The sequence below is a fragment of the Streptosporangium sp. NPDC004631 genome, from assembly GCF_053601935.1.
The window spans coordinates 1-40,732 of sequence record NZ_JBSGCR010000042.1 but is presented as its reverse complement, the minus strand read 5'-3'; the positions used below and the strand labels follow the sequence as shown (position 1 = coordinate 40,732).

At 68.4% G+C, this 40,732-nt stretch carries 35 protein-coding genes, 1 tRNA gene, 1 pseudogene and 1 riboswitch; of the genes and pseudogenes, 25 read left to right on the top strand and 12 right to left on the bottom strand.

The annotated features are described in order from the left end of the window. Positions 1 to 7 precede the first annotated feature (7 nt). Genes ACWEF2_RS29105 through ACWEF2_RS29090 form a run of 4 tightly spaced genes read right to left on the bottom strand, consistent with a single transcriptional unit; the run spans position 8 to position 6,790 of the window. Complete coding sequence (locus tag ACWEF2_RS29105; protein WP_453819515.1) at positions 8 to 4,279, bottom strand: hypothetical protein; 4,272 nt, start codon at positions 4,277 to 4,279, stop codon at positions 8 to 10. 7 nt (positions 4,280 to 4,286) lie between these two features. Then, a complete protein-coding gene (locus ACWEF2_RS29100) occupies positions 4,287 to 5,111 on the bottom strand; it encodes a hypothetical protein (RefSeq protein ID WP_453819514.1) in 825 nt (274 codons plus the stop codon). Continuing rightward, positions 5,108 to 6,598, bottom strand: a complete 1,491-nt coding sequence (locus tag ACWEF2_RS29095; RefSeq protein WP_453819513.1) for a hypothetical protein — start codon at positions 6,596 to 6,598, stop codon at positions 5,108 to 5,110. Before ACWEF2_RS29095 ends, ACWEF2_RS29100 begins: the two co-directional genes overlap by 4 nt. A gap of 33 nt (positions 6,599 to 6,631) precedes the next feature. Next, a complete protein-coding gene (locus ACWEF2_RS29090; protein WP_453819512.1) occupies positions 6,632 to 6,790 on the bottom strand; it encodes a hypothetical protein in 159 nt (52 codons plus the stop codon). A gap of 266 nt (positions 6,791 to 7,056) precedes the next feature. Between ACWEF2_RS29090 and ACWEF2_RS29085 the strand changes: the two genes are divergently transcribed. The 3 genes from ACWEF2_RS29085 to ACWEF2_RS29075 all read left to right on the top strand — a co-directional run bounded on the left by ACWEF2_RS29085 (position 7,057) and on the right by ACWEF2_RS29075 (position 10,216). Beyond that, positions 7,057 to 8,382, top strand: coding sequence for an IS701 family transposase (locus tag ACWEF2_RS29085; RefSeq protein ID WP_453819511.1), 1,326 nt, complete (start codon positions 7,057 to 7,059; stop codon positions 8,380 to 8,382). After that, complete coding sequence (locus ACWEF2_RS29080; protein ID WP_453819510.1) at positions 8,273 to 9,232, top strand: site-specific integrase; 960 nt, start codon at positions 8,273 to 8,275, stop codon at positions 9,230 to 9,232. Before ACWEF2_RS29085 ends, ACWEF2_RS29080 begins: the two co-directional genes overlap by 110 nt. Positions 9,233 to 9,430: 198 nt before the next feature. Next, positions 9,431 to 10,216 (top strand): hypothetical protein, encoded by a 786-nt coding sequence (locus tag ACWEF2_RS29075; protein ID WP_453819509.1) that lies wholly within the window; start codon positions 9,431 to 9,433, stop codon positions 10,214 to 10,216. A 178-nt stretch (positions 10,217 to 10,394) separates the two neighbouring features. On the opposite strand, the gene ACWEF2_RS29070 is transcribed toward ACWEF2_RS29075, so the two are convergent. After that, positions 10,395 to 10,467: transfer RNA gene (locus tag ACWEF2_RS29070), tRNA-Arg, on the bottom strand. A gap of 324 nt (positions 10,468 to 10,791) precedes the next feature. Here ACWEF2_RS29070 and ACWEF2_RS29065 point away from each other — a divergent pair. Beyond that, the gene (locus ACWEF2_RS29065) at positions 10,792 to 11,088 is read left to right on the top strand and encodes a hypothetical protein (RefSeq protein WP_355599905.1); all 297 of its coding nucleotides are present in this window, start codon (positions 10,792 to 10,794) and stop codon (positions 11,086 to 11,088) included. A gap of 273 nt (positions 11,089 to 11,361) precedes the next feature. Further along, entirely contained in the window at positions 11,362 to 12,972 is a 1,611-nt protein-coding gene (locus ACWEF2_RS29060) for an ABC-F family ATP-binding cassette domain-containing protein (RefSeq protein ID WP_453819508.1), read from the top strand. Between the two features lie 221 nt (positions 12,973 to 13,193). Here ACWEF2_RS29060 and ACWEF2_RS29055 read toward each other — a convergent pair whose 3' ends face one another. Continuing rightward, positions 13,194 to 13,520 (bottom strand): ArsR/SmtB family transcription factor, encoded by a 327-nt coding sequence (locus ACWEF2_RS29055; RefSeq protein ID WP_453819507.1) that lies wholly within the window; start codon positions 13,518 to 13,520, stop codon positions 13,194 to 13,196. 98 nt (positions 13,521 to 13,618) lie between these two features. Here ACWEF2_RS29055 and ACWEF2_RS29050 point away from each other — a divergent pair, with 98 nt between their 5' ends. From ACWEF2_RS29050 to ACWEF2_RS29030, 5 genes are all read left to right on the top strand, one after another. Further along, positions 13,619 to 14,881 (top strand): MFS transporter, encoded by a 1,263-nt coding sequence (locus tag ACWEF2_RS29050; protein ID WP_453819506.1) that lies wholly within the window; start codon positions 13,619 to 13,621, stop codon positions 14,879 to 14,881. Positions 14,882 to 14,988: 107 nt separating this feature from the next. Next, complete coding sequence (locus ACWEF2_RS29045) at positions 14,989 to 15,786, top strand: hypothetical protein (protein WP_453819505.1); 798 nt, start codon at positions 14,989 to 14,991, stop codon at positions 15,784 to 15,786. Between the two features lie 169 nt (positions 15,787 to 15,955). Beyond that, positions 15,956 to 16,963 carry an alkaline phosphatase family protein gene (locus ACWEF2_RS29040; protein WP_453819504.1) on the top strand — a complete coding sequence of 336 codons (1,008 nt, stop codon included), beginning with the start codon at positions 15,956 to 15,958 and terminating at the stop codon, positions 16,961 to 16,963. Positions 16,964 to 17,095: 132 nt separating this feature from the next. Continuing rightward, complete coding sequence (locus ACWEF2_RS29035) at positions 17,096 to 18,772, top strand: hypothetical protein (RefSeq protein WP_453819503.1); 1,677 nt, start codon at positions 17,096 to 17,098, stop codon at positions 18,770 to 18,772. Between the two features lie 737 nt (positions 18,773 to 19,509). Beyond that, entirely contained in the window at positions 19,510 to 20,571 is a 1,062-nt protein-coding gene (locus tag ACWEF2_RS29030) for a C40 family peptidase (RefSeq protein WP_453819502.1), read from the top strand. Between the two features lie 3 nt (positions 20,572 to 20,574). Here the strand turns inward: ACWEF2_RS29030 and ACWEF2_RS29025 are convergent, their stop codons facing one another. Beyond that, on the bottom strand, positions 20,575 to 21,063 hold the full coding sequence (locus ACWEF2_RS29025) for an inorganic diphosphatase (protein ID WP_453819501.1): 489 nt from the start codon (positions 21,061 to 21,063) through the stop codon (positions 20,575 to 20,577). A gap of 121 nt (positions 21,064 to 21,184) precedes the next feature. Here ACWEF2_RS29025 and dacB point away from each other — a divergent pair, with 121 nt between their 5' ends. From dacB to ACWEF2_RS28970, 11 genes are all read left to right on the top strand, one after another. Then, positions 21,185 to 22,558: a D-alanyl-D-alanine carboxypeptidase/D-alanyl-D-alanine endopeptidase gene (dacB, locus tag ACWEF2_RS29020; RefSeq protein WP_453819516.1), complete on the top strand. Its 1,374-nt coding sequence runs from the start codon at positions 21,185 to 21,187 to the stop codon at positions 22,556 to 22,558. A gap of 51 nt (positions 22,559 to 22,609) precedes the next feature. Continuing rightward, the gene (locus ACWEF2_RS29015) at positions 22,610 to 23,752 is read left to right on the top strand and encodes a zinc-dependent metalloprotease (protein ID WP_453819500.1); all 1,143 of its coding nucleotides are present in this window, start codon (positions 22,610 to 22,612) and stop codon (positions 23,750 to 23,752) included. Positions 23,753 to 23,794: 42 nt separating this feature from the next. Then, on the top strand, positions 23,795 to 24,817 hold the full coding sequence (gene tilS, locus ACWEF2_RS29010) for a tRNA lysidine(34) synthetase TilS (protein ID WP_453819499.1): 1,023 nt from the start codon (positions 23,795 to 23,797) through the stop codon (positions 24,815 to 24,817). Positions 24,818 to 24,830: 13 nt separating this feature from the next. Further along, on the top strand, positions 24,831 to 25,388 hold the full coding sequence (hpt, locus tag ACWEF2_RS29005) for a hypoxanthine phosphoribosyltransferase (RefSeq protein ID WP_355599915.1): 558 nt from the start codon (positions 24,831 to 24,833) through the stop codon (positions 25,386 to 25,388). Between the two features lie 284 nt (positions 25,389 to 25,672). Further along, positions 25,673 to 27,643, top strand: coding sequence for an ATP-dependent zinc metalloprotease FtsH (ftsH, locus tag ACWEF2_RS29000; RefSeq protein ID WP_453819498.1), 1,971 nt, complete (start codon positions 25,673 to 25,675; stop codon positions 27,641 to 27,643). 2 nt (positions 27,644 to 27,645) lie between these two features. Continuing rightward, positions 27,646 to 28,227 carry a GTP cyclohydrolase I FolE gene (folE, locus tag ACWEF2_RS28995; protein ID WP_453819497.1) on the top strand — a complete coding sequence of 194 codons (582 nt, stop codon included), beginning with the start codon at positions 27,646 to 27,648 and terminating at the stop codon, positions 28,225 to 28,227. A 508-nt stretch (positions 28,228 to 28,735) separates the two neighbouring features. Continuing rightward, the gene (gene folP / locus ACWEF2_RS28990; protein WP_453819496.1) at positions 28,736 to 29,587 is read left to right on the top strand and encodes a dihydropteroate synthase; all 852 of its coding nucleotides are present in this window, start codon (positions 28,736 to 28,738) and stop codon (positions 29,585 to 29,587) included. Further along, positions 29,584 to 30,021 carry a nuclear transport factor 2 family protein gene (locus ACWEF2_RS28985; protein ID WP_355599919.1) on the top strand — a complete coding sequence of 146 codons (438 nt, stop codon included), beginning with the start codon at positions 29,584 to 29,586 and terminating at the stop codon, positions 30,019 to 30,021. Before folP ends, ACWEF2_RS28985 begins: the two co-directional genes overlap by 4 nt. Further along, the gene (folB, locus tag ACWEF2_RS28980; RefSeq protein WP_453819495.1) at positions 30,018 to 30,380 is read left to right on the top strand and encodes a dihydroneopterin aldolase; all 363 of its coding nucleotides are present in this window, start codon (positions 30,018 to 30,020) and stop codon (positions 30,378 to 30,380) included. Before ACWEF2_RS28985 ends, folB begins: the two co-directional genes overlap by 4 nt. Next, positions 30,377 to 30,874, top strand: coding sequence for a 2-amino-4-hydroxy-6-hydroxymethyldihydropteridine diphosphokinase (gene folK / locus ACWEF2_RS28975; protein ID WP_453819494.1), 498 nt, complete (start codon positions 30,377 to 30,379; stop codon positions 30,872 to 30,874). The genes folB and folK overlap by 4 nt, the downstream gene beginning before the upstream one ends. Further along, a complete protein-coding gene (locus ACWEF2_RS28970; protein ID WP_453819493.1) occupies positions 30,871 to 31,320 on the top strand; it encodes a DUF3180 domain-containing protein in 450 nt (149 codons plus the stop codon). The genes folK and ACWEF2_RS28970 overlap by 4 nt, the downstream gene beginning before the upstream one ends. 48 nt (positions 31,321 to 31,368) lie before the next feature. Here ACWEF2_RS28970 and ACWEF2_RS28965 read toward each other — a convergent pair whose 3' ends face one another. Genes ACWEF2_RS28965 through ACWEF2_RS28955 form a run of 3 tightly spaced genes read right to left on the bottom strand, consistent with a single transcriptional unit; the run spans position 31,369 to position 35,047 of the window. Further along, the gene (locus ACWEF2_RS28965; RefSeq protein ID WP_453819492.1) at positions 31,369 to 32,517 is read right to left on the bottom strand and encodes an acyltransferase family protein; all 1,149 of its coding nucleotides are present in this window, start codon (positions 32,515 to 32,517) and stop codon (positions 31,369 to 31,371) included. A 16-nt stretch (positions 32,518 to 32,533) separates the two neighbouring features. Next, a complete protein-coding gene (locus tag ACWEF2_RS28960) occupies positions 32,534 to 33,730 on the bottom strand; it encodes an NADH-quinone oxidoreductase subunit D (protein ID WP_453819491.1) in 1,197 nt (398 codons plus the stop codon). Positions 33,731 to 33,748: 18 nt separating this feature from the next. Beyond that, positions 33,749 to 35,047, bottom strand: a complete 1,299-nt coding sequence (locus ACWEF2_RS28955; protein ID WP_453819490.1) for an aminotransferase class V-fold PLP-dependent enzyme — start codon at positions 35,045 to 35,047, stop codon at positions 33,749 to 33,751. A gap of 51 nt (positions 35,048 to 35,098) precedes the next feature. Next, positions 35,099 to 35,214: riboswitch (SAM riboswitch) on the bottom strand. A gap of 114 nt (positions 35,215 to 35,328) precedes the next feature. Between ACWEF2_RS28955 and ACWEF2_RS28950 the strand changes: the two genes are divergently transcribed. Next, on the top strand, positions 35,329 to 36,528 hold the full coding sequence (locus tag ACWEF2_RS28950) for a cytochrome P450 (protein ID WP_453819489.1): 1,200 nt from the start codon (positions 35,329 to 35,331) through the stop codon (positions 36,526 to 36,528). 222 nt (positions 36,529 to 36,750) lie between these two features. Continuing rightward, positions 36,751 to 37,302 carry an NUDIX hydrolase gene (locus tag ACWEF2_RS28945; protein WP_453819488.1) on the top strand — a complete coding sequence of 184 codons (552 nt, stop codon included), beginning with the start codon at positions 36,751 to 36,753 and terminating at the stop codon, positions 37,300 to 37,302. Positions 37,303 to 37,356: 54 nt separating this feature from the next. Here ACWEF2_RS28945 and ACWEF2_RS28940 read toward each other — a convergent pair whose 3' ends face one another. Then, positions 37,357 to 38,739 (bottom strand): helix-turn-helix domain-containing protein, encoded by a 1,383-nt coding sequence (locus tag ACWEF2_RS28940; protein WP_453819487.1) that lies wholly within the window; start codon positions 38,737 to 38,739, stop codon positions 37,357 to 37,359. 201 nt (positions 38,740 to 38,940) lie between these two features. On the opposite strand from ACWEF2_RS28940, the gene ACWEF2_RS28935 reads away from it, so the two are divergent. Continuing rightward, positions 38,941 to 39,426: a glycine-rich domain-containing protein gene (locus ACWEF2_RS28935; RefSeq protein ID WP_453819486.1), complete on the top strand. Its 486-nt coding sequence runs from the start codon at positions 38,941 to 38,943 to the stop codon at positions 39,424 to 39,426. Positions 39,427 to 39,458: 32 nt separating this feature from the next. After that, complete coding sequence (locus tag ACWEF2_RS28930) at positions 39,459 to 40,349, top strand: phosphotransferase family protein (protein WP_453819485.1); 891 nt, start codon at positions 39,459 to 39,461, stop codon at positions 40,347 to 40,349. Positions 40,350 to 40,606: 257 nt separating this feature from the next. Here ACWEF2_RS28930 and ACWEF2_RS28925 read toward each other — a convergent pair. After that, positions 40,607 to 40,732: pseudogene (locus ACWEF2_RS28925) on the bottom strand (MerR family DNA-binding transcriptional regulator); the annotation flags it as partial.

The window sequence follows — 40,732 nt, the reverse complement described above, 5'->3', positions numbered from 1 at the left end:
GGCTACCTCAGCCCGATCGATTACGAGCAGCGAACCACAGATAGGGTGCTGCTCGCCGCATGACGACCGGTGTCCACACTTCGGGGCGAGCCCCCAGCAGGTAGTCGGCACTGGCCTTGCCGATCGGGTTATCCAGGATCAGCATCCCGCCCAGGCGGGTGCTGCTGCGGGCCCCGGTCCGTGTGCTACTGCGCAGTGCGGCCAGTGTGCAGTACAGCATGATCGCGCCAGTGAGCTCCTGGCCGCCGGAGAAAACTTTGCTCATCTCACTGATCGACGCGTATTCGGCGCGGCCTGCAGAGTCAGGCTTGAGGATCTCCACCTTGAAGTCACGCGGTACCGCAGCGCCCACACAGCGCAGTACGAGGTCCCGGCCGGGCAGGTTCGGCTGAGTGCGAGCATGCTCATCCAGGGCCTCGGCGACCCGCACCGCCAGGACCTGCGGCTCGGGCTTGGCGAAGCCAATTTTCAAGATCCTACGTCCGGCCCACATCCCGGCTCCTTCGGGGAGCCGGGAAAGCCGCTCAGCCTTCTCCAGTAGAGCCAGTGCCTCGCCGACGTGGTGCTTAAGCTGGTCGATGAGAAGTTTCCGGTGACGCTCGGAGCTCTCCAGGTCGGTAGTCAGGCTCGCGGCTCGTCCTGTCAGCTGGACCGCCCATTGGTCGGCGCGCTTGATCAGCGACGCTTTGTCGATCTCGGTGAGCTGCTTGTAGATCGGCGCCTTGAGCTTACCGAACCGGTTCTGATTGGCGGTTTCACGGAAGTTGATGACGGCATCGTCCACGGCCTGGGTCGCTTCGTGCAGTCGGTCGGACGCCTTGCCGTGCGCCTCAGTCGCGTTATCAGCAGCCTGCTGCGCTTCGTCGGCGGTTCCTGCGAACGGTCCGGAATTGGATGGAAGCTCAAGCTTGCGGACTGCGGAGGCCAGGCCACGGTGGACGACTGTCATGTCACGGGCCGCAGCTTCAGCGTTGTGAAGCTTGCGCTCGGCAGTCTGTTTCGACTCAGAAGCTTCCTTGAGCAGAGCCTCAGCGTCGGCCAGTACGGCAATTGCCCGTTCGGTGAGCATCACGCCTTCGGTGAGAATCGACGGCGTCCAGTCGGCGTCCAGGCTGGTCCATGGCCTCCCGTTTCGCTGGGTGGCTGAGGATGCTTCCGCTCGCAGGCGAATGATCCGCTCAGTCAGCCTGCCGTGCTCGACCTCCAGTGTCTTCACGGCGCGGTCAAGTCGACGCTTCGTGGCTTCGAGGGATTCGGAGCTGCCAGCCTCCGGGGAGGTTGCCAGTGCTTTGGCCCGAGCCACGATGTCGGCCGGTTCATCGAGTAGTTCCGCGTCGAGATCCGACGCTTTCCTCTGCGCGTCATTGACGCGCCGCCGTAGGTCCTCACCGACTTCTACGGCGCGGAAACCATCTGCGGCTTCCTGATAGGAAATCTCCAGTGCGGCCAGGTCGGCTTCATCCGCGTCGAGGCTGAGCAGCTGATTCCCATAGATAACCTTCTTGAGTCGCTCGGCGTACGAGGTGGCGTCACGGCGGAGCGACTCGACTTGCACTGCGTATTCGGTGGATCGGTTGCGCAGCCGCTCGGCTTCTTCTCGGAGCTCTTGGGCTACTACGCGATGCCCTTCTGCCTCCGCTTCGAGCTTGCCGATCTTGAGTCGATTCTTGTCGGCCTCGGCGACGTCTACCGCAAGCCGGCCGAAGGACTCGGCGATGCGCGCATCAGCAGCGGCGACCTCTTCGGCATCCGTGACCACAATGGCATGCTCGTCGAGGGCGTCAACAGCCTGCGTGTGCGCGTCGCGGGCGATATCAAGTACGGACTTGGCTTCGGCCGCGGTGGTCGACGCCGTTTCAGCCACAGAGCACAGCCGCTCAACGTCGCCTGCCGGGTGCTCGACGAGCCAGTTGTCGAGCTGATAGCCCAGCCGGAAGGCCGCCGTCCGGCGTTCGGTGAGTTCATGGAGGGCATGGCGGCGCCTTGCGATGCGTTCCTCGGCTTGTTCCCGCAGCTCGGCAGCAGCTTTGGGATCGTGCAGGGCGGGCGTCGGCTCCACGACAAACCTGATCCCCGATTCCTCGGGTTCCTCCTCCAGCGACTCGGCGGTGGCGACGAGCACCGCCGCCGATGGCAGTAGGCGCGCCTCCGCCAGTACCGCCCGCGCCTTATCCAAGGCGATCTGGTCAGCCACTACGATTCCATCGACCAGCGCGGGGTGGGCCTGGATGGCCTCGGCATGCAGGCGGGGGTTCACCAGCTGTTCCAGCGCACGCCAGCCCGCGGTTGCGGGGACCTCGTGATCTGCCAGCAGCTTCAACAGGTCCTCAACCGCCTGGCGCGGCGGCATGAGCGCTTCATCCTCGACAGTGAGCGCCTCGATCAGGCGCTGATCCGCTCGATTGTCGGCGGTCAGCGCGTCCAGCCGATCTTCGGCCGATCCCTGCGCCGCGACGGCCAGGTCGCGCAGCGCGGGCGCATTCACCTCTAACCACAGAGCTGGGTTGCCGCCGGGGACTTCCTCATCGTCGTCGAGTTCAGCGAGTTCACGCAACAGTGCCCCCGCGGCGAGCGCTCGTGCGGCGGTTTCCATGTCCTCGACCGCCCGTACCGCAGCCTTGGCTGCCTGCCGGGCCTTCATCTTGGGCTCGATCAGCTGGTTCGTGACCTTGTCGAGTCGGCGGACCTCCAGCTTGAGTTGTTTGTCGGTCTCACGTTCCCGCGCTGCATTGATCTTGCTTTTCTCCGCCTTGTTACGCAATCGGGCGTCGGCTTCGAAGACGGATTCACCTTCCTCAAGGAGACCTTGTTCCCGCGCCACCTCCACGCGGGAATCCACGCCCTCGACCTCTTTGGCCAGCATCTCGGCACGGACGGTGTTCGAGGTGGCTCGTTGTTCGTCCTCCCCAGCACGGCGTTCAACCTCGGCCGCATCCGACTTATCCTTCGTGCTCTTTCGGGCGAGATCGTCTCCCTGCGCTGTGCAACGCTGCCCAGCGCTCTGAAGGGCGCCAGCAAACCGAGCCCCGGCCTGATCGCGACGTAGCCGAGCAGCTCCCGCGGCCTGCTCGGCGGCATCCAGCAATCCACTGGCGACCTTGTACTTCTCATGCGCGGCGGCGGCTTTCAGCACCTTGGGGGCGAGCGTCCAGGCGGCCAGCTCCATGCGCTCTCTGACAAGCTGCTTCTCGATCTTCCCGGCTTCGGCACGCGCTTCGTCGTAGTGAAGGACCAGAGTTCTGCGCTGTATTTCCTTGTGGGTCAGGTCCGCCTCATCGCGAATCTGTTGCCGTCTTTCAGCGTTCATCTTCGCGGTTTTCAGGTCTTCGCGGTGCGTGCGCAGCACGCCCTCTGAACATTGGACAGACTCCCGAACCTCAGCTGCGAGCTGCGCCAAGGTTGTCACGGTTGTTTGGACGGCCCTGGCCGCCGCAACCTGTTCGGTGTGCCGTGAGGCGAGGCGCTGGGCGGCTGCCGCCGTGGCGATGGAGAAGTCGCGGTCAAGCAGTAGCTGCTCGCGTCGCCCAATGTTCTTGGCGTAGGCGCCGAAGGCGTTGCCCAGTTCGGTGAAGTTCTCGGCGTCTAGAGCCTTGGTGAGCAACCACTCGACGAACTGCCGACCGGTGGTGGTCTTGAACGCCTCGGCCGCGTCGCCCTCGTCGACGTTCATTGCTTGCTGGACCGCGAACAGGTCCGGCTCCAGACCGAGTCGGCGCAGGTGGTTCTCCCACTCGCCTTGCCGTTTCTCGATCTCCACGTGCAGCGACTTGTCGGCAGCGTCCAGCCGCTTGAGCGCGTCATGGAAGGCGTTCATCGGCAGTCGCCGACGGCCCTCGGCGAATGGCAGCGTGGCCAGGGTCGTGACACCGTTGGGGGCAAGGGAGTAGAACAGTCGTTCTATCTTGCCGTCCGCCACCGGGGTCAGCGCGTGGCCGGTCACCAGTGTTTCACCGGTGCGGACATTCACCCATTCCAAGGCCACATGTGATGGGGCTGCTGCGGAGACTACATATGCGCGCAACGCTTCACGGCCTTTGCGGGATTGCCGGTCGGGAAGCACCGTGGACAGCAGTATCCGAATGAACACGGACTTTCCGCCGCCATTCTCCAACACCAGTAGCGTCGCTAGAGCCGGACGCCGGAACAGCTGGCCGGCCGACGGGATCAGGGTGCTGGCCGGGATACGCGGGCCTCCATCGGACAAGTCCAGCAGGACGTCGTCATAGCGGGCTCCGGCCGGACCGATGTTGTATAGGCGGACGCGGTTTAGCTCATACATCGCTGCCTCAGGCTCCTGGCTCAGCTGGCGAAGGGGCGGGGGACACTGCGGTGCCAGCTGCATTGGAAGGTTCGGTATCCGGGATGCTGAACGCGGGCTTACCGTCCGGCCCGACCGTAACCCCGAGCGCGGCCAGCTCGCCGAGCATCTGCTGCCCGGCTAGTTCTCGCACTTGGATTTGATATCGGGCCGTGGTGGTGTAGGTGCCGCCGTTCTCGTTGCCTGCGCGCCGCAGCATGCCGTTGTCCGCTAGATACTCGGCGACCCTCTTGATGAGCGCGCGCCTGCTCTTGGAATGTGCTCGGTCGTCCCCGGTGGGAGCCACCGGGTTGCGCCGCTGGTAATAGCGCCACAGCTGAATCAGATCCGGATGGTCGACCGGAACCCCGTCGTCCTCGTCGACCTCGGCCGCGCGGCGCTCCAGCTCCTTGGCCGCCTGCTCGACCATCTCGTCGACATGGCGGACCGTGACTCGGCCGACATGGGATTCATCGTCTAGATCGTCGGGCCGGTAGTAGGCGAGCGCGGCTATGGCCAGGTGGGCCAGAGCCGCGATCGGCCGGTCGGCGGGCTGCCGGATGTGGTCGGCGATGCTGACTGCAAACTGCGTTTCGGCGGTCGCCCCGAGCACGAGCCCAGCCCGTGGGCTGACTGCGATGATGGTCAGGTCAAAGCCGCGCGCAGAGGCATGTAGCAGCTGCGCGAACGCCGGATCGGTGCGGTAACGACTCGCCAACACGGCATACTCGGCGTTGCGCCGGGGCGTCAGCCCGGGCTGGAATCCGAATGCGAGCAGTCTGCTCGCTGCGGCTATATCCTCGAAATCGCTCATACGGCCCCGTTCAAACGGTTCTCGATCGGTGGGGCAGTGGGCTCTGGTCCACGTACCACCAGCAGGTCGTTCCCGGCGAACACCTCGTCGTCCAGCTCACTGTCGTCAGCCAGTGCGGCCAGCATCCTGCGATCCTCGGGGTCGTAGCGTGGCGCACCGAACAGGCCCAGCACGTGCAGCGCCAGCAAGTGATCGAGCTCCTCTCGACCAGCCTTCGCGACGCTAAGGCGGCGCGCCACCTTAAGAAGCTCGGATAGGCGGACGCCATCGGCATCGGCCGATGCCAGCAGCGATTCGACAGCTACATACTGCTCGTCAGAGAACATCGAGACGTCTTCGGCATCGCCGAACTCGGGTTCAACAATCAGGCCGTCTTCGCCATCATCCTTGGCCGGCAGCGTCATCAAGCCGTTGATCAAATCTGGGAGGTAGACGATCGCAGGTCGGCGCGGCGGCACCGCCGCCGTAGTGAATCCCTCCAGCAGCGGCAGGGCCTGCCGTATCGGCAGCTCCAAGGCCGGCTCCAGGAGTTGGTGCTCGAGGTCGACGTAGGACCGGCTTGGGGGCGGCACGAAGGTTTGCCGTTCTTGTTCGGCGCGGAACCGTTCGCCGACTTCCTGCAGGTTCGCTTGCAGTGCCGCGTGCCTGCGCAGACACTCATCAAGAATCGCGATCAGTTCGGCGGCTTGAGCCGGGGTGGCGTCCTCGGTGCTGTTTTCCATCATTCGGATCAAGTTGTCCTTGATGGTGCTCTCGGCGTTGATGCGGTCCTCGATGTGCTCCAGCGCTTCCGTTTGCGTCCGCTGTACATCACGGATCCAGTTCACCGAGCGGACATCACGGCGCATTCCCTCCAAGCGTGTACGAATGTACTCGGCGTATTGCACCGTGCGGCGCAACGCCATCTCTGCAGCGCGATAGGCATCAGACAGCCGCCCACGTCTCACTAGGGCTTCCAACTTTGCGTCGGCGGCAACCTGTTCAGAAGCAATGTCGATGTCCACCGCGCCGACCAGCACCGCGATCGCCTCGTTAGAGGCACGAAGTCGTGGCTGGCCATCGTTTCCGGCGACCTCACGCAACAGCTTGAAGGAGAAGCGGTGCGAGACATACGCACCGTCTATTGCGAGGCCGTAGATGTGGCTGAAGCCGCGATCGACGGTCCCAACGTTGACCAGACTGTCCAAGACCCAACGGGCTACGTCGGTGTGTTCACCGTTGCCGCGCTCCGGCATCTGAAGCTCTGCGACGCGCGTCACCGCTGCCACTACATCCTCGTGACGGGCGCCGTCCTCGAAGTCCATTTTCAGCGTGACGGTGTCGATAGCGGTGAGTGCCAACTCCTCCATTTGATAGCCGCTCCAGCCTCGCGACGTGAGTAACGACTTCCGGCGCTCCAGATCAAGGACCGGATCGGCGACGGCGAGTGCCTTCACGCGCGTGGAGAGCCCCAGCGTGTCGCGACCACGAACCCCCACCTCGGACATGTAAGTTCTTCCTCCCTCCCTTATTCAGCACAGCTACGCCAGGGTCTGCAGGCCACTGGACAGGTCGGTTTGCACCAGCTCGTCGCGTTCGATCGGAGCCAGCCAGCGCGCAGTGGATTTGGTGGGGCCGTGTTCCCCCCATTGCACGTCATCGACAGCTTCGGCGACAGCGTGCAGGTGGCTGATCACCATGACGAGCCGGTCGACGTCGGCTTGGGCGCATAGCACCTCACTCGTCAGATATGTGGTCCGGAGTGACCACGACCACTGCGTATTCGTCGCCCATCTCCTCATGGTCAGCCATGAGGTCGTTGTCGGCCAGCGCTTTCACGCTTTGTTGGACTTGAGAGGGATAGGGATGACCTTGCAACCGTCGGCGAGGAATGTCCGTCAGTGCGCCTAGTAGTACTTCGTTAGGTTGATTTGATCTTGGGTGTTGGGTTCGGCATGCTGCTCTCGTGGACTTGGGGGAGATCGAGCAGCTGCGGGGCGAGCTGGCCGCGTTCGTGGCCGAGGTGTTCGCCTCGGTGCCGCGCCGGGATCAGCGGGCGAAAGGCGACTGCTACCTGCGGGGGTTGATGCTGGAAGGCCGCAGGAAGTCGATCCAGCCGATGGCCGAGCGGCTGCCGGACGGCGACATGCAGGCCTTGCAGCAGTTCGTGAACCAGTCGCCGTGGGATCACGCCGCGGTGCTGCGAGCGGTGGCCCTCAAGACGGTCGCGGTCGTCGATCCGCAGGTATGGGTGATCGACGATGTGTCCTTTCCCAAGGACGGGAAGATGTCGGCGGGGGTGGCCCGCCAATGGTGCGGGGCGCTGGGCAAGCAGGCCAACTGCCAGGTCGCGGTCAGCCTGCACGCCGCCTGTGATGCCGCGTCCGTGCCGATCTCCTGGCGGCTGTTCGTGCCACAGGAGTGGCACGACGACGAGCAGCGCCGGGCCAGGGCGGGGATGCCGGAGGCGGTGGGGCACCGGGAGAAGTGGCGTCTGGCGCTGGACCTGATCGACGAGGCGATCGGCTGGGGCCTTGTGCCGCAGGTGATCGTCGCCGACGCCGGCTACGGCCAGATCGCCGCGTTTCGCCGCGCCCTGGCCGAGCGCGGCCTGGACTTCGTCGTCGCGGTCCGATCCGACGAGTCGGCGCATCCGGCCGATGCGGTACCCGCCGTGCCTGCCTGGAGCGGCAATGAGCGCAAGCCCGCCGCCCGCTACCGCGGCAAAGCGTCCTCGCTGAAGGACCTGGCCGCCGAAACGGGCCGCAGGAGCTATCGGCAGGCGATTTGGCGGACGGGGTCCAAGGGCCCGATGCGCTCGAGATTTCGGGTTCAGAGCGTGCGTCCGGCCGGGGTCGCGGCCCGCAGGCATGCGATGGCCGGAGCGGGGGGATCGGCGGCCTGGGACGGAGTCTTGCCCGCGCTGACGTTGCTCACCCAGTGGCCTGCCGGGCAGAAGGTGCCTACTGAGTATTGGCTGACCAGCCTGGGTGCGGGCACCGCGCTTCGGCGGCTGGTGCGCCTGGCGAAGATGCGCTGGCGCATCGAGCACGACTACCGCGAGATGAAGCACGGTCTGGGCCTGGACCACTTCGAGGGCCGCACCTGGCGAGGCTGGCATCATCACGTCACCCTGGTCACCGCCGCTGGGGGCTCCCCCCTACGTGGCCTACGAACCACTCGTGCGTCTCTACATCATTCCCGGCCTGGGCAAGAAGCGCCTCGACAAGCTGACGGTCCGCGACGTGCAGACCTGGCTCAACACGCTGCCGATCCTGTGCACCTGCTGTGACCAGAAGAAGGACCACCGGCGCCCGGAGAACAAGCGCCGATGCTGCGCCGTCGGCAAGTGCTGCAAGGGGTATCCCTCCCGGAGCACCATCGCGGGCATCCGTCGTGTCCTGCGCTCCGCGCTGGGCAACGCCGTACGGGAGGAGCTGATCTCCAAGAACGTCGCGGCCCTGACCACCCTGCCCGCCGTCGGTAAGACGAAGAAGAAGCGGCAGCGCGCGGTGTGGGGTGTCGAGGAGGCGCGGAGGTTCCTCGAACACCTACGGGAGATCGACGACCCGCTGTACGCGGCCTACGTGCTGATCCTTGTCCTGGGCCTGCGTCGGGGCGGGGTGCTCGGGCTGGCCTGGGACTGCGTCGACCTCGGCGGCGAACAGCTGTGGATCTCCCGTCAGCTCAACCGGGTCCGCGGGCAGCTCCTTCACCGCGAGACGACCAAGACCGACGACTCGACGGCCTCGCTGCCGCTCCTCGGCCTGTGCGTCACCGCGCTCAAGCACCGCCGACGTGTTCAAGAGGACGCCCGCAAGGCCGCCGGAGAGAGGTGGCAGGACTCCGATCTCGTCTTCACCACGCGGAATGGCACGCCGATCGAGCCGCGCAACTTCAATCGAGCTTTCGAGGCGCACTGCCGCCGGGCGGGTGTGCCGACGATCCGTGTCCACGACACCCGCCACACCTGCGCCTCGCTCCTGGCCGCCCTTGACGTCCATCCCCGCGTCGCGATGCGTGTTCTACGCCACTCGCAGATCTCGATGACCATGGATGTCTACACCCAGATCCCCACGCCGGAAACCCGCAAGGCACTCGATCGGCTCAATCAGAGCCTTGACGTTCCAGGCGAGACATAACTCATCATCCGTCACCTAAAGGCCCTTTGGGATTGCCTCAAAGGGCCTTATCTGCGTACAAGGTCCTTTGCTTATAACTAAGGGGACACGTCGAAGTGGCCGTCGCGACAATTTCACTGTCCGTTATTTGTGATTTAAAAGAGTAGGTTTCCGGCGAGTTGCCTGGTTCACCTTCACGCTGAACGTCATGGAGGCCGAGTGACGCACCCCAAGAGTTGCGAGCGCGCCAAGCAACATCAGTGCCGATGTTCCGACTGCGGCGGGGCACAGCACGGGTGGCCCCACGGGGTTGCCCTGGCCCGCGACCCATCTCCCGCAGGTCGGCAGGAGGCGAGAGAACGCAGCGAACTCGCGTGGAGGAAGACTCAGCCTCCCAAGGGGCGTCGGGGCCCGTCCAAGCCCAGACAGGCCGCCGCCACCGACAGCGCGACAGTCGATCTCATCGACTGGCTGGCCGAAAATCCAAGCACGATCGAACACATCCAGGAAGTCGGCGACCTCCTCACCGGTCCCGTCATCAAAGAACTGGACAAAAGGTTCGGCGGAAATAGCCCGCGGGAAGCCAGGAGAAGACTCACCGAGCATTTCTGGTGCGACCTCCTCGTCGCCGTGGCCGAGGGCATCGAGAAGTTCTCCAAGGCCATGGACCAAGTGCCCGAATATGTGACGGCGATCATCCTCAAGTCTCGGAAAGACGAGGGCCGCAGCCCTCTTCTCGAAGCACTCGTGGCCCTTGCGGTGCGGACGGCGTGGGAGCCCCTCAAGGGCATGATCCGCACCATCGGAGTCGAGGAGCTGAAACGGACGTGCCGGATCCTCGCCGTCCTGATCTGCCCGGCTCCCGAAGATCACGCAGCGGTGCAGAACGGCGCCCTTCACCCGCTGGCGAAGGAGGGGATGCTGGAGATCAGCAAGAAGCGGCTTGAGCAGGTCTTCCCTGCCGACTGGGTTCGCTGGCTCCGGGATGACCTCGGCGGTGCCTGAGCGAGCCCACCGATCCCGGAGGCCTGGCCGGGCGTCGCTGGCTTCTGCGGAAGCTTCCAGCCTCGACACGCGAGGTCCGTAGGCGGCTGTCTGTATGGGGTCGCGTTGCTGTATTTCGCTGCTGTACGGACATGACAAAGGCCCTCCCGGATGATCCCGGAGGGCCTTTGACCTGCTGCGCGGCCGAGAGGACTCGAACCCCTAACCTTCTGATCCGTAGTCAGATGCTCTATCCATTGAGCTACGGCCGCTCGCTGCGTAAGCAATCATAGCGGGTTCCGGGCGGTGCCTCGAACCGGTTACCGGATCCGGCTTCGGGGTTCTTCGGGGGGATCCGGCGTGTGGGCTGGGGGTTTACCGCCTACCTGAGCGATGGGGATCTCTCGGGTAGGGGCGATGGGGGTGGTACGGCGAGGCGTGATCGGGGGTGGTGGGGGCGGGGGGTGAGGTGGTCGGGGAAGTCCGGGGGAGACGGGTCATGGAAAGACGGGGGCGTTTTGACTTAATCGTGCTTGCCCGGGTCTGGGGGCGGGGGTGGAGTCGATTAGTAGCGGGTTCGAGGAGAGGGGGAACCCATGAGCTTCGTGCAGGTCATCGAATTCGACACCACCCACGAGCAGGAAATCCAGCGGGCGATGGACGAATGGCGGGACACGACCGAGAACGAGCACACGGTCACGCACACGACTCTCACTCGTGATCACGCGCGTCCCCACCACTACGTCGCCATCGTCGAGTTTCCGTCCTACGAGGAGGCGATGCGCAACAGTGGCATGCCGGAGACCGAGGTGCTGGCCCGGCGCATGCGGGATCTGTGCGACGGGGCGCCCCGCTTCCTGGATCTCGACGTCATCCGGGATGAGGATCTCTGATTCCGGGGTCCGGGGTCGTCCGGGGTGAGGGTTTCCGCCTCCGGGGTTCGAGGCCGTCCGGGATGAGGTTGGGTTGATCCCGGGGTGTGGCCGACCCCGGGGGCCGGTTTTACCTGCGTCCATCTTTTTGGGCCGGAGGCGGGGGAGCCGGAAGTTTTCGGGCCGGGGGCGAGGGGGCCGGAGGACCGGGAAGCGCCGTGCCGTCGGGAAATTGAGATGCTCGTTTCGAAAACGGGCGGGTACCCTACGCGAGGACCGTAGGAGGAGTTTGTCGTGGGGCACGTTGAGGTCGGGCATCTGACATATGTTTTGCCGGATGGGCGGCCGTTGCTGAACGACGTGTCCTTCCGGGTCGGTGAAGGGGTCAAGGCGGCGCTCGTCGGGCCCAACGGGGCCGGCAAGACGACCCTGATGCGGCTGATCGCGGGGGATCTGCAGCCGGTCGAGGGGAGTGTCGCGAGCTCCGGCGGCCTTGGGGTCATGCGCCAGTTCATCGGCAGCATCCGCGACGGGCGGACCGTGCACGACCTGCTGGTCAGTGTCGCCCCCCAGCGCGTACGGCAGGCGGCCGAGCGGCTCGACGCCGCCGAGCTCGTGATGATGGAGCGCGAGGACGAGAAGGCCCAGATGCGCTACGCGCAGGCCATCACGGACTACACCGACGCGGGCGGCTACGACATCGAGGTGCTCTGGGACACCTGCACGATGGCCGCGCTCGGCATCCCGTACGACGACTGCAAGTATCGCGAGGTCAACACCCTGTCGGGCGGTGAGCAGAAGCGGCTGGTGCTGGAGGCGCTGCTGCGGGGACCGGACCAGACGCTGCTGCTGGACGAGCCGGACAACTATCTGGACGTCCCGGGCAAGCTCTGGCTGGAGCAGGCGCTCCGCGAGACGCCCAAGACGGTGGTGCTGGTCAGCCATGACCGGCGGCTTCTGGCCAACGCGGCCGACCGGATCGTCACCGTCGAGTCGGGCAACATCTGGGTGCACGGCGGGGGGTTCGCCACCTACGCCCAGGCCCGCCGGGACCGTAACGAGCGGCTCGACGAGTTGAAGAAACGCTGGGACGAGGAGCACGCCAAGCTCAAGCGCCTGGTGGCCATGCTCAAGCAGAAGGCGAAGTACATGGACACCATGGCCGCGGCCTATCACGCGGCCCAGACGCGGTTGCGCAGGTTCGAGGAGGCCGGACCGCCGGAGGCGGCGCCCAGGGAGCAGTTCATCAGCATGCGACTGCGCGGCGGCCGGACGGCCAAGCGGGCGGTGATCTGTGAGGAGCTGGAGCTGACCGGCCTGATGAAGCCGTTCGACCTGGAGATCTGGTACGGCGAGCGGGTCGCGGTGCTGGGCTCCAACGGCTCGGGCAAGTCGCACTTTCTCCGCCTTGTCGCCGGGGAGGGTGTCAGGCACACCGGCGTGGCCAGGCTCGGTTCCCGGGTCGTCCCGGGGCACTTTGCGCAGACCCACACCCGTCCTGAGCTCATCGGCCGGTCGCCCTGCGAGATCGTCATGACCGAGCACGCCCGTCTGAAGAACGAGGCGATGAAGGCGCTGTCCCGCTACGAGCTGGCCGGGAACGTCGCCGAGCAGCGGTTCGAGACGCTCTCCGGTGGCCAGCAGGCGCGGCTGCAGATCCTGCTGCTCGAACTGTCCGGCACCACGTTGCTGCTGCTGGACGAGCCGACCGACAACCTCGACCTGGCCAGCGCAGAGGCGCTGCAGGAGGGGCTGAACGCCTTCGACGGGACCGTGGTCGCGGTCACCCACGACCGGTGGTTCGCCGACGACTTCGATCGCTATCTGGTCTTCGGTTCCGACGGGAGGGTCTACGAGTCCTCCGAACCCGTCTGGGACGAGACCCGGGTGGTCCGCCCGCGTTAGAGACCCGAAGGGTGTCGAGGGCGACCTCCCGGTCGACGGTGTGGAGAAGGTCGGAGTCGGACGTGTGATCTCGACGTGTGCTCGGGCCTCACCAGGGCGGGGCGCCGGTGGGCGGTCGGGGAGTTCCGGGTGGGCCACGGCGGAGGCCGTTGGTGTTCCGCTCCTCGGCGGAGGCCGTGAACGCGCGGCTGAGAACGCGCGGCCGTGGTGGGGGCGGTTCGTCACGAGGACGGCGGGGTGGCCTTCAGGATCGAGGTGAGGAGGTTGGGGAATCTCGCCTCAAGATCGTCGCGGCGGAGCCTGCTGGGCCGGGCGTTGCCGACCAGCCGGGTCGACACCACGCCGCTCTCCCGCAGGATGCGCAGGTGGTGGGAGACCGTCGAGATCTTGACGGGCACGTCGAGCTCCGTGCACGTGGACTCCTCCACGGCGTCCAGGGCGCGGACGATCTGAAGTCGGATGGGGTCGGCCAGGGCCTGCAGGATCGCCCCGACGGCGATCGTGGCGAGGTCGGGCTGGGTCAACCAGGTGGACTCCCGCTCTTTCATCCCACCCCAACTCCTTCGACGAGCATCCCTTACTACGATACCGGTCGAACTTATATTACGATGGCGGTCGTAAATTCCGATGAGGACCGGAGCTCGCTGTGACGCTTGTCGAAAACCCTCCGGCCGGCACCCCGACGCGCTGGCGTTCCCACGCCGCGGTCCTGGCCTTCGGGGCCTTCGCCGTAGGGACGGACGCCTTCGTCATCGCCGGGATACTTCCCGACATCGCCGACTCGCTCGATGTGAGCCTGGCGGCGGCGGGACAGCTCATCACCGTGTTCTCGATCGCCTACGCGGTGCTGGCGCCGATCCTGGCCGCGCTGACCGCGAACTGGTCCAGGCGTACGGTGCTCATCGCCGCGCTGACGCTTTTCGCGGTGGGCAACGCGGTGACCGCCGTCGCCCCGGGGTACGCGCTGGTGCTGGCGTCCCGGGTCCTCGCCGCCGGAGGCGCCGCGCTCTACACCGCGAGCGCGAACGCGACGGTGGCCGTTCTCGCGGGGGAGAGGGAGCGCGGGCGCGCGATCGCCACCGTCATGCTGGGGATCACCTCGTCACTGGCCCTGGGAGCGCCGCTGGGCACCGTCGTCGGCAGCGCCCTGGGCTGGCGGGCGACGATGTGGGTCGTCACCGCGCTGGCGCTCGTGGTCGTACCGGTCATCGCCCTCCGGCTCCCGGCCATCAGGCCGGGCTCCGCGGCCGGGCTGCGCGTCCTGCTGAGCCCCATGGCCGACCGGCGGGTCATGGGGGTGCTGGCGGCCACCGTGGCGGTGTTCACCGGGATCTACATCCCCTACTCCTACATCAGCGCCGTCTACGCCCCGGCCCTGGCCGGCAGCGGCAACCGGCTGGCGGTCCTGCTGCTGGTGTTCGGCGTGGCCGGGACCCTCGGGAACCTCGCCGCCGGGCACCTGGCCGACCGGTGGGGGCCCCGCCGGGTCGTCCTCACGGTCACGCTGACCCTCACCGCGGTTCTCCTCGCCCTCCCGCTCTTCCGGGAGCCGTACGCGGCGGTGGTGCCGGCGGTGGCGGTCAGCGCGCTGCTCTCGTTCATGGTCACCACTCCTCAGCAGCACCAGATCATCACCTTCGCGTCCCCCGGCGCGCAGTCGATGGTCACCTCGCTCTACCAGTCCGCGCTGTATCTGGCGATCTCGCTGTCCGGCGCCGTCGGCGCCGTCGGACTGACCACGCTCGGCGCGGCCTCCCTTCCGCCGATCGCCGCGGCCCTCGTCCTCCTCGCGGCGGTTCTCACCTGGATCAACGGGCGGGGCGGGAAATCCGGCCGACGCCGCCGAGACCCCGTATCGCGCGATTACGGTGAAGCCGTGGTCTCGCACGGGCACCGCCATGACTCATGATCACCTACATGGTGGCGCATTGCCCCCCGAGACCGCCGTGTTAAAGAATTCGCCCGACCTGAGCGTGTCCGGTGGAGAGGGGCACGTTCACGGGTTATGACGACTAGGTGACGCACAGTACCCGAATCGTCAGCGCTCTGGCTCTGCTGCTCCTGGTCGGCTGCTCCAGCTCCGAGGAGCAGGCGGCCCCGCTCCGGCCGCTCGCGGTCGCCGAACAGGTCTCGTCCATCCTCAAGAAGGACGGCGGGTACGTGGTGAACTGGGCCGGCGTGCTCACCAACAGCAATCCGTGGCACTTCGGCGAGCACGTGGTGGCCACGGTGATCGCCAAGGACGCCGCGGGCAAGGAGGTCGTCCGGCTGGAGCAACCGCTGGACGCCGTGCCGCCCGCGGGTTCGCTCCCCTTCAGCGGCGAGGTGGTCGCCTCGGAGAAGCCGTCCCAGGTGAGCATCGACTATCGGCCCGCCGAGTGGCGGCAGGCGGCCCGGATCGTCTCGGCCTTCCAGCCGTTTCCCATCTCCGACGTGATGACCGTGCGCAGGAACGACGGCTATCTCGTCGTCGGATACGTCGGCTCGCCGTACCGGCTGCCGGCCAGCAGCCTGGCGGTCACCGCTCTGCTACGGGACAAGCAGGGCAAACTGCTCGGAGGTGGGAGCACGTTCGTGGACGACGTCCGGCCCAAGGACACGCGGCGCTTCATCATGAACATCGAGAGTGTGGCGGACACCGGCAAGATCGCCAAGGCCGAGCTGACCGCGCGCACCTGGGGGTCGAGCAGCCGTCCCTATGAGCAGCTGGCCCTGGGCGGCAGCCTCCCGATGCGCATGGTCAAGCCCACGACGGCCGCGTTCGTCAAGGACCGGGGCAGGTATGCCGCCTCCGCCGGGGACGCCCGGCCGTGACCGTTTCCCCTGTGCGTGCCGTACGGCGTGGCGGGCCGGCCGTGCCCGCCGCCTGGAGTTGACGGGCCGGCCTCGGATGCCGCCGAGAATTCCGCCCGTCCCGCCGCCCCTCCCAGTGCCCGTCCCCCCGGGCGTGCCGCCGGCCGTACTGTCGGCTGTGCTATCGGCTGTGCTGCTGTCGGCTGTCCTGTTCACGGGGGGCTGCGGCGATGTCCGGGGTGCCCCGGACGCCGTCGGGCGGCCGATGCCCAGCAGCGCGCCGATCTCCGCTCCCCCGCTGCCCCCGTTCGTGTCGGTGACGCTCACCCCGGCTCCCGTGCCGGGCCTGGACCTGCCTCCTCGGCCGAAGGTGCTGGTCATCGGGCTCGACGGGCTGCGCCACGATCGGATCCTCGCCGCGGAGGCGCCGAACTTCCGGCAGCTGATGCGGGCCGGAACCTTCGCCACCGGGCGGCTGGACGTGCTGAAGAAGGTCCGTTCCAGCAGCGGTCCCGGATGGGCGACGGTGCTGACCGGGGTGGCGCCGACCAAGCACGGCGTGCGGAACAACTCCTTCGAGGGCCGACAGTTCCTTAGATATCCCGACTTTCTCACCCGGCTGGAGCGGATCCATCCGAGTCTGCACACCGCGGCCGTGACCACCTGGCAGTCTCTGGTGACACTCGGCGCGGTCGGCGCCCGGATCGACTGGCACGCGGTGAGCCACAACGAGCCCTACCGGGTCGGCGCCAAGGACGCCCTCCTCGTCGACAGGATGACCGACCTGATCCGCACCAGCGAGGTCGACGCCGCCTTCATGCATCTTGAGGTCACCGACGTCGTCGCCCACCAGTCGGGGGTGCTCGGCACCGCCTACCTGGAGGTGATCGATTTGGTGGACGGCTATCTGGGCCGGCTGTTCGGCGCCATCAGGGCGCGGCCGGCCTTCGCCGGGGAGCGGTGGACGGTCATCGTCACCACCGATCACGGGCACCGGGACGAGGGCGGTCACGGTGGCGACTCCCCCGAGGAGCGCAGCGTCTTCGTGCTGGCCGCCGGGCCGGGGATCGCGCGCGGGGTCCGCAGGCGAGACGCCCGTCAGGTGGACGTGGCGGCCACCGTCTTCGCCCAGCTCGGCATTCCCATCCCCGAAGATCTGGACGGCAGACCGCTCAGCGCAATAGATGGTGGAAAATAGCTATTCATCGTGATTTATCGTTGCATGCCGCACGGCGTGGTTTTCTGTCAAGGTTGACAGTATGTATAGATTCGATGTCAATCCGCGGAAGTCACTGGAACCAGCAGTTACCAAACCATTACCCTCAGTTACATGAATGACCGCGTTCTGGTCGAATCCCTGCGGGCGAGTGATCCGGGTGCCCTGGCGGCCCTCTACGACACCCATGCCGGAGGCGTCTACCGATACTGCCTGCTCATGACGGGCGGCGCGGACGGCGCCCAGGTGGCTCTCCGAGACACCCTGATCGCGGCCGAGGCCCACGTGGACGCGCTCGCCGACCCCGACCGGCTGGGGGTGTGGCTGTACGCGCTCGCCCGGGGGGAGTGCGTACGGCGGCGCCCGGCGGTCGTCCAGAACGCGCGGGTTCCGGGCCTGGTCGCCGACCCCCCGGTGGTGCGGGGGGCGGTGACCGACGGGGACGGCGACACCCGGCTGAGGGCGATGGCCTGGAACGCCGTCCGGGGTCTGTCCCCTGAGGAGCTGGAGGTCCTTGAGCTGACCTCACGGCACGGCATGGCCGCCGCCGATCTCGCGGCCGTGCTGGGGATCGGCGACGAGCAGGCCGCCGCGATGTACGAGGCCGCCCGGGAGCGGCTGCGGGACCTGGTCACCGCGGAGATCCTCACCCATCGGGACCCGTACGGCTGCCCGGGTCGGGTCCGGATCCTGGCGGAGGCGTCCGGCGATCTCACCCCCGAAACGCGCGAGCGGATGATCCGGCACGTCGACCGCTGCGACACCTGCTCCCCGTACCGGGCGAAGCAGGTCTCCGCCGACAAGGTCTTCGGCCTGCTGCCCCCGACGGCGCTGCCGGAGACGTTGCGGATACGGGTGATGAGCTCCTTCGCCGACCCCGAGCTCGCCCCCTATCGGCGCTATGTCGCCCGCCGGGTCGGCGCGCTCGACGCCGCGGGCTTTCCCGTCGCGAGGACCGGCGGGAGTCGTCGGTGGCCTCATGCGCTCGCCGGCGCGGTGGCCGCGGCCGGCGCGGCGGTCGCGATCGGGCTGATCTTCACCCAGTTCGGGGGCGACCTCGACGGGATGACCCCCGACGACAGGCCGGGGGTGCACCCTGTGACCGGAAGGTCGCCGGGGGTCCGATCGTCCTGGACCACCGAGCCCGACGACGTCTCCGGGTCCCTGAACCCTCTGTACCGGGACGCGTTCACCGATCCGGTCGGCCCCGCCGGGCTGAGCGGGCCGACCCCCGCCGCCGGACCCGAGGCCAAGATCGGTCCAAGCGGCCCGCGACCCGTCCCGGAGCCCACCTCGACCGGGCGGCCGGGGGATGAGACGGGTGACGGGTCATCGGGGGACGGGCCGGGGGAGAAGACGGGCGACGGGGTGGTCGACGGGCCGGGTGACGGATTGGGCAACGGGGCCGTGGAAGGGCAGGAGGAACAGGGGAAGGGGCCGGGTGAGGGCCAGGCCGAGGGCCAGGGCGCCGGTGACTCCGCCGGGCCCGAACGGCCTGCCGTATCCGAGAGTCCCGACCCGTCACACGAGCATCAGGGTGGCAGGCCGACCCCGCGGTCCTGCGAGACCGCCCCGCAGCACTGCGCGGCGACTCCCCGGCCGACACCGGCCGTTCCGAGGCCCGCCCCGATGCCACCAAGGCCCAAGCCGTCACCGAAGCCGTCACCGACGGCCTCTCCACCGGCGGACACACCCGAGTCGACGGCGACGACCTCCAAGCCGGTCCCCCCGGCCTCGAAGCCCACACCTCAGGAACCTGCTCCGGCGGCCACGCCCGCCCCGCCCGGGTAGCCGGGACCTTCCGCCCCCTCCGCTCCACCTGCCCGGCGCGGTGACCGTGAATGGTCACCGGGGCGCGCGTTGTTCACCGGCGCCGGTCAGGCCGGTGCCGCCGCGCGCCGTGCCGGTGCGGTGGGGCGGGCGCCGGTCCGGTGAGCCGCCGGTGGTTTGATCGGCCACTCCGCCCGGTGCGACACGGGTGCCTTGTCGCGTCGCCGAATGGCTTGTCGCGGAGACCTCTTTTCCGCCGCCCTCCGGTGGTCTTGGCGTGCTTTCCGATATTCCCGCGGCCTCTCGGTGTCCATCCGGCGCACGCTTGACGCTGACCCGGCGTCTCCGTTGTTCCTCACCGTTCCCCATTGTTTCCCGCCGTTTCCACGACGCTCTCCGGTGTCTTCTCCGGTGCTCTTCCCCGCCTCTTCCGTCGCCTCTTCTGCCGGTTAGAAATCCCATCTGACCTGTGCTGATCACAATATGTGAGTTACATGTGTGCGAAGAGTGACTAGGGGGAATCTTGAGTCAAGCAGGCTGTCATGCAGTGACACATAGTGATAAGCGCTGATTCGGGAGAGGAACATATGCACTCTCTGGAGGTAAGTCCCGGTCGTGCCACCGCTCTGGTGACAGGACTGGCCTGTTGCCTGGTCATGACCATTGGTGTTCCCGCGGACGCCCGGCCTCGTCACAACGGCCCGTCTGCCGACGAGGTCGCGGAGGCGAGATCCAAAGCCGTCGAACGGAGTAAACAGTTGGGCGTCGTCACGGCTCTGCTCGCCAAGGCCCGGACCCGGTTGGAGGAGCTGACCGTCCGGGCCGGGGAGGCCGGGAAACGGGTCGAGGGCCTCGGTGCCGGATCGGGCGCCACGGAGAACATCTCCGGCCCCTCCGGGAAGGCGAGCGATCGGACGGGCGGCGCCCTGACCGGGCTGGACGGGGCTGAACCGTCCCAGCCGGTGGTTTCCGGACGGCTGGACGAGGGGCGGGGGACCCCGGCCGGGCCTCAGGTCCAGGCGGTCTCCCACGACAACCCGGGGGCGGCCGTCTCCCCCGACGGTCCGGGGACGGCGGTCGCCCCCCAGGACAACCAGGCGGCGGCCGTACAGGTGGCCGCGCCGGGGACGACGGCTGCGACGGCGGCTACGACGGAGGCCGTGGCGAGGGTCGCGGCCGAGCAGGCCGCGGCGGCCGTGACCAGGCAGGCGGCGGAGGTCCGGCGGCTCATCGGAGAGCGGGCCCGCCTCCTGGTGGAGACCGAGGCGGCGCGGAGCGCCGCGGACCGGCTGGTCGAGCGGCGGCAGACGGCCCAGGAGAAGAGCCGGGTCGCCAGGGACCGCGCCAGATACGGCAGGTACCGGGCCGCCGCGATGGCGCGGCTGAGGGCGCGGGCCGTCGTGGCCCGTAAGGACACCGCGCCGACCTGGGCGCTCAACAAGTCATCCGGGTCGGCGCCCGGCGACATCGCGGCCGACTGGGCGCTCACCCAGATCGACAAGCCGTACCTGTGGGCGGGAGCGGGCCCCCGCAGCTACGACTGCTCGGGACTGACCATGCAGGCGTGGGCGCGGGTCGGAGTCAAGATGGGCCACTGGACGGGCACCCAGTGGACCTCGGGCCGGCACGTGCGGCTCAATCGGCTGCGCCGGGGTGACCTGCTGTTCTTCGGCCGCCGTACCCGCAACCACACCGGCATCCGGCACGTGGGGATCTACATCGGCAGGGGTCTGATGGTGCACGCCCCGCGGACCGGGGACGTCGTCCGGGTCGCGCCGATGTGGCGCAGGGACCTCATCGGCGCGACCCGTCCGGCGTGATGCTCAGTGCTGCTGACTCTCGGCGCGCTTGACGGAGCGCACGATCTCCTCCTCGGCCTCGACCCGGCCGACCCAGTTGGCGCCCTCGACCGACTTGCCCGGCTCCAGGTCCTTGTAGACCTCGAAGAAGTGCTGGATCTCCAGGCGGTCGAACTCGGCCACGTGGTGGATGTCGCGAATGTGCTCCATCCGGGGGTCCGTGGCGGGGACGCAGAGAACCTTGTCGTCGCCACCCTTCTCGTCGGTCATGCGGAACATGCCGACCGCGCGGCACTTGATCAGGCAGCCGGGGAAGGTCGGCTCCTGAAGCAGCACCAGGGCGTCGAGGGGGTCTCCGTCCTCGCCCAGGGTGTCCTCGATGAAGCCGTAGTCGGCGGGGTACTGCGTCGAGGTGAAGAGCATCCGGTCGAGCCTGATCCGCCCGGACTCGTGGTCCACCTCGTACTTGTTCCGTTGCCCCTTGGGAATCTCAACGAGAACGTCGAACTCCACCGCTGTTCCTCCGCTCAAGCCCCCCGGGCACCCCCGGGCGGGCGTTAGTGTCTCGTAGACGTAATACCTGTTGGGTACCGATTGGTGAAAGGTCGGCGACGTGATGCGGCGTGAGCGGTGGGTGGCCTTGGTCACTCTCGTCTTGCTGCAGCTGTTCGTCGTCGCGGCCGGCGCCCACCTGCTCACCAGCGATGTGCTGATCGAGAAGGCGCCCGAACCGGTCGCTTCGGCTGAGTCGCCTCCCGCCCCGGTCATCACCGCGGGTCCGGTGCTGGCCGCTGGGGGGAGCGGACCTCTCCCTGCCAAGGGTACTTTGGCCGGGCGGCTCACCAAGGCGCTGGGGGACCCCGCGCTGGGAGATCGCGTCGGAGCCGCCGTTCTCGACGCCGAGACGGGCGCCGTGCTGTTCGGCAGCGGCGAGGAGACGGGCATCACCCCGGCCTCCACCACCAAGGTCGCCACCTCGGTCGCCGCGCTGGCCTCCCTGGGCCCCGACGCCAGGATCGGCACCCGCGTGGTGCGCGGCTCCGCACCGAACTCGATCATCCTGGTCGGCGGGGGCGATCCCACCCTGACCGCGGCCACGTCGTCCGCCTTGGCCGCTCGGCCCGTCTACCCCCAGCCCGCCTCGCTGGCCACCCTCGCCCTGCGGACGTCCAAGGCGCTCAAGGCCGCAGGGGTGACCAAGGTGACCGTGGCCTACGACGACGGCCTCTACACCGGGCCGCGCACCGCCTCGACCTGGAAGCCCGGCTACGTGCCCGAGGGCAGCGTCGCCCCCGTCACGGCACTCATGATCGACGAGGGCAGGGCCGCCCCGGGCAGCCGCCGCAGGGTCTCCGACCCCTCCCGTGCCGCGCACGCCGCGTTCGTGTCGCTGCTGTCGAAGTACGGTGTCGCGGTCTCCAAGTCGGCTCTCCGGGCCAAGGCCCCGGCCGGTGCCGCCGAGCTCGCCAGGGTCGACTCGGCGCCGGTCTACGCGCTGGTCGAGCGGGCGCTGACGCTCAGCGACAACGACCTGTCGGAGGCACTGGCCAGGCAGGTGGCCGTCAAGGAGGGCCGGCCGGCCTCCTTCGACGGCGCCGCGGTGGCCGTCCGGCAGGTGCTGGCCCGGCTGAAGGTCGCCGACGGCGTGCGGGTCTTCGACGGCAGCGGGCTGTCGCCGAGGAACCGCATCGCCCCCGCGGGGCTGGCCCGGCTGGTCGCGGCGGCGGCCTCCCCGGCCAACCCGCACCTGCACCCGATCATCAGTGGCATGCCCGTCGCCGGATTCACCGGCACCCTCGGTCATCGGTTCGGTAAGAACGACTCCGCCCACGGCCTGATCCGCGCCAAGACCGGCACCCTCGACGGGGTCAGCGCGCTGGCCGGCATGACCACCACGCGAGACGGGCGGCTGGTGACGTTCGCCTTCATGGCCGACGACGTTCCCGCGGGCTGGGGGAGGGCGGAGGCGGCCCTCGACCGGCTCGCCGCGACCGTCGCCGCGAGCTGACCGGGGGTTCGGACCGCGCGGACGGACCGGAGACCACGTACGGTGGACGGTATGCAGGTGATCGACTGGGATCTTGCCGTAGCGACCGGAACGCGCCTGGTGCGCCCCGGGCCGCAAGTGAGCCGAGAGGAGGCCCGCCGGGCGGTCGAGGAACTGCGCCGACTCTCCCGGGTGGCCGAGGGGCATGTCCGGGAGTTCACCCGAATCGACACCGAGACCGCGCCGCAGCCCGCGACCATCGTCGACAGGCCCGGCTGGATCAAGGCCAACGTCGAGGGCTTCCGGGTGGTGCTGGAGCCGCTGACCGAGCGGATGGCCGCGCGTAAGGACCAGACGCCGGCGATCGTGTCCGCGGTGGGCTCGCGCATCACCGGGGTCGAGGTCGGTGCGGTGCTGGCCTTTCTCGCCTCCCGCGTCCTCGGCCAGTACGAGCTGTTCCTGCCGCCCGACCCCTCGGGCAGGGAGGCCGCCGGCCGTCTCACCCTGGTCGCGCCCAACATCGTCCACGCCGAGCAGGAGCTCAACGTGGACCCGCACGACTTCCGGCTCTGGGTCTGCCTGCACGAGGAGACCCACCGGGTGCAGTTCACCGGCGTGCCCTGGCTCCGGGAGTACGTCCGCTCGCAGATGACGGAGTTCCTTCTCGCCTCCGACATGGATCTCAGCACGCTCCTGGACCGGCTCCGCTCGGCCGCCGACGCGGTCGCCGACGCCGTCAGGGGCGGCGAGGGCAACCTGATCGACGCGATCCAGACCCCCGAGCAGAAGGAGTTCCTCGACCGGCTCACCGCGGTGATGACCCTGGTCGAGGGGCACGGCGACTACGTCATGGACGCGGTCGGCCCCTCGGTGGTCCCCTCGGTCGCCGACATCCGCGCCAAGTTCCACCGCCGCCGTGAGGGCGGCTCCCGCCTGGACCGCACGGTCCGCAGGCTGCTCGGCGTCGACCTCAAGATGAAGCAGTACGCCGAGGGGTCCACTTTCGTCCGCACCGTGGTCGAACGGGTGGGCATGGATGGTTTCAACAAGGTCTGGACCTCCCCGGAGACCCTCCCCACCCAGGAGGAGATCGGCAGTCCGGAGCGCTGGATCGCCAGGGTGATCGGCACCCCGGCCCTTCCCGAGGCCGACACTCCGGCCCTTCCCGAGGCCGGCGGCACAGCCGGTCCCGAGGCCGGCGGCGCGGCCGGCTGATCCGGGGGCCGGAGGCGCGGGCGGACGGCCGGAGACCGGACAATGGCGGTCATGGGTCCGCCTCCCGCCGTCGCCGATGTCCGCCGTGCCGTACGGCTCGCGCTGGACGACCTGCCGTCAGGCTCCCTCGTGCTGGTCGCCTGCAGCGGCGGCGCCGACTCCCTGGCGCTGGCCGCCGCCGCGGGGTTCGTGGCCCCCCGTGCCGGGTTCTCGGCCGGCCTGCTCACCGTCGATCACGGCCTGCAGGAGGGTTCCCCGCGGCGGGCCGCCGACGTGGTACGGCTCGCCGCCGTCCTCGGCCTCGCCCCCGCCGAGGCGCTGAGCGTCTCGGTCGGCACCGAGGGCGGCCCCGAGGCCGCGGCCAGGCGGGCCAGGTACGCCGCGCTCTCGGAGGCGGCCGGGCGGCTCGGGGCGGACGCCGTGCTTCTCGGGCACACCATGGACGATCAGGCGGAGACGGTGCTGCTCCGGCTGGCCAGGGGGAGCGGGACGCGGTCGCTGGCGGGGATGCCGGCCAGGGCGGGGCTGTATCGCAGGCCGCTGCTCGGACTCGGCCGCCGGACGACCGTGGCGGCCTGCGCGGCGCTCGGGCTGAGTCCGTGGGACGACCCGCACAACCTCGACCCCCGCTACAGCAGGGTCAGGGTCCGTGAGCGGCTGCTGCCCGCGCTGGAGGACGAGCTCGGCCCCGGCGTCGCCGAGGCGCTCGCCAGGACCGCGACCCTGTGCCGGGACGACGCCGACGCCCTCGACGGCTGGGCCGACGCCGCCTACGCGCGGGCCGTCGTCCATGATTCAGCTCTTAGCGATATCGGCGCGGTGGTGCTGGCCGTACCGGAGGTCGAGGGGCTGCCCGCCGGGGTGCGGCGGCGGGTACTGCGCCGGGCGGCGATCGAGGCGGGGTCGCCGCCCGGTACGCTCTCCGCGTCGCACGTGCTTCAGGTGGACCGTCTGGTCACCGGATGGCGCGGGCAGCGACGTGTGGAGGTTCCCGGGGGGGTTGGAGCGGTCCGCCGATATGGCACGCTGATATTCGCCAGACAGCCAGCAAGTCCCGTCTCGTAAGGAAAAATCCCAGGTGGACGCAGCCGACATGGGCAAGGACCTCGCACGGGTCCTGATTCCGGAGGAAGAGCTCCAGACCAAGATCAAGGAGATTGCCGGCCGGATCGACGAGGACTACGCGGGCAAGGACCTGCTGATCGTGGGCGTGCTGAAGGGCGCGGTCATGATCATGGCCGATCTGGCCAGGGCGTTGCACCTGCCGGTCGAAATGGACTGGATGGCCGTCTCGTCCTACGGGGCCGGCACCAGGACCTCGGGTGTGGTGCGGGTGCTCAAGGACCTGGACACCGACATCGCCGGCCGCCACGTGCTGGTCGTCGAGGACGTCATCGACTCCGGGCTGACCCTGTCGTGGCTGGTGCACAACCTGAAGTCGCGAAACCCCGCCTCCGTGGAGATCTGCGCCGCGCTCCGCAAACCGGACGCGGTCAAGGTGCCGATCGACGTGAAGTACATCGGTTTCGACATTCCAAACGAGTTTGTGATCGGTTACGGTCTCGACTACGCGGAGCGATATCGTAATCTCCCCTTCATCGGAACGCTCGCCTCGCACGTGTACGGCGCGAGTTGAAAAAGTACGCCCTGGGCGAAGCGGGCTCTCCGCGAACACGACATTGGTCATAGCGGAGGGGAACACGCGCCCACCTGACGTACGTTGGTAGGGCAAAGCCGGTACTGTCCGGGCAGTTACTCTGCGCGGCGCGCCGGTGTACCTTCGGACAACCGAGGAGATGGCCCCCCGCGTCATCCCTCGGTAGTCAGTTGGAGCGGTTAGGGATACCGCGAACCCCGGGTCCGCCCGGGGTTGCCAGGCCATGGTCAGGAAGGGACGGGCCCGCCGGGGTTCCGCATCGGATGGATCTCAAGCGATTTACACGTGGGCCACTGCTGTGGATCCTGGGCATCGTCGTGCTGCTCCTGCTCGTCACCACGATGTGGGGCGGCGACGGCAACTACACGAAGGCAGACACCTCCAAGATCGTTAGTTGGATCGACGAGGGCAAGGTCTCCAACGCGAAGATCATCGACAAGGACCAGCGCATCGAGGTCACTCTGACCGACAAGCAGCGCTACTACTCCTCGTGGGTGACCGGCCAGGGCGTCCAGCTCGCAGACCGGCTCGAAACCGCCGCGAAGAACGGCAAGCTCGCAGGTGGCTACACCGTCGACGTGCCGAAGGAGAACTTCCTCCTCGGCCTCCTGGTGAGCTTCCTGCCCATCGTCATCATCGTGCTGCTCTTCCTGTTCATCATGAACCAGATGCAGGGCGGCGGCTCCCGGGTGATGAACTTCGGCAAGTCGAAGGCCAAGCTCATCACCAAGGACACCCCCAAGACCACCTTCGCCGACGTCGCGGGTGCCGACGAGGCCATCGAGGAGCTCCAGGAGATCAAGGAGTTCCTCCAGGCCCCGGCCAAGTTCCAGGCGATCGGCGCGAAGATCCCCAAGGGCGTTCTGCTGTACGGCCCGCCGGGAACCGGCAAGACCCTGCTCGCCAGGGCCGTCGCCGGTGAGGCCGGTGTGCCGTTCTACTCCATCTCCGGCTCCGACTTCGTCGAGATGTTCGTCGGTGTCGGCGCCTCGCGAGTCCGCGACCTGTTCGAGCAGGCCAAGGCGAACGCTCCGGCGATCATCTTCATCGACGAGATCGACGCGGTGGGCCGCCACCGCGGCGCCGGTCTCGGCGGTGGTCACGACGAGCGCGAGCAGACGCTGAACCAGCTTCTCGTCGAGATGGACGGCTTCGACGTCAAGGGCGGCGTGATCCTGATCGCCGCGACCAACCGGCCCGACATCCTGGACCCGGCCCTGCTCCGTCCCGGCCGTTTCGACCGCCAGGTCACCGTCGACCGTCCCGACCTGGAGGGCCGCAAGGGCATCCTGCGGGTGCACGGCAGGGGCAAGCCGTTCGCCGAAGGGGTGGAGCTCGACGTCATCGCCCGCCGGACGCCCGGTTTCACCGGCGCCGACCTGGCCAACGTGATCAACGAGGCCGCGCTGCTCACCGCGCGCGCCGACCAGAAGCTGATCACGATGGAGATGCTTGAGGAGTCCATCGACCGCGTGATGGCCGGTCCGGAGCGCAAGACCCGTGTCATGTCGGACCAGGAAAAGAAGATCATCGCGTACCACGAGGGCGGTCACGCCCTGGTCGCGCACGCGCTGCCCAACTCCGACCCGGTTCACAAGATCACGATTCTGTCCCGTGGCCGCGCCCTCGGTTACACGATGACGCTGCCGATGGAGGACAAGTTCCTCGCGACGCGCTCGGAGATGATGGACCAGCTCGCGATGCTGCTCGGCGGCCGTACGGCGGAGGAACTCGTCTTCCACGAGCCCACCACCGGTGCCGCCAACGACATCGAGAAGGCCACCTCCATAGCGCGCCGCATGGTCACCGAGTACGGCATGAGCGAGCAGCTCGGCGCCCGCAAGTTCGGTTCGGGCAACGCCGAGGTCTTCCTCGGCCGGGAGATGGGCCACGAGCGCGACTACTCCGAGAAGATCGCCTCCACGATCGACGAGGAGGTGCGCCGCCTCATCGAGGCGGGCCACGACCAGGCCTGGGAGATCCTCGTCGAATACCGCGACGTGCTCGACAACCTGGTGCTCGAACTCATGGAGAAGGAGACCCTCTCCCGCCAGCAGGTGGTGGAGATCTTCGCTCCGGTCGTGGTCAGGGAGAAGCGCCCCTCCTACTCCGGCTACGGCAAGCGGCTCCCCTCGGACCGCCCGCCGATCCTGACCCCGAAGGAGCAGTCCGGCAACGGGGCGCTCCCCGCGGGGGCCGGCCACACCGACTCCGTGCCCAGGGACGGTAATTAAGCGTGAGTGTCAAGCTCCTCCAGGTCGACTCCGACCGGCTGGAGAAGGCCGTTCGTGAGATCCTCATCGCGATCGGTGAGGATCCCGACCGGGACGGCCTTCAGGAGACCCCGGCGCGTGTCGCCCGCGCCTACGCCGAGCAGTTCGCCGGGCTGGGGCAGACACCTGAGGACGTGCTGACCACGGTCTTCGACGTGGATCACGACGAGATGGTGCTCGTCAGGGACATCGAGGTCTACTCGACCTGCGAGCACCACCTGGTTCCCTTCCACGGCGTCGCCCACGTCGGCTACATCCCGAACGAGAAGGGACAGGTGACCGGGCTCTCCAAGCTCGCCCGCCTCGTCGACGTGTACGCCCGGCGCCCCCAGGTGCAGGAGCGGATGACCTCCCAGATCGCCGACGCGCTCATGAGGGTGCTGGAGCCCCGGGGGGTCATCGTGGTGATCGAGTGCGAGCACCTCTGCATGACCATGCGCGGTGTCCGCAAGCCCGGCGCCAAGACCATCACCTCGGCGGTGCGCGGCGACTTCCGTGACAGCGACAAGACCCGGGCCGAGGCGATGGCCCTCATCCTTCGCTGAGCCCTGAGCCCTGAGCCCTGAGCCCTGAGCCTCACGGCCGGGGCCGGGGCCGGGACTCTCGGGCCGGAGCCCTTGAACGTACAACATCCCGGCTTCTCCGAAGCCGTCCGCAGCGCCTTGTTCGGACCGTCACGGCGGCCTGAACAAGGTTTCTGCCTTATGGCCCGGTTCGAAAGCCCTCCGCTCTCCCCGTGCTCGGGCTAATATCGCCACACTTGCCAAGGTCCGGCATGCTCCGAGCCCCCGATCCGGATGCTTCGTGACCAGCCGGTCCCGGCCGCGGAGCCCCGCCGGGCAAGCCCGATCGAGGGTGGCGGGGGTACGGCGGGGCCACGGCCGAGTCCGCTGGAGCGCCAGGATCTGGGTGGAGGAAACGCATGGCCGGCAGGCCCCCTGAGCGGTCCGTCGAGCGACGGCCGACCATCTCGCGGCGGACGGGGTGATTCGTTATGCCACAAGCCGGACCCGCGATATGGGCGAAGAGCGGACAACGCCTAGGCTTGTCCGCATGACTACGTGGAGGGTGCCGGGGATGCCCGATGAGGGCCGATGCCTGGTGATGGGCGTGGTCAACGTCACCCCCGACTCCTTCTCCGACGGTGGGCGGTGGTTCGATCCGGCGACGGCCGTACGGCACGGCCTGGACCTGGTCGAACAGGGGGCCGACCTCGTCGACGTGGGTGGGGAGTCCACCAGGCCGGGTGCGGCCCGGGTGTCGCTGGAGGAGGAGCTGGCCAGGGTCGAGCCGGTCATCCGGGAGCTGAGCCGCCACGGTGTCACGGTCAGCGTCGACACGATGCGGGCCGAGGTCGCCCAGGCGGCCGTGGAGGCCGGCGCGAAGCTGGTCAACGACGTCAGCGGCGGCCTGGCGGATCCGGCGATGCCGCGGGTGGTGGCCGCGTCCGGGGTGCCGTACGTGGTGATGCACTGGCGGGGCCACAGCCACGCGATGGACAGCCGGGCGGTCTACGGTGACGTCCTCACCGAGGTGCGGGAGGAGCTGTCCAAGCGGGTCGCCTCCGTCCTGGCCGAGGGGGTCGCCGAGGACCAGATCGTGCTTGACCCCGGCCTGGGCTTCTCCAAGAACCCCGAACACAACTGGGCCCTGCTCGCGGGCGTCGACCAGCTCGCCGAGCTGGGCTACCCGCTGATCATCGGGGCCTCGCGGAAGCGTTTCCTGGGGCGCCTGCTGGCCGATCCGGACGGCACTCCGCGCCCCTTCGGCCGCAGTGACGACGCCACGCTCGCCGTGACCGCCCTTGCCGCGGCGGCGGGGGCGTGGTGCGTGCGAGTACACGACGTACGCCCGAACGCGGACGCCGTCCGCGTGGCCGCAGCAGTCCAGAGAGCGAGATCATGAGCGTCGACACCACCGCCGTCGAGACGGTCAACCAGGCGTTCTACACCGCGATCGAGAACGCCGACCTCGACCGGATGACGGAGATCTGGGCCGAGGACATCGACGGCGAGCAGGTCAGCTGCGTGCACCCGGGGTGGCCGATCGTGAACGGCCGTCAGGAGGTGCTGCGCTCCTGGGCCCTCATCATGGCCAACACCCCCTACATCCAGTTTGTGCTGACCGACGTCCGTGTCATGGTCCTGGGCGACGTCGCCGTCCTCACCTGTGAGGAGAACATTCTCACCGCGGGCGACGAGGGGGACTCCAGTTTCGCCGCGGGCAAGGTGGTGGCGAGCAACACCTTCGTCAGGGCGGCGGAGGGATGGCGGCTCTGGTTACATCACGGTTCACCTGTGCTGCAGGGCGACGACGACGAGGAGGAGGAAGCCGCGTGACGGATCGGATCAGCGTGAGGGGCCTGCGGGCACGGGGACGGCACGGAGTGCTGGCCGCGGAGCGGGAGCTCGGCCAGGAGTTCGTCGTCGACGTCACGCTCTTCCTCGACACCGCCCCCGCGGCGGCCGAGGACGATCTGGCCAGGACCGTGGACTACGGGCAGCTCGCCCAGGACCTGGTGAAGGTCGTCGAAGGCGAACCGGTCGACCTGATCGAGACGCTGGCCCAGCGCTTGGCGGACGTCTGTCTCGCCCCCGAGCCGGTGCTGTCGGCGGAGGTGAGCGTGCACAAACCGGCCGCGCCCATCCCGCTGCCGTTCGACGACGTGATCGTGACGATCACCCGGAGCCGGGCATGAAGGTTGTGCTGGCGCTCGGCAGCAACCTGGGCGACCGGTTCGACACGCTCCAGGGCGCGCTCGACTCGCTCTTCGACAGCCGGGAGCTGGAGTTCGTCGCGGTCTCCCCGGTCTACGAGACCGACCCGGTCGGCGGTCCGGATCAGGGGGCCTATCTCAACGTGGTGGTGATCGCGCGCAGCGACCTGGAACCCAGGATGCTCCTCGATCGTGCTCAGAGTGTGGAGAACGCCTTCGGCCGGGTCCGGGTGGAGCGCTGGGGAGCGCGCACCCTGGACGTCGATCTGATCAGTGTGGGAAACGTCGTCTCGGACGACCCCGAGCTGACACTGCCGCACCCCAGGGCGCACGAGCGCGCGTTCGTGCTGGTGCCGTGGGTGCGGGCCGACCCGGACGCCGTCCTGGGCGGGCGGCCGGTCGCCGACCTGCTCTCCGGCCTGGACCAGGAGTACGTACGGCTCCGCCCCGACCTGACCCTGCAGAGCCCCGAGTGAGGCCGAGCCGTCCCGGCGTGCTCGTCGGCCTCTTCGCGGTGTTCGCGGTCCTCACCTGGGGGCTGCTGAACCCGCTCTACTCGTCGTTGCCCGCCGTACCGTGGACCGCGATCCCGACGGTGTTCCTGCTCGCGCTCGGCGAGGTGTACAGCGGGTGGATGACGAAGGCGAGGATCGAGCGCAGGCCCGACACCAAGCCGGTCGAGCCGCTGGCCGTGGCCCGTCTCGTGGCCCTGGCCAAGGCCTCCGCGTACGCGGGGGCGATCTTCGCGGGGATCTTCGCCGGGTTCACCCTCTACACCGCCGACCTGCTGGAGCGGGGCGTGCCCCGCCGGGACTTCCTGATCGCCGGCGGGTCCTTCATCGCCTGCGTGATCCTGATCTGCGCGGCCGTCTACCTGGAGTACTGCTGCAAGGTGCCCAAGGACTCCGAGGAGGACCGCTGACCCCTCGGTCCGCCGAGGGGTGGCGCGCCCGTCCGCCGGGGCGTCCGGTCAGAGGGCGTTTCCGGACCCGTTCCCGAACCCGTTTCCGGTGAGCACCCGTCTCCGGCCGAAGACCAGCAGGAACGGCAGGGTGCAGAGCAGCGGTCCCACGACGGCCAGCGGGCGCTCCAGCCACCAGAACAGGTCGGGCGGGATCCGCGCGCCCGGCGGGCCGCCGGACACCAGCCAGGCCAGTCCCACCCAGACCGCCATGCCGGTGGTGTGGAACAGGAACAGCGGCAGCGCGAACCTGTTGATCGTCTCGTTGGCCCGCTGCCACCCGGAACGCTCCAGCAGGCGCTCCATGAACGGCCGCACCACCTCCACCAGGCCGATCTGGAAGATCAGCAGTGCCACGATGACGAAGGTCGGCGGTGCCATGTTGGACAGCTTGTCGCCGGGCACCCCCACCATCGAGCCCGGGTAGATCCCCGAGTAGACCAGGCCGAAGAGCGCGAACAGCCCGGTCCACAGGGTGGCGACGTCCAGTCGGCGGGGCAGCGCCACCATCCGCTCGTAGAAGAACCCCGCCTGGTGCGCCAGCCCCCAGACCAGCACCATGTTGAGCCAGCCGGCGGCCTCGTAGCCGTACCGCAGCCGCAGCACGTCGACGGCCAGGGCCGCGCCGCCGAGCCAGATGAGGACCAGCACGTCGAAGCGCCGGTGCAGCCAGAGCATGACGGGGAGCAGGGCGATCAGCATGAGGTAGACGCCGATGAACCAGAGCGGGCTGAGCACGAGCAGCACGACCCGGTCGATCCAGTCGATCTCGAACACCCATCGGACGATCCCGCCCACCGCGATCCACGCCCCGGCCAGCGCCAGCGTCGGGATCGACAGGCTCCGGATGCGCCGCCACACGAAGCTCCCGATGCCGATCCCGCGCTCACAGGCCCGGTTCCACGAGAGCAGGTGGACGTACCCGCCCACGTAGAAGAAGATCGGCAGCACCTGGAACAGCCAGGTGAGGATCCACAGCCCCGAGGTGAAGCCCAGCGGGCTCGTCGGCGAGGGGCCGTCCGTCCCCCAGCGCAGGATCGTGAACGCCCAGTGCCAGAGCACCACCACGGTCAGGCTGATCGCGCGGAGCCAGTCGACGTACCTGTCCCGCCGCCCGTCCCCCGCGCGGGGCACCGTCTCCGCGCCGTGCTCGATCATGCTGCCCTCCGGTGGGTCACTTGTCGATGTCGCCCACGACGAAGAACATCGAACCGAGAATGGCCACCATGTCGGAGATCAGGTTGCCCGGCAACATCTCGCGGAGCACCTGGACGTTGTTGTAGGACGCCGAGCGGAGTTTCAGCCGCCACGGGGTTTTCTCGCCGCGGGAGACCAGATAGTAGCCGTTGACGCCCAGGGGGTTCTCGGTCCAGGCGTAGGTGTGGCCCTCGGGAACCTTCAGCACCTTGGGGAGGCGCTGGTTGATGGGCCCCCGGGGCAGCTCGCGGAGCCGTTCCAGGCAGGCGTCGGCCAGGTCCAGGGAGACCTTGACCTGCTCCAGCAGCACCTCGAACCGGGCGTTGCAGTCTCCGGCCGACCGGGTGACGACCCGGACCGGCAGCTCGCCGTAGGCCAGGTAGGGGTCGTCCCTGCGCAGGTCGAGGTCGACCCCGGCGGCGCGGGCGATCGGGCCGCTCACGCCGTACTGCATGATCGTCTCACGGTCCAGCACCCCCACCCCGACCGTGCGAGCAAGGAAGATCTCGTTGCCGGCGATCAGGCGCTCGATGTCGGGCAGCCGCCGCCGCACGTCCGCCACGGCGCGGGAGACCCGTCCCAGCCATCCCAGCGGCATGTCCTCCTTGAGGCCGCCGACCCGGTTGAACATGTAGTGCATCCGCCCGCCGGAGATCTCCTCCATCACCGCCTGGAGGGTCTCGCGCTCCCGGAACGCGTAGAAGACGGGTGTGATCGCGCCGAGCTCCAGCGGATAGGAGCCGAGGAACATCAGGTGGCTGAGCACCCGGTTCAGCTCGGCCAGCAGCGTGCGCGTCCAGACCGCCCTGACCGGCACCTCCATGCCGAGCATCCGCTCCACCGCGAGCACCACGCCCAGCTCGTTGGCGAACGCCGACAGCCAGTCGTGCCGGTTGGCCAGCACGATGATCTGCCGGTAGTCGCGGACCTCGAACAGCTTCTCCGCGCCGCGGTGCATGTAGCCCACGATCGGCTCGGCCGAGGCGATCCGCTCCCCGTCCAGGGTGAGCCGCAACCGCAGCACCCCGTGGGTGGACGGGTGCTGCGGCCCGATGTTGAGGATCATGTCCTCGGTCGCGAGCTCCTTGCCGCGTGTGCCCGCCACGGCGTCCGCTCCGGCCCCGATCCCCACGTTCACTTCCCGGGGCGCGCCCTGGACACGAGGCTCAGTCATAAGCCCCATGCTGCCACGTCAGACACGCGAGACGAGATCCCACAGAGCCGTGATCAGACGGTCGACGTGCTCGGAGGTGGTGCCGATGCCGATGGAGGCCCGGACGGCCGAGGCGGCGGCGTCCTCGCAGCCGCCGTTCCCCGTGCCCAGCAGGTGGCGGACGAAGGGGTGGGCGCAGAACTTGCCGTCGCGGACGCCGATGCCGTACTCGCCGGACAGGGCCTCGGCGACCTCACGGGCGGTGAAGCCGTCCACCACGAAGGAGACGATGCCGACGCGCGCGTGGTCCGGCCCCCAGAGCGAGAGCTCGTGAACCCCCTCGATCCCGGCGAGACCGGCGCGCAGCTGGCCGAGAAGGCGCTCCTCCTCGTCCACCAGCACGGACCAGCCGGTCGAGGTCAGCGCGTCGCAGGCGGCGGCCAGCGCGATCGCGCCGAGCACATTCGGCGTACCGGCCTCGTGACGGGCCTCGGGGTCCTCGTGCCAGTGGACGCCGTCGTCGTTCACCGCCCGCACCGCGCCGCCACCCTTCAGGTACGGCTCGGCCCGCGACAGCCAGTCGGCGCGGCCGATCAGCGCCCCGGCCCCGAACGGGGCGTAGAGCTTGTGACCGGAGAAGACCACGTAGTCCAGGCCGAGCGCGGTCAGGTTGAGACGGCGGTGCGGGACGAGCTGGGCGGCGTCGACGAGGACGCGGGCGCCGTGGCGGTGGGCGATGTGGGCCAGGGCGGCGATCGGCCACAGCTCGCCGGTGACGTTGGAGGCGGCGGTCACCACCAGCAGCTTGGGGCCGTCGATCTCGGCCAGGGCCTCGTCCGCGGCGCGGACGGCCTCGCCGGGGAAGGCGGGGATCGCGAGCCGTACCGCGTTGGCCCACGGCAGGAGCGAGGCGTGGTGCTCGGTGTCGAAGACCACGACGGTGGTCCCCTCGGGCAGGCTGCGGGCCAGCAGGTTGGTGGCGTCGGTGGTGTTCCGGGTGAAGATCACCGCGTCGTCGGGGCGGGACCCGGTGAAGGCGCGGACCGTGTGCCTGGCCTGCTCGTAGCGGGCGGTGGTCAGCTGCGAGGCGTATCCCGCGCCGCGGTGGACGCTGGAGTAGGCCGGGAGCGCGGCGGCGACGGCGGCGCTCACCGGCTCCAGACAGGGGGCGCTGGCGGCGTAGTCGAGGTTGGCGTACGGGATCAGCCTGCCGCCCTTGATCGGGACCTCCAGGTCCGAGCCGAGCACGGCGGGGATCCGACGGTCTTGCGAGGCGCGGCTCGCCGGGACGGTCACGGCGGCGGGAACGGCGGGGGTGAAGATCGTCAGTGTGGACACGCCAACTCTCCTTCGAGGTCATCGGACCCCAACCGTGGCGTTGGTGCGTGGAGCCCGCGCTTGCCCGGCACGCTCCGCGCCGGACCAGGTCCTCACCCGGGGCACCCCGCCGCGGACGCGAGGGTTGCCGGCCAGCGAGCCGGGGCTTGTCACTGGCACTCATGACCTACGGGGGGAACTATAACCGACCCCCGCCAGGACTCCGCAAGTCGACAGGAGGCGGAGCAGCCTGAATCCGTGATCAGGGTCATTGACGGTGTAAGCGCTATTACCATGCTTGTGTGCACTTTGATCCTTGGAATCCGGAATTCGTCGCCCACCCCTACGACGTCTACACGGAGCTGAGGCGGCAGCGGCCGGTCAGCTTCTTCGAGCCGACCGGTCAGTGGCTGGTCGCCCGGCACGCCGACGTCAACGCGCTGCTCCGCGACCGCAGGCTCGGCCGCTCCTACCTGCACGTGGCCACCCACGCCGAGTTCGGCAACCCGGACGACCCCGAGTTCCAGGATCCGTTCTGGCGGGTGGTCAGGGCCGGGATGCTGGACGTCGAGCCGCCGGTCCACACCCGGCTCCGGCGCCTGGTCTCCAAGGCGTTCACGCCGCGCATGGTCGAGGCGCTCCGCCCCAAGGTCGCCCAGATCGCCGGGGAGCTCGTGGACGCGTTCGTCGAGCGCGGCGGAGGGAACCTCATCGCCGAGGTGGCCGAGCCGCTCCCGGTGACGGTGATCGCCGAGATGCTCGGCGTGCCCGAGGCCGACCGGCACCTGCTCCGGCCCTGGTCGGCCGATATCTGCGGGATGTACGAGCTCAAGCCCTCCATCGAGGCCCAGCACACCGCCGTACGCGCCGCCGAGGAGTTCTCGGACTACCTTCTCGGCCTGGCGCGCGCCCGCAGGACCGACCCCGGCGACGACCTGATCAGCGCGCTGGCCCTGGTCGCCGACGAGGGCGACAAGCTCACCGAGGAGGAGCTGGTCGGCACCTGCGTGCTGCTGCTGAACGCCGGGCACGAGGCCACCGTCAACGTCACCGGCAACGGCTGGTGGTCGCTCTTCCGCAACCCCGCCGAGCTGGAACGGCTCCGCGCCGACCACGGCCTGCTGCCCACCGCGATCGAGGAGCTGATGCGCTGGGACACCCCGCTGCAGATGTTCGAGCGCTGGGTTCTGGAGGACATCTCGGTGGGCGGCGTCGACATCCCCCGGGGCACCGAGGTGGCACTGCTCTTCGGATCGGCCAACCGCGACCCCGAGGTGTTCGCCGACCCCGACCGCCTGGACGTCGGCCGGGTCGACAACCCTCACATCTCCTTCGGCGCCGGCATCCACTTCTGCCTGGGCGCTCCGCTGGCTAGGGTCGAGCTGATGGAGTCCTTCGGCGCCCTGCTCCGCAAGGCCCCCAAACTCGAACTCGCCACCGAACCCGCCTGGGGCCCCGGCTACGTCATCCGCGGCCTGACCGCCCTTGAGGTCCGTGTCTGATCGGAACGGGCAAGGGGATGGGACACACCGACGAGGTCGGCCTGATGACAGTTTTCGCATAGTTGATCAAAAAGAGTGGCATTTGTTGTGATGTGGGTCCAGGGAGAGGTTGGCCGACTCTGGGCCGACGCCTTGGTGATCCCTCGCTCGAACGGTCTCCCCTCCGGCAGCCGGTGAAGTGCCGGTGCCACCATGCCGGGAAGAGGGCGATGGTGGTTCGCCATGGCGATACCTATGATCATCTTTATGCCCGAGGTGACTTTCCGCCCGACCGCTCGCACTCTGCTGGTCGACGACCAGGACAGGCTCCTGCTTCACCGCGCGGTGCTGATCCAGACCGAGAGTCCCTCCTATGCCTGGCTGACCCCCGGTGGTGGTGTCAATGACGGTGAAACTCTGAATCAAGCCGCGGCCCGTGAACTTCGCGAGGAGATCGGGCACTCGGCCGAGCCCCATGAGTTCGGCTTCCCCGTGGCGGTCAGTTCGGGCTACTGGTCGACCGCCGAAGGCCGGGTGTTCTTCGCGACCGACTCTTTCTTCTTTCTCCGCGTTGGAGAACTGGAGGTCGACACCTCAGGTATGGACGACGAAGAACGGGCGCTGACCGACCGCTTCCACTGGTGGACACTGACCGCGCTCAAGGAAACCGACGAATCAGTCATTCCTATCGGCTTGGCCCCGTTGATGGAACGCCTGCTTGCCGGCGACCTCCCCCACGAGCCGGTCATCCTTTCCTGGCATCTTCCTGACCTCTCTCACGAGGAACTCAAGTAATTGATCGTTCGGCCACTCCCAGGGGGCGATCAACCTCTGCGGCTGTGCCGCACTTCAGGATGCGCCGGTACGGCAGGCCAGGGCATGGAGCTCTGCCGGAAGAGGGCCGGGGGCATAGAGCATGCCGGAGATGAACGTGGTCACCGAGGGGCGGCACGTTTCTTGAGGGGCTGCTCGCTCAGCGGCCAGGAGTGCGCTCACCGCGCGGTCAGGTCGGCCGAAAGCCTCCCATGCGCGGGCGGTGTCGATGCAATAGCGCGCGTATCGCTCCGGGCTGGGCAGCAGACGGGAATTGATGGTGCGGGCATGGTCGAGAGCGAGACCAGGTTCGCCGAGTGCGGTATGGATGCCGATCCGGTAGACGGCGACGTTGGCCGGTGTCGGTGTATGCGCGCGGCCAGGTCGGCTCTGGGGAAGGTGCGCCGCCGCAGTCTCGGCTTCTTCGATCAGCTCGATTGCCTGGGGGCGTCGGCCGTTTTGAGCACAGGCGTAGGCGGCGGTACACAGCAGGGCGGTGTAGATGCTCAATGCCGGGGAAACGGGGGTCTTGGTTCCCACCTCCAGGCTCAAGGCGGCCCGGACCAGCAGGTCGGTCGCGCCGGTGTGGTGGCCTTGGCGGCGCATGGCGATCGCGACTTGGCGACTGGCCGCTGCGATCACGATCGGGTCGCCGCAGACATGGGCGGCGGTCAGGGCTCGATCGGACATCACCCAGGCCATGCCGTCCTGGTTGAGCTTGGTGGCCAACTCGGCAGCCAAGAGGTAGGCGTCGGTCAGCAGAAGATGCGCCTGGTCGCCTACGGTGCCGGTGGCCTGGCCGGCGGTGGCGATGGCGGTGGTGATCAGACCGGGCAGGGTTGCCGACAGTTCGCCGTACTGGGCGGTTCCAAAGGCGTCCTGCGCGGCTGCGACGGAGTGAGCAAGTTGATCGACGCTCACGGGAGCACCGGCGGTCCCGGCGGTGCTGGTGGTGAGAAGTTGTTCCAGGCGGCCGGTCATGGTGAGGGCATTGGCCGACTCAGTCGCCGTACTCAGGAACGCCGCCCCGCTGAGACCTGTGAGACCTGTGATGAATCGGCGTCGCTTCACGGTCTCGTCCTCCCCCGCACGGGCGGGATCAACACTATCCCGCCCGTGCGGGGGAAAGGGAGAAAGCGGGGGGTCGGCTGTTTGAGTGGTATCTTCCGCCAACCCCAGCCAACGAGGTGGAATGTGCAGTTCCCTGGCGAGCAGGCGCATCGTGCCGATGTCGTGCAGGGCCTGGCGTCCGCGCTCCAGCCGAGAGATCGTCGGTCCGGAATATCCGATTCGTGCGCCCAGTTGCTCTTGGGTGAGCCCACTGGCCAAGCGGACGAGTCGTACGACACGACCGTAATGGCCCAAGACGACCGCCTGGTGTATCTGCGCCTGCGCGGTCAGGCCGTGGATGTCCTGCATGAGGTCACCAATTCGACAGGGACTTCATCCTAGATCGGATGCGTCCACCGATTCGGTTGCCGTGCGTGACAACCTCCTTACCGAAGAGGTTTTTGTGTACTCTGCAAACGATCTTGCGAGATGTGCAAAAGCGCTGTATTGACGCACGCTGCTGAGGTGTCGTGAAAGGTACGCATCCCCTTTCACGGATCGGAGCAGAAAATGACCGCGACCACCGAGTTCCCCACCCGAGGCGACCTGGTTCACCCGCGGACGCTGATCGACACCGGTCTGTTCGACCGGCTGGTCTTGCGCGTCGTCCACGACCACCACATCGGCGTTGAGGAAGCCGAGCAGATCATGGAGCAGACGCTGGCGTTCCTGCTGGCCTGCGCATTGCGTCCCTGGATGCGGCTGGCGCCCTCCCCGCAGGTGGATCTGGGCTGGCACGCCTTCATCGTCTACACCCGTGAGTACGCCCTCTTCTGTACGCGTGTCGCGGGTCGCTTCATCCATCACACTCCCGACGACGAGACCACCGAGCCCGCGCGGCCCGCAGACGACACGGCGGCCGTCGACCAGACGACGACGGTGATGCGGGAGCTCGGCCTGCCCGTCGCCAAGGCACTGTGGCCGCGGCCGGCCGACTGCACCAGCAAGTGCCATCAGTGCCACGCGGGCTGCTACAACAGCCCTGAGAAGCGCTGATTCTCCCGTAGGGGGCGGCCTAGAGTGAGCGGGTGACCAGGCTCTCGTGGGATGACCTGCCCGCGCAGGTGCGCGATATCGCAGTCGCTCTGTGCGGGGTGCCGCTCCGGGTCACCTCGGCCGCGCCGGGATTGACCCGCGGGGTTGCCTGCCGTCTGGACACCGAGCGCGGTGGCTATCTCATCAAAGCCGCTCCCGTCGGCGCGCCGATGGCCCATCACTACGTGCGTGAGCGGGCGGCCAACCGGTTCCTGCCTGATGGGGTTCCCGCTCCGCGAATGATCTGGAGCGGGAACCCGGCCGGGTGGATCGTGATGCTGTTTGAGTGGTTGCCACAAGCCCGCACCGCGGACCTTTCTCCCAGTTCCGCGGAACTGGCGCAGGTCCTGACCGCCCTGGACCGGTTGCCGAAGCTGCTGACCCCGTGCCCGTGGCATCGGGCTCCTGAGGTCACAGCCAAGGCGGAGGGGCTGCTTCGTGCTGCGGATGCCTTCCTGGCCGACCCTTCCCCGGGATTTCCCGCCGCGCGGTTCGCGACGGCGATCGCTCAGGGGTGGAGCGTGAACACGTTGCGGGGGCCGACGCTGTTGCACGGTGATCCGCACGAGGGAAACTTTCTCATCGATGGCAGCTGGGTGTACTTCATCGACTGGTCACTGGCTTGCCGGGGAGCGGCGTGGGTGGATATCGCCCTGTTGATGCCGCGCCTCATCGCCGCCGGTCACACTCCCGGCCAAGCAGAAGACGTCGTTCGTCAGATGCCTGCTTGGCAGGGGGTTCCCGCCGATGCCGTCACCGCGTGGGCCGCCGTCCACGCCCTGTTCGCCGCACACATGGCGCGCACCGGTCCTCTTCATCATCGGAGGCTACGAGCCCGCACAGCAGCGGCAGGGAGGGCGTGGGTGGAGTACAGGCTCGGTTGACGAGTGCCGGTTGGCAGGAATGGCTGCACGAACGCCGTCTGGGACGTCCCGGATTGTACTGAGGTCTACCAAGAGCACCATGCCGTGAACGTTGGCGAGGTTGATGAGGGGAGGACGCGGGCGGGTCGGGTAACGACTCCGGCCGCCCGCGTCACGCACGGGTCCGGTCAGGTCATTCTTCAATGCCGGAGTCCGTGTGAGTGGGACGGCGCGGCGGTGATTGGGGAAGGGGAGCCGCCCCGGGAGGCGGTTTGTCGTTATTCGTCGCGTTTCCGGGTGCTGTCCGCTAGGAGTGCGAGGACTTCTGCTTGGCGGTAGCGGCGGTGTCCGCCGAGGGTGCGGATGCTGGTGAGTCTTCCTGCCTTCGCCCAGCGGGTGACGGT

Excerpts from the sequence above, each read along its gene's own strand:
- ACWEF2_RS29105 (WP_453819515.1), bottom strand. The coding sequence starts at position 4,279 with ATGTATGAGCTAAACCGCGTCCGCCTATACAACATCGGTCCGGCCGGA.
- ACWEF2_RS29100 (WP_453819514.1), bottom strand. The coding sequence starts at position 5,111 with ATGAGCGATTTCGAGGATATAGCCGCAGCGAGCAGACTGCTCGCATTC.
- ACWEF2_RS29095 (WP_453819513.1), bottom strand. The coding sequence starts at position 6,598 with ATGTCCGAGGTGGGGGTTCGTGGTCGCGACACGCTGGGGCTCTCCACG.
- ACWEF2_RS29090 (WP_453819512.1), bottom strand. The coding sequence starts at position 6,790 with ATGGTGATCAGCCACCTGCACGCTGTCGCCGAAGCTGTCGATGACGTG.
- ACWEF2_RS29065 (WP_355599905.1), top strand. The coding sequence starts at position 10,792 with ATGAGCTTCGTGCAGGTCATCGAATTCGACACCACCCACGAGCAGGAA.
- ACWEF2_RS29055 (WP_453819507.1), bottom strand. The coding sequence starts at position 13,520 with ATGAAAGAGCGGGAGTCCACCTGGTTGACCCAGCCCGACCTCGCCACG.
- ACWEF2_RS29035 (WP_453819503.1), top strand. The coding sequence starts at position 17,096 with ATGAATGACCGCGTTCTGGTCGAATCCCTGCGGGCGAGTGATCCGGGT.
- ACWEF2_RS29015 (WP_453819500.1), top strand. The coding sequence starts at position 22,610 with ATGCAGGTGATCGACTGGGATCTTGCCGTAGCGACCGGAACGCGCCTG.
- tilS (WP_453819499.1), top strand. The coding sequence starts at position 23,795 with ATGGCGGTCATGGGTCCGCCTCCCGCCGTCGCCGATGTCCGCCGTGCC.
- ftsH (WP_453819498.1), top strand. The coding sequence starts at position 25,673 with ATGGATCTCAAGCGATTTACACGTGGGCCACTGCTGTGGATCCTGGGC.
- folP (WP_453819496.1), top strand. The coding sequence starts at position 28,736 with ATGACTACGTGGAGGGTGCCGGGGATGCCCGATGAGGGCCGATGCCTG.
- ACWEF2_RS28985 (WP_355599919.1), top strand. The coding sequence starts at position 29,584 with ATGAGCGTCGACACCACCGCCGTCGAGACGGTCAACCAGGCGTTCTAC.
- folK (WP_453819494.1), top strand. The coding sequence starts at position 30,377 with ATGAAGGTTGTGCTGGCGCTCGGCAGCAACCTGGGCGACCGGTTCGAC.
- ACWEF2_RS28965 (WP_453819492.1), bottom strand. The coding sequence starts at position 32,517 with ATGATCGAGCACGGCGCGGAGACGGTGCCCCGCGCGGGGGACGGGCGG.
- ACWEF2_RS28960 (WP_453819491.1), bottom strand. The coding sequence starts at position 33,730 with ATGACTGAGCCTCGTGTCCAGGGCGCGCCCCGGGAAGTGAACGTGGGG.
- ACWEF2_RS28945 (WP_453819488.1), top strand. The coding sequence starts at position 36,751 with ATGGCGATACCTATGATCATCTTTATGCCCGAGGTGACTTTCCGCCCG.
- ACWEF2_RS28940 (WP_453819487.1), bottom strand. The coding sequence starts at position 38,739 with ATGCAGGACATCCACGGCCTGACCGCGCAGGCGCAGATACACCAGGCG.
- ACWEF2_RS28935 (WP_453819486.1), top strand. The coding sequence starts at position 38,941 with ATGACCGCGACCACCGAGTTCCCCACCCGAGGCGACCTGGTTCACCCG.